This is a genomic window from Acinetobacter sp. SwsAc2 (genome assembly GCF_013391465.1).
Classification (GTDB): Bacteria; Pseudomonadota; Gammaproteobacteria; order Pseudomonadales; family Moraxellaceae; genus Acinetobacter; species Acinetobacter johnsonii.
In genome coordinates, this window is record NZ_JACBEZ010000028.1 from 1 (window position 1) to 45979 (window position 45979).

The following is a 45979-nucleotide window of genomic DNA, read 5'->3' on the forward strand; positions in this document are numbered from 1 at the left end:
TCGATCGGTCACTTTACCTAGGCAAAAAGGTTCCATTTTTGCCCATTGGGCATCAGTAAGTATGTATCTATCCATAGTACTATTATAAATTAATCAGTAGCCTTTGTTAATTCTCAACAAGCCCTAGTTTTAGTTACAGTTTTGGGGATGAGTGCTTGCGGGGGCGGTTAGGATCAGCAGTCAACAACAGCAACGGTAAAAGGTGTTCAAAATGAAATGCCTGTAGCCGTAATTCAGTCAACGCAAGACAGCGCAATGGTCGGGGATAGTATACTTTTAGATGGTTCTGAAAGTACCGATGATGGCACGACCACATTGAGCTATCGTTGGGCGGTTGTTAAAAAGCCAGAAAATAGCTTTCCCAGTCTGGGTGCCAGTACAGATAAAACATTTCATTTTATTCCAGACCGTGCTGGAGATTATGAACTGAGTTTAATGGTGAATGATGGTCAACAAGACAGTCAAACCACTACGGTCAAACTACAAGTCTTTGCAAGAAATACACAACAAGTTGTCAATCCATCAGATGTGATACCAGATCCTAAAGAGGATCATGTATTGGTCGACAATACAGAAGAAAAGGGTAAGGTCATTTTTCGTGATGGCTTTGAGACGGGGACGATTCGTGTCGACAAATACAACAATGATTTGTCGACGTGGAATGCAATGGCTCTCCACTTTGAAAATCGTAGTTCAGCCGCGATAGTTAAAGATCCAGCTGGTACAGGGCAGAATGTTGCCAAATTTGTCGTGCCTGATGATGGTCAATGTTATCGCGCGGAAATACAACGAAAGCAATTTGGTTGGGGGCATTACAACTATTCTTTTTCTCATTATATTCCCTCAACATGGCCAGCCTTTCAGTATGGAACAATATTGGCGCAGTGGCATGGTTTTAACCTAAATGGAAAGGATTTGAATCCTCCAATAGCCTTGGTGCTTTCAGGTCTAAAACCTGAATGGCAGTTACATTTGTATGAGTTGAAGCCAATGAGTTCACCATTGGCGGTTCCAGAAACACTTTTGAAGCGTTATGTCTTAGATGTGCCCGTGGAATATAACCAGTGGAATGATTGGAATTTTGATATCCAATGGTCAGAACTTGATGCAAACAATCAACTGATTTCTGGGAAAGTGGTGGTAAAACACAATGGAAAAGAAGTAGCCAACATTAGTGGGGTTAATAATTACCATCAAAAGTGGTCGCCTTATTTCCAAATGGGCATTTACCGTTCAAGTTGGCGTGAAGGGGCACTGAAGAACCGTGTAATCGTGGGGCAGCCTGTCGAGGCTTACCATAAAAATGTGGTGATTAAAGATCTTAATTAAGATTTCTTTTTTTATCTAAGTAGTCATTTCGTATCATTAAAAAACCGATGGCTCTCACTTGAAAGCCATCGGTTTAACTTGGTATGACCTTAGATCATTACCACATTATTTTAAAATTAAAGGTTATTGCTCAAATCGGCTTGAGTGTTCATCGGCTTATCTTGAGCATGCTTTCCCCAGTTAAACTTCTGTGCACAGATGCCTAATCCAACTATAAACAAGGCAAGTAAACTAGTGTAAGTCACTTCTTTAAAGTAGGTACCTTCCACAAGCATAGTAATGAGCGCCCCAATGATAAAGACGATGGCAAGATAAGTGAGCCAAGGGAATAGCCACATTTTAAAGTCAATCACTTGTCCTTCAGCTTCTAATTTCTTACGCATACGTAATTGTGAGAAGGCAATGGTCAGGTAGACATACAGAGCTGCTGTACCTGTTGCTAACATGAAGATGTCATAGACATTCATACTTTCAGTTGCAGTAAGGTACGTTGCCACCAGAGCAAATAATGACGAGACCAGAACGCCCATCCACGGACTACCATTACGGTTGATTGAACCGAAGCTTTTCGGTGCATCGCCACGTTTTGACAGTGAAAATAACATCCGTGAACAGGTATAAAGTGCCGAGTTAAAACAGCTACATACCGAGGTCAGGACTACAAAGTTAACAATGTGTTTTGCTTCTGGAATGCCAAGTGCTGACAAAGTCACACTATAGGTTCCCCAAGTTGGATCTTTTAACAGTGGATTGTTATGTGGAATTAGGCATACGGTAATAAACATTGAACCGACATAGAACAACATAATTCGCCAAACCACGGAGTTAGACGCTTTACGGATTTCACGGGCTGGATTTTCTGATTCTGCCGCCGCAACCGTAACAATTTCAGCACCGATGTAGGCAAACATAACCCCGAGTAAGGCGGTGATGACTGCTGAGAAACCATTCGGCATGAAGCCGTCCGCAGTTAAATGTGTGATTCCTGATGCACTTGCTTGACCCCATGGCCATAAATGCATGATAGCCAAGCTACCAATTACTAAGAAAATCACAATCGCAATTACTTTGATGAGTGCAAACCAAAATTCAAATTCACCATAGTTTTTGACATTTTGTAAGTTAACCAAAACTAAGGATACAATTACGACCAGCATGTACCCCCAGATTGGGATAAAGGGAAACCAGCTATTGAGAATTTTACCTGCGACATAGGCTTCCCAACCCATCAGCAAAGCCCAAGAACACCAATACAGCCAGCCAATGGTAAAACCAGCCCAACGACCAATGGCACGATCAGCATAGGTTGAAAATGACCCACTGTCTGGATTGAGAACAGCCATTTCACCCAGCATACGCATGATTAACAGAATGAGTAATCCACCAAACGCATAGGCCAAAACTGCAGCAGGGCCTGCCGAATAGATAACATTTCCCGAGCCGATGAACAGTGAACCACCAATGACACCCGCAATCGAGATCATGGTGAGATGACGCGACTTAAGTCCATTTTTTAAGCCTTGAGATGCATCCGGCACAGCGCTTTGTTTAGGTGCTTCCATATAATTTTCCTTAATCTTAAGGAAGTAGTTTCAAAATGGGCAAAGCCTTTTTCGGACTACTTATCCTTTAAAACTGTAACCGAATGATCAGAGGCTTTATCATTATTAAGGCAAAAATGAATAAATCTGATATTCGTGTCAAAGCGTGAAAAATCACACTTTGGCTACAAAACGGTTACATGTTGTTTATGTATGCACCTAATCTCTCTTTTTTGTTCTCAGTAAACGAGAGCCATTTTTTAGCATTTGGAAGGAGCCAATTGCAGCTAAAATATGAAAAGCTGGGGAGCCAATGTTTACTCTCATCTCAATAATTTATAGAATGAAGCAGCAAAACTCAGCTTTGTAACTGCGGCTTTAGTCGTAAGTCGAAGGGTTGTAAAAAAACTTAAGTATCTAATTTATAAAAATAATCAACTCAGCGTACGAACTCCTGCATTTCGTAGACATTTGAGTAACACACCAAAAGCCACCAATATTTCTTGTTCACGGACACAGGCAAAGCCCAATAGTAGTCCTTTCTGCCGTGTTGAATAATGCTTGGTATAGTATTGTGACAGTGCTCGAACTTTTACGCCTTGATCAAGTGCATTGCTGGCAATTAACACATCATCCATGTTGCTCGGCAGCTTTAAAATCAAATGTAAACCAGCAGCGGTATTGTATTCATGCAGGAAATCTGCCCCAAGATGACGTGTAATCAGGTCGATTAAAAAGGCGTGACGCTTGCTATAGAGTAAACGCATACGACGAATATGTGCTTCATAATGGCCCTCACGGATAAACTCTGCCAAGACTTTTTGATCCAGTAAATGCCCGCCCCGATATAGTTCCGATGCCACAATACGCAGTGGTGAAAACAACTTTTTAGGGACCACCAAATAGCCAATGCGCAAAGCAGGGTAGATGGTTTTACTGAAGGTTCCCATATAAATGACAGGTGCATCAGGTTCCAAACCTTGCAAAGAAGGGAAGGGCTGACCCGAGAAGCGGAACTCACTGTCATAGTCATCTTCCACAATCCAACTTTTATGCTGGCGCGCGATGGCAATCAGTTGTTTACGACGTTCTAAACTTAAGTGAGAGCCTAAAGGGTACTGATGTGAAGGCGTCACAAAAATCAGTTTAGGCGGGGTTTTCGGGTCTAGGTCAGGGATAATACCTTCTTGATCGACAGGCAAGGAGCGGAGATTCACGCCATTAATACGTAAAATATTACGTGCCCCCCAATAAGCAGGATCTTCAATCCAAACTTCATCGCCTGGGTCACTTAAGGTCCGTGAAACCAAATCGATCGCCTGATGTGTCCCTTCAGTAATAATGATTTGGTCTGCATCGCATTGTACCGAACGCGCAATTTTGAGGTATTCCGCTAGTTCTTGGCGCAGCTCTAAACAACCGCCCGCATTGCTATAAATGAGACTATTAATTTCAGGTTCACGGCTGAGGCGGGTTTGAATACGGCTAAAAATATGGTGCGGAAACTCTGTGACATCGGGTGCACCGGGCACAAACGCGCCCCATTGGTAAGGTGATGCAGCCGAATAGCCGATGAGATAGGAACCTCGTTGCGACAAATTATAATTTTGCTGGGTCTTTTTTTCTTGAGTTTGGCTATTGGTATTTTCAGCTTTGACCAAAAAGGATTCAGGCAGTTTTTCAGCGACCCACGTGCCTTGGCCTGTACGTGCTTGAACATAGCCTTGCGCTTGTAATTGTTCGTACGCACTGAGTACGGTATTGCGTGAGACTTTAATTTCTTTGGCTAAGTCACGCGATGCAGGTAGGCGAGTTTTGGGTGCGAGCACACTGTCAATAATGGCGTTGCGTAAGCAGCGAAACAACCGCAATTGTAGGGTTCCGTCAATATCTTGCTGTAATCGTTGCAGTAAATAATCTCCAAGCAAGCTACGCAATTGGCTCTCTCCTACAATATTAAAATGGCTTTTCGTGAGCGATTACCATAAATGCAAAATTATCTCGTCAGGCAGCCGTTGTAAAGCATTTCGCTTGTAGACGTTGGGAGCAAATGCCCGCGACTAAGGGGCTGGAAATATACACAAGTCGCATCCAAAGCAAAAGTTTTTTTAGATGATTTACATAATCGAATACAACGGCTTGAAAATACAATTAGAAAAGCCTAAAGAAGGACATAAATGGTTTCTAGGTTAGCCTAGTCATCTGCTGAGTTTTGGGTTTCTTTATCATTTTTGGTGATTCGATTGAATACCGTAATGGCTCTCTTAAATAAGTATGTCTTTTTTAATTGATATTTTTTAAGTTTTTTATTTTTATAAAATAAATATTTCAGGTGGAAAATAACTATAAAGGGATAGGGTAAATTGGCTCCATCTGTCTGATGAAAAGTGGCTCTCGTCTAGTGCCAATAAAAGCGCAAAATGCAATAAACCCCACGTCCTTTGTATATCAGCAAAAAGCATGATCGGGACGCTGAAATTTTATAAATGTATGAATCAAGAATGAGGATACAAAATGGACAGTAAACACTCTGCACTGAACGCACGTAAACTAAAAGCGACTCCTCGTGGCGTTGGTGTCATGTGTCAATGGTATGCGGAGAAAGCAGAAAATTCCACCATTTGGGATGCTGAAGGGAATCAATATACTGACTTCGCGGGTGGTATTGCGGTACTGAACACAGGTCACCGTCATCCTAAAATTATTGCTGCTGTTACTGAACAATTGACTAAATTCACCCATACAGCGTACCAAGTTGTACCGTACGAAATTTATGTTTCTTTGGCTGAACGTATTAATGCACGTGCGCCAATTGCGGGTGAAGCGAAAACAACATTTTTCTCTACTGGTGCTGAAGCTGTAGAAAATGCAGTGAAAATTGCACGTTCTTACACAGGTCGTCACGGTATTGTGACTTTTGGTAATGGTTTCCACGGTCGTTCATTTATGACCATGGCAATGACGGGTAAAACTGCACCGTACAAACGTGACTTTGGTGTGATGCCTTCAGGTGTTTTCCATGCGCGCTATCCAGTAGAGTCAAAAGGCATTACTGTCGATGCTGCGATTGAAAGCATTGAAGATATTTTTGCAGAAGATATTGCGGCACATGATGTTGCCGCTATTGTGCTTGAACCTGTTCAAGGTGAAGGCGGTTTCAACGTGGTTCCTGCTGAATTCTTAAAACGTTTACGTGCGCTATGTGATCAACACGGTATTTTGATTATTGCAGATGAAGTACAGACAGGTTTTGCACGTACTGGTAAGTTATTTGCCATGGATCACTATGAGACCAAAGCGGATTTAATCACGATGGCGAAAAGTCTTGGTGGTGGTTTCCCAATCTCTGGTGTAGTTGGTCGTGCTGAAGTGATGGATGCTCCAAACCCAGGTGGTCTAGGTGGGACTTATGCAGGTAACCCAGTGGCTGTGGCTTCTGCACATGCCGTACTAGACGTGATTGAAGAAGAAGGTCTTTGCGAACGTGCAAATGTATTGGGCGCAGAGTTGGTTGAAGTTCTGAATGAACTCAAACAGTCTTCGTCTACAGTCCAAGAAATTCGTGCGTTGGGTTCAATGGTCGCGATTGAGTTGGAAACGGCGGATCAAGCGAAAGCAATTCAAAACTATGCAATGCAAAATGGCTTGCTTATTTTGACCTGTGGTCGTTATGGTAATGTGATCCGTTTCTTATATCCTTTAACGATTCCTGCAGAACAATTCCGTGCTGGCTTAAACATTTTAAAACAAGGTTTTGCACTTTCTGCTGCAGCATAATTGAAGAGTAATGACTATGCTTCAAGCGCAATATAAAGATTTATTACAGCATCCAGATATTTGTTTTGATGTGCCTGAAAATGGCGGTTACATCGAAGTCAAAGATGCGGCAACACATGACACCTTGGCATGGGTGAAATCCCATGACCGAGCGTCAGTTGAGCAAGTGATTGCTCGTTCTCAAAAGGCACAAACTGCGTGGAAAGCGCAAACAGCTCTACAACGTGCTGATGTGCTTTGGGCTTGGTTTGATTTGATGCAGGAAAATAAAGAGTCATTGGCTCAGATTTTGACTGCAGAACAAGGCAAGCCGTTAGCTGAAGCACGTGGTGAAATTGGCTATGCGGCTTCATTTATTCGTTGGTTTGCAGAACAAGCGCGCCGTATCGATGGTGAAGTTTTAACACCAACACTGCCGAACCAACGTTTGTTGGTGATCAAACAGGCGATTGGTGTTACGGCCGCAATTACGCCGTGGAACTTCCCCGCAGCAATGATCACACGTAAGGTCGCACCTGCAATTGCAGCAGGGTGCTCGATGATTGTGAAACCTGCTGAGCAAACGCCTTTAACGGCTTATGCTTTAGAAGTGTTAGCAATACGAGCGGGTTTGCCACAAGACGTATTATTACACATCAGTGGTGATTCAAGCGAAGTGGGTAAAACACTGTGTGAAAGCGACACGGTGAAAAAGTTGAGCTTCACAGGTTCAACTCAAGTTGGTCGTATCTTGATGCAACAATGTGCGCCAACCATCAAAAAACTGTCTTTAGAATTAGGCGGTAATGCACCTGTTTTGGTGTTTGATGATGCCAATCTTGAGCAAGCTGTACAAGGCATTATGGCCAGCAAGTTCCGCAATAGCGGACAGACCTGTGTATGTGCCAACCGTATTTATGTACAAGACGGTATTTACGATGCCTTGGTTGAAAAACTGGCAGTTGCTGTCGCGAACTTAAAAGTGGGTGATGGCCGAGTTGAGACTTCAACCCAAGGGCCGCTGATCGATGAAGCTGCGATTGAAAAAGTACAGTCGCATATTGCCGATGCCATTAGCAAAGGTGCGCAGGTTAAAACCGGGGGTCAACGCTCAAGCCTAGGTGGAACTTTCTTTGAACCGACACTTTTAACCGAAGTGACACAAGAGATGAAAGTGGCAAAAGAAGAAACCTTTGGTCCATTAGCACCCTTATTCCGTTTTAAAACGGAAGAAGAAGCAGTACAAATGGCCAATGACACTGAGTTTGGTTTGGCAACTTACCTATTTACGCAAAATACCGCACGTCAGTGGCGTGTTGGTGAAGCGCTTGAGTACGGTATGGTCGGCATCAACACGGGTGCGATTTCAAATGAAGTGGCTCCCTTTGGTGGTGTGAAGCAGTCTGGCTTAGGTCGTGAAGGCTCTAAATTTGGTATCGACGAATATCTTGAAATGAAATATTTGTGCGTGGACTTATCTGTTTAAGTCAGTCCAGAAACCATCAGTTTAAAAATCAGCCTTGCCCATTCATGGCTGATTTTTTATGGGTGTATTATTGGAGGAGGGGGATTCATTTTAGACTATTGTGTGATTCAAAAATTGGTTTGATCATGAGGATTGTAAATATAATGTATAATTAACCTGATAAAATTAAATTTCTGTTTTTAAATTATTGTTAAAGCATAACAAATATAGGAATAAAATATTAAAATAAATATAGGAAATGTAAAAAATATAAATAATTTTATTTTCATTCTTATATTTTTCAATAAAATACTCTTCAGTGAAGATGGGCTTTGTTGCACAAAGCTGTTCGTAAGGTCTAATTCAGCAATATAATTTCCGAATGAAGAAGCCTGCACCTAATATCTACCGTACAATCAACTGGTCCAAATACAATCAAGCCTTAATTAATCGAGGAAACATTTCGATTTGGTTTGATCCCAAGACTCAATGGTACGCTCAACCCAAAGGTAAACATGGTCGAAATCAAACTTATTCAGATACAGCCATCCAATGCTGTTTAATGATTAAATTCTTATTTCGACTCTCTTTACGTATGGTCACTGGCTTTGTGGAAAGCCTCATTAAGCTTTGTGGTTTAGATTGGACAGCGCCAGATTATTCCACCATTTGCAGAAGACAAAAGCATATTGATCTTGTAATTGGCTATCAAAAAAGTAGTGATGGACTACATCTACTTGTCGACTCTACTGGTTTAAAGTTTTTAGGTGAAGGTGAATGGAAACGCAAGAAACATCAGCCTGAATATCGTCGCCAATGGCGAAAACTTCATATTGGTATAGATGCTGAAACCCTACAAATACGATCAGTTCAACTCACGACCAACAATGTGAGTGATTCGCAAGTCCTTGGTGATTTACTAAATCAAATCCCATTGGATGAACAGATTGATTCAGTCTATACAGATGGGGCTTATGACACAAAACAATGCCGTCAGGTCATTGCAGATCGGCAAGCGCATGCAGTGATTCCACCTAGGAAAAATGCGAGACCTTGGAAAGATACAAAAGTTCATTCGCGAGAGCGAAATGAATTACTTCGAACAGTTAAGCATTTAGGAAGAATAATATGGAAAAAATGGTCAGGTTACCATCGGCGAAGTTTGGTTGAAACTAAGATGCATTGCATCAAGTTATTAGGCGATAAACTCAGTGCTAGGAATTTTGACAGCCAAGTGAATGATATCCATGCATGCGTAGCCGTATTAAATAAATTTACAGAATTAGGCAGATCTCATACCCAAGTTGTAACCTAAATTTTAGCAACTTAGGAAAACTCTGCCTCACCATACTACTGTCAGCATTGTTACGTTAAGCTACAATAGTAATTTAACAAAGATAGGAGTTTAAGTCTTACTCCTATCTTTTATTCTAGAGACAAATATATGACTAGCAATCCTAAACTTGGACCACACGAAGAAATAGAACTTGAGTTAATGAAAGTAAATCAAAAAAAAATTGCATTATTTGATTTTTTTCCAGAAGAATTCAGAGAACCTTGTGGTAATGGTGAGATAAATTTAATTTTTAGTAAGATTAAATCTAGACTGAAAGACTTAGAGATTGATGTATATATTTTTTATATACATAATGAAAAAGATAATGCTTATAGATTATTAGAATTAATTAATAAACAATTAAATATCACAAAAATAAATATAGATTTAGAACGAGAAATCGGGCATCTTTTAGGCTATAAAGAAAAAGATATTGATTTTTATATTGATAAAATTCAAAAAGCAAAATAGGTGAATTATGAACCTCTTTCATAAATCATTTTTTACTCAATTCTAGATTATAGATTCCAGCAATTAAATTGAATCTCAAACCTAGTCTTTTACCTCTATTTCGATAGCGTTCTGCAAGGATTTTGAACGTTTTTAGGCTGCCAAATACATGTTCAATCCCAATTCTTCTTTTGTTGATCTCTTGGTTGTAGAGTTTCAGTTCAGGATCTAATTTACAGTGTCTTTTCGCTTTTAAAGGAAGCAGGTTAGAGAGAAGTATAAATTTTCCAGATTGTCTTTATCGACTTTAAACTTTATAGGTTGACAGTAAAATGCTGGTTTCAGTATTGTAAATTCCTGAAATATTTCGAATTCGTTCTAAAATTCGGTCAAAGTTTTCTAAACTGTCAGACTTCAATTCTACCAACAGATCCCACTTACCATTGGTGCTATGCAAGGTATGCACGGCAGGGTCGATTCGGAGCTCTTTGACCACCGCACTGGTCTTGGTGCCTTCGACCATAATATTCATCCAAGCACGGATACTATTTTTCTCAGTCCCCGGTTTAATCCGCACTGTATAGCCTGTAATGACGCCACTGGTTTCCAAATATTCAATACGCTTTTGTACCGTATTTCGAGAGATACGAAGCTTGTTGGCAATCTCGGTAATCGAGATACGCGCATTGTCTTGCAGTAAGCCGAGGATTTGACTGTCCGTATCATTCATTTTGATTTTTCCTGTTATCAATTTGATGAAATTTATTTCATTTTAATCAAAATTACAACTTTTTTTGCGCAGTTTGATTTTTCATACTATGCATATTGAGCAGTATTCACATGAACGTTACATCGAGCTGAGGCGATGTGTTCTACGGGTAATGTCTCATATCTATTTAATGGATTTGATTCACCAAATTTTCAAAGGGAAACATCATGTCTTTGTCATATGAAATGGACAATAGTGGCGCTTGGCAGACCTATCTTGCACAGATTAACCGTGTTGCGCCATATCTGGAAGACGACTTAATTCCATTCATCGATACTTTAAAGCGTCCTAAGCGCGCTTTGATTGTTGATGTACCAATCGTGATGGACGATGGTTCGATCCAGCACTTCGAAGGTTATCGTGTACAGCACAATTTGTCGCGTGGACCGGGTAAAGGTGGTATTCGTTATCATCCAGACGTAGAACTCAATGAAGTCATGGCACTCTCAGCGTGGATGACGATTAAAACTGCGGTATTAAATTTACCGTATGGCGGCGCTAAAGGTGGTGTTCGTGTAGACCCTCGCAAATTGTCTCCACGTGAACTTGAACGCTTAACTCGCCGTTTTACTAGCGAAATTAGCCTAGTGATTGGCCCACAAGTCGATATTCCAGCGCCAGATGTAGGCACCAATGCAGACATTATGGGTTGGATGATGGATACCTATTCAAGTATCAAAGGTCATACCGTAACAGGTGTGGTGACCGGTAAGCCTGTGCACTTGGGTGGCTCTTTAGGCCGTGTGCGTGCAACAGGTCGTGGCGTATTTGTTACTGGTTTAGAAGTTGCTAAGAAAATCAATCTCGCGCTTGAAGGCAGCCGTGTAGCAATCCAAGGTTTCGGTAACGTGGGTAGCGAAGCGGGTTACTTATTCCATAAAGCCAATGCGAAAGTGGTGTGTGTACAAGACCATACAGGCACGATCTTTAATGCTGAAGGCATGGACGTTAAGCAGTTACAAGACTATGTTGCGATTCATAAAGGTGTAGCAGGCTTCCCTGATGCCACTTTAATTGAAGACGAAGCGTTCTGGTCAGTTGAAATGGATATTTTAATTCCAGCGGCTTTAGAAGGTCAGATTACGCCTGAACGTGCGCAAAAATTGACTGCAAAATTAGTCTTGGAAGGTGCGAATGGTCCAACGTATCCAGACGCAGAAGACATTCTGTTAGAACGTAAAATTACGATTGTACCTGACGTACTGTGTAACGCAGGCGGTGTAACCGTGAGTTACTTCGAATGGGTTCAAGACATGGCGAGCTACTTCTGGACAGAAGAAGAAATTAACCAACGTTTAGACAAACTCATGATGTCAGCGGTTGAAGACGTTTGGTTCACTGCAAGCGAAAAGCAGTGCAGCCTACGTACAGCAGCATACATCTTGGCGTGTAAACGTATCTTAAAAGCACGTAAAGAACGAGGAATTTTCCCAGGTTAAGGGGGGAGTTCCGTGCCCTTCGGGGCACACCACATTATTAGAAAGAACAACATCAGATTTATTAAGGACGAACAAACCATGAACCAGAATAGTCAACCAAATCGCCAAGATTTTAATCAGTACATGGTGCCAGTTTTTGCACCCGCTCAGTTTATTCCTGTGCGTGGCGAAGGTTCTCGTTTATGGGATCAGCAAGGTAAGGAATATATCGATTTTGCAGGCGGTATTGCGGTCAATGCGCTTGGACATGCTCACCCTGTGGCAGTTAAAGCTTTAGTCGAACAAGGTCAAAAGCTTTGGCACATTGGCAATGGTTATACCAATGAACCCGTACTTGCACTTGCAAAACAATTAGTTGATAACACCTTTGCAGATAAAGTGTTCTTCTGTAACTCTGGTGCAGAAGCCAATGAAGCGGCTTTGAAACTTGCGCGCAAAGTGGGCCTACTTTCAGGCTCTGCACGCAAAAATAAAATTATTGCATTTAAAAATGCTTTCCACGGTCGTACTTTATTTACGGTTACGGCAGGTGGTCAACCGAAATATTCACAAGATTTTGCACCGCTTCCAGAAGGTATTCGCCACTTACCATTCAATGATTTAGACGCAGTACGTGAAGCGATTGATGCAGACACGTGTGCGGTGATTGTTGAGCCGATTCAAGGTGAGGGTGGTGTCATTACGGCAAGCCCTGAATTTTTAAAAGGCTTACGTGAGCTGTGTGACCAACATGGTGCGGTACTGATTTTTGATGAAGTGCAAACAGGTGTTGGTCGTACAGGTGCTTTATATGCGTATATGAACACTGATGTAACCCCAGACATTTTAACCACAGCCAAAGCTCTCGGCGGCGGTTTCCCAATTGGTGCCATGATCACAACAGATAAGTTTGCCAACATGTTTGTGGTGGGTGACCATGGTACGACTTATGGTGGTAACCCATTGGCGTCTGCTGTCGCCAATGCCGTATTTGGTTTGATCAATACCCCAGAAGTGTTGAATGGTGTACGTACACGTGCGCAAATTTTTGCCGATGGTTTAAACCAGTTAAATGCACGCTATGGCCTATTTGAAGAAATTCGCGGTCAAGGTTTATTAATTGGCTGTGTACTAAAAACTGAATATGCAGGCAAAGCCAAAGACATCGTGACTTTAGCGGGCGAAGAAGGCTTATTGGCGCTGGTTGCAGGTCCAAATGTCGTTCGTTTCACGCCATCGTTAATTATTCCAGAAGCAGATATCGAAGCAGGTTTACAACGCTTTGAGCGTGCGCTCGCGCGCTTTGTTGGCGCGTGATAGGCCACTGGTTATGATGATTGTTAGACATGCAGAGCATCGAGATTTAGATGATATCTACATTCTGGCGGGGAAGTCTGGCATTGGCCTGACTTCTTTACCCCAAAATAAAGAGATCTTATCGGCTCGTATTGCACGCACGAAAAAGACCTTAGCGGGTCAGGCAACACCGAGTGAGCAGGGTTATTTATTTGTCCTAGAAGACACCTTGTTACAACGTGTGGTGGGTGTGAGTGCCATTGAAGTTTCAGTGGGTTTAACTGAACCTTTTTATAACTACCATGTGGGCAAACAAGTCCATGCCTCACAAACTCTGAATGTTTATAAAACTTTAAATACGCTGTTTTTAAGCAATGACCATACTGGTTGTAGTGAACTCTGCACCCTTTTTTTGGACCTAGAGTATCGCAAAGACCAAAATGGAAAACTGCTGTCGAAAATTCGTTTTCTGTTTATCGCAGCTTTCAAACAGGCTTTTCAAAATAAGCTGATTGCAGAAATGCGTGGTTATTCGGATGAAAATGGTCGTTCACCATTTTGGGATGCTTTAGGCCATCACTTTTTCAATATGGATTTCTCGACTGCGGATTATCTCAGTGGTATTGGGCAAAAAGTCTTTATTGCAGAGTTGATGCCACGTTTTCCTGTGTATATCGACTTATTGCCGATGGCTGCGCAACAAGTGATTGCACAGGTACATCCGCAGACAGTTCCTGCCTCTCGTGTGTTGGAGTCGGAAGGGCTGTGTTACCAAGGTTATGTCGATATTTTTGATGCAGGCCCGACGCTTGAAGCGGAAGTCAGTAGCCTGCGTGCAGTCAAAGAAAGTCACACTTGTACTGTCAAAATCGTCGATAGCGTACCAGAAAGTGCAGGGCGTTATTTGGTGGCGAATGATCGCTATCAAGACTATCGCGCAATTTTAATTCAGCATGCGGCTGAGACAGACAGTTTAAGTTTAACGGTAGAACAAGCGCATGCCCTTGGTGTGCAAGCAGGGCAAAGCATTCGTATGCTGCCTTTAGATAAGATGGAGAAAAAATAATGTCACAAGGGAATTTATATATAAACGGGACATGGTCTCCAGCGCAAGGTGCAGCATGGGACAAACTCGATCCAGTTACGCAAGAAACAATTTGGCATGGTGCAGAAGCAACAGCTGAGCAAGTTGCACAAGCTTGTCAGTCTGCACGTGCTGCATTTGCTACTTGGGCACGTCGTCCTTTAGCTGAGCGCCTTGAAATTATTCAACAATTTGCCAGCTTGTTAGAACAAAACAAACAACAGCTTGCAACGATTATTAGTCGTGAAACCAGTAAACCGATTTGGGAAACGTTGACTGAAGTTCAGTCGATGATTGGTAAAGTGGCGATTTCAGTACGTGCTTATCACGAACGTACAGGTGAAAGTTTGACGCAAATGCCAGATGGTGCAGCGTCTTTACGTCACCATCCGCATGGTGTTTTGGCTGTATTCGGCCCGTATAACTTCCCAGGTCACTTACCGAATGGTCACATTGTCCCTGCGCTGATTGCGGGCAATACCCTTGTATTTAAACCTAGTGAATTGACACCGTGGACTGCGGAAGAAACAGTCAAATTATGGCAAGAAGCAGGCTTGCCTGCGGGTGTGTTGAACTTGGTGCAAGGTGGTCGTAGCACAGGTGAGGCACTTGCGCAGTCGCATGAAATTGATGGCTTGTTGTTCACAGGCAGTGCCAATACGGGTTACCACCTGCATAAACAATTGGCTGGTGCTCCAGAAAAAATTCTCGCTCTAGAAATGGGCGGTAACAACGCATTAATTATCGATGAAATTACCGATATTGATGCGGTGGTGAACTTAACCGTCCAATCTGCCTTTATTTCAGCGGGTCAGCGCTGTACTTGTGCACGCCGTTTAATTATTAAAAATGGTGCTGTAGGTGATGCCTTCATTCAACGTTTGGTTGAAGTCAGCCGTAACTTGGTGGTGGGTCAGTGGGATGCTCAGCCACAACCGTTTATGGGTGGTGTGATTTCATTGCATGCTGCACAGCAAATTTTACAAGCGCAACAACGCCTGATCGATTTAGGTGCTCAGGTGTTATTACCTGTCACTCAAGCAGATGCCAACAGTAGTTTATTAAGTCCGGGTCTTTTAGACGTGACCCATGTCAGCGATGTGCCAGATGAAGAATATTTTGGCCCATTGAGCTGTATCTATCGTTATGACCACTTTGATGAGGCTTTGGCACTTGCGAATGGCACTCGATTCGGTTTGTCGGTGGGTCTAGTTTCACCTGACCGTGAGCTATTTGATCGTTTATTGATTGAAGCGCGTGCAGGCATTGTGAACTGGAACAAACCATTAACAGGCGCTTCAAGTGCCGCGCCATTTGGTGGTGTAGGTGCATCAGGAAATCACCGTGCCAGTGCCTTCTATGCCGCAGATTATTGTGCATGGCCAATGGCATCACTAGAAAGTCAGCAGGTAAGCCTACCTGAAAAATTATCGCCAGGCATTGTGCTGTAAGTCGACAGAAAAGGGAGTTTAGAAATGTCAGGCTATGAAATTAATTTTGATGGTTTAGTCGGTCCAACGCATCACTATGCGGGATTGTCCTTTGGAAACGAGGCATCCACCAAAAACCAAAATAATCTTTCCAACCCAAAGTTGGCTGCCAAGCAAGGTCTGTTAAAGATGAAAGCTTTGGCCGACATGGGCTTAAAGCAAGGTGTATTTGCACCGCAAGAACGCCCACATGTGCCGACTTTGCGCAAATTGGGTTTTCGCGGTGATGATCACAGCGTCATCGAACAAGCGATGCGAACTTCGCCTGCGTTATTATCCGCTTTGAGTTCTGCATCGTGCATGTGGACTGCCAATGCGGCAACGGTTTCACCGTCGGCAGACAGCGCAGATGGTCGTGTACATTTTACTGCGGCAAATTTGAACAATAAATTCCACCGTTCTATTGAACACGATACTACATCACGCGTGATGGCAGCCATGTTTAAGGATGAGCGTCACTTCGCCCATCATGAAGCATTGCCACCTGTGGCATTGTTTGGGGATGAAGGTGCGGCGAACCATAACCGTTTAGGCGGTGCTTATGATCAAGCCAGCGTGCAAGTGTTTGTCTATGGTCAGCAGTTCCTCGGTGGTGGTATTGGTCCGAAACATTATCCTGCACGCCAGTCGCGTGAGGCGAGTGAAGCAGTGGCACGTTTACATCAGCTCAAAGCGGAACAAACAGTGTTTGTACAACAGCATCCCGATGTGATTGACCAAGGCGTCTTCCACAACGACGTGATTGCAGTGAGTAACCAAAACGTACTGTTCCACCATCAGCATGCATTTTTGAATCAATCGGAAGCATTGGCAGAAATTCGCGAAAAAATGGCGCGTTTGGGTCAAGAGTTTGTGTCCATTGAAGTGCCTGATCAGCGTGTATCTGTGAAAGATGCGGTCAATACGTATTTGTTCAATAGCCAATTGCTCACGCGTGCCGATGGCGGGATGAGCATTGTGGTGCCTGAAGAGTCACGTCAAAACCCAGCAGTGTGGGGTTATTTAAACGACATGATTCAAATGGGTACGCCGATTGATGACATCAAAGTCTTCGACCTACGTGAAAGTATGCGCAATGGCGGTGGCCCTGCATGTTTACGTTTACGTGTCGCGGTGAATGAAGCAGAACTGAATGCGATCAATCCAAACCTGTTTATGAATGATGCCTTGTTTACCCGTTTAAATACGTGGGTAGATCAGTACTACCGCGACCAGTTGGCGCAGCAAGATTTGGCCGACCCGCAATTACTGATTGAAAGCCGTACTGCGTTAGATGAACTGACGCAAATTTTGAACTTAGGTTCGGTGTATCACTTCCAAGGTTAAGCAATCGTGCAGGGAAAGCAGATGATAGATTTTCTAGGTGATGTTTTAGCACAACGTGTCCCGACTGTAGCGCAGGGCGTACAGCATGATTTTCGTTGGGAATGGTTGGCTGAAGGTGTTTTATCTTTTACGCCGAAACAGGCTTATGAAAAAGCAGTCGTGCTTTCCGCGGGTGTGCATGGCAATGAAACTGCGCCAATCGAGTTGTTGGCACAGCTGAGTCAAGATTTGTTTGCAGGGGCATTAGAGCTCAAGGTTAAGTTATTACTGATTTTAGGTAACCCTATCGCGATTCGAACAGGGCAACGTTATGTTGAAAATGATATGAACCGCATGTTCTGCGGGGCCTATCAACAATTTACCGACACAGTTGAAGCGCAGCGGGTGGCGATCTTAGAACAGATCGTCACCGCTTTTTTTAATGATAGCTCAGCTCAAGTACGGCGCTATCATTACGATTTGCACACTGCGATTCGCCCATCGTTGTTGCCGACTTTTGCCTTATTTCCTTATCAAACTCATGACTATGATGCGGTGATGCTGGACAGCCTAAAAGCTGCGGAACTGGATGCCTTGGTGTATCACAATGCTGTAGGCCGTACCTTTACGCACTTTAGTAGCGCTCAGTTTCAAGCAGCCAGTTCGACACTCGAACTTGGTCATGCCAAACCCTTTGGCCAAAATGATTTGGCAGCTTTCGCCGCGATTAATCATGTGCTTCGCGCCGTGGTGAGTGAACAGCCCTTACCTATCCGTCAAAAACAAGCAATTCAAACTTTTCGAGTCGTTGATTCGATCATCAAAACTGAAGATGACTTCCAGCTTAATTTGGCAGATTCTGCGCCTAATTTTTCCGTGTTCGAAACCGATGCCGTGATTGCTCTGCAACAGGGCAAACCGTATGTGACTGCACCTGAGCAGGTTCTAATTTTATTTCCGAATACTCAAGTGAAAAAGGGATTAAGAGCAGGGCTGATATTAACGGAGGTTCATCCTTGATGATTTCAGTCAATTTATTAAATGTGATGATGGTGGTTTATCGAACTTAAGTCGTTAAATTAATTTTCAATGGAATTGAATATATGGATATTGAGAAAAATATTAATTCAATATTTTCATCTTTCGATCATAAGGCTATTTATAATCGATGGATGATTTTGCGTAGTGTTTTTATTAAGCTATTGTTTTTTAATATTAAATAATTAAATCAGGCACGGATTTTGCAGCCTATCTGAGTATTATTTTGCTGTCATAAAGAGATGAATAGTGTGGCGCTGAATAATAAAAATTAATGTTATTGAAAAATAATATGTAGCTTAATTTTGGACTGAGATGAAATAAGGAATTATCTAAATCTGAGTCCCATATTTACACCCATTGGGTTGTAAATTGGAGTAAAAACATGATGAATGGAAAACAGACCCATCAACAAAAAGAGCCCTTAGAAGGTGATTTACTGGGTGGGCATCATTACGAGTCAGTTGAGGAAGAACAACTGCAACGCTCACTGACCAATCGTCATATTCAGATGATTGCGATTGGTGGTGCGATTGGTACAGGTCTTTTTATGGGGTCGGGCAAGACACTCGCTGTGTCGGGTACTTCGATCATCTTAACTTACCTCATTATTGGCTTCTTCTTCTTCTTCGTCATGCGTGCGATGGGGGAACTACTGCTTTCTAATACCAATTACAAATCTTTTGCAGACTTTGCAACGGCTTATTTGGGGCCGTGGGCAGGGTTCTTTTTGGGTTGGTCGTACTGGCTCAGTTGGATTGTCACCGCAATTGCGGATGTGATTGTGATTGGAGGCTATGCACAGTTTTGGTATCCCGATCTCCCCGCCTGGATACCCGCCTTCACCTCCATTGCCATTTTGACTTTATTAAACTTTGTTGCGGTAAAACTGTTTGGTGAAGTGGAGTTCTGGTTTGCTTTAATTAAAATTATCGCGATTATTATGTTCCTGTTGGTCGGTGTCTATCTGATTACGATTGGTTTCGTCTCTCCAGATGGTGTGAAAGCGTCTTTAGCCCATGTGGTCGAGAAAGAGTCACTGTTCCCTTATGGTTTAACAGGCTTCTTGGCTGGTTTCCAAATCGCAGTATTTGCCTTTGTTGGTATTGAATTGGTGGGTACCACAGCAGCAGAAACTAAAGATCCACATCATGCTTTACCACGCGCGATTAACTCAATTCCATTACGTATTTTATTGTTCTATATCGGTGCTTTGGTTTGTATTATCGCAGTCACTTCTTGGTCGCAGATTTCACCTGACAAGAGTCCATTTGTTGAAATGTTTACTTTAATTGGTTTGCCCGCAGCAGCCAGTATTGTCAACTTTGTCGTGGCAACCTCTGCCATGTCTTCCGCGAACAGTGGCGTGTTTGCCACCAGTCGTATGTTGTTCGGTTTGGCGGTAGAAAAAGATGCACCGAAAAGCTTTGCTCGACTGTCGAAAAGCAAAGTGCCTGTATTGAGCTTAATGTTCTCGATGTTCTGTGTGGTGGTGGGTACTTCAATTTTGTTCATTGTGCCTGATGTCATGACGGCATTTATCATCATTTCAGCCTTCACCTCGATTTTATGTATTTTCACCTTTGCCATGATTATTTTATCGTACTTGGCTTATCGCAAAAAAGCGCCTGAACTGCATGAACAGTCAGCGTATAAAATGCCGGGTGGACGTTTTATGGCATGGTTTACCTTATTGTTCTTAATCTTTGTGGTAGCGATTTTGGCGCTCGATCATGACACCATGATTTCGTTAGCGTTCTCTCCACTTTGGTTTATTGGATTAGGTATTGCTTATTACTATAAAACGAAAAAATATGCAGAGCGTAACTGGATTTTGACCCATGGTCGTCGCATTGAACAGGATGAAATGCCAGAAAATAATTAAGGAACAGAGGGGGAGTTTTCCCCCTTTATTTTTATCGCAAAGCAGAGGGATTTATTTTGAAAAAAGCGACACTTTGGGTATGCATGTTGGGTACAGGATTACTACATATACAGAGCAGTTTTGCCGCACCGTTATTGACGCCACATCTTTCAGCGACACAAGTGGCAGCACCACAGGCCAATGCATGGGTCGAAATTAATGTGCAGACCTTTGAGCAGAATATTCAGACCTTACAACAGCAGCTACAGGACAAAAGCCAGATTTGTGCGGTCATGAAAGCCGATGCTTATGGTCATGGGATTGAACTGTTGATGCCGAGTATTATGAAACTTAATGTACCCTGTGTTGGTATCACCAGTAATGCTGAAGCAGCGATGGTGCGCAAGTCTGGTTATCAGGGGCGCCTATTAAGGCTACGTGCTGCGACTGATCAAGAAATCCAAAATGCTGCTTCCTTAAACATGGAAGAGTTGTTGGGGAACTATGAACAAGCACAGCGCCTCTCAGTATGGGCCAAACAACAAGGTTTAACCCTTGCGTATCATTTGGGTTTAAATGCAGGGGGTATGGACCGAAACGGTTTAGAGCTGGACAGTGCACTAGGTAAACAGCAAGCGCTACGCATGACCAAACTGCTAAATTTAAAGCTGGTGGGCATCATGACGCATTATGCTGTGGAAGATGAAAAATATGTACGTGAACGTTTGGCGGTCTTTAACCAGCAAACGGACTGGATAATTAAAAAAGCCAAATTAAAGCGAGAAGCACTGACTTTACATACCGCAAATTCTTTTGCGACCTTGACGGTTCCAGAGTCACACCTAGATATGGTACGTGCAGGCGGTGTGATTTATGGTGACAGCCTGCCAGATCGAGCTGAATATAAAAAGCTGATGACCTTTAAAACTCAAGTGGCAACAGTCAATGCCTATTTGAAAGGCACAACAGTTGGCTATGACCAAACGTATACTTTGAAGCGTGATTCACTATTGGCGAACTTACCACTTGGTTACTCAGATGGTTATCGACGTGCATTTAGTAATAAAGCCTATGTGTTGATTCGTGGGCATAAAGTGCCTGTAGTTGGGCGCACCTCTATGAACACTACCATGGTGGATGTCACTGATTTTCCAGATATTCGTGCCAATGATGAAGTGGTCCTGTTTGGCGAACAAAGGGGTGCAACAGTGAAGCAAAGTGATTTGGAAGAATACAATGGCGCTTTGCTGGCAGATGTCTACACCATGTGGGGTAACTCTAATCCGAAAGTTGTGGTGAAATAATATTTTCAACAGAAAATGCTGTACGTGCTGAAGTGTGTACAGCATGAAATTAACTAAAGTTATGCCGAAGGTGTCACAGTTACAGAATATTACGTAGTTCGCGTGCGGTTTCTTGTAGTAATGGCAGTATGTGTTGAATCAAATACTCTTTGGTTGTGCGCATGGTAGGGGAAACAATATTTAAGGCGGCAATCACTTTTAACTGTTGGCCATAAATCGGAACGGCAAGGGCATGTACGCCCAATTCATGTTCCTCACATGAATAGCACCAACCTTGCTCTCGAGTTTCATGCAATAAAGCCAGAAATGTTTCATTGTTGGTATGGGTGTATTTGGTTAGGCGTTGTAGCGGATACTGATTCAGCCATTCACATTGTTCCTGATCATCGAGATAGGCCAGTAAAATTTTGCCTGCCGATGTCGCATGTGCAGGTAAGCGATTTCCCAAATGTAGACCATAAGGATTGACGCGATCCGTTTGCTGGTGCGCGGCACTGCGTGCAATGGTAATGGCTTCATAGCCATCTAGAACCATAACGGAAAAAATGAGTGAGGTTTGATTGGTGAGCAGATTCAGCAAAGGTTGTGAAATTTTAGGAAGATGTGCTCCACCTAAATAAGCGCCTGAAAATTTAAGAATTTTAGGTGTTAAATAAAAATAATGACCATCTGACTCTAAATAGCCTAAATATTCAAGGGTGAGTAAATGACGTCGTGCTGCGGCACGGGTCATGCCTGTGCGTTCCGCTGCCATAGTGATATTTAAACGATGTCGGTCAGTACCAAAGCTGTCGAGAATAGCCATACCTTTACTAATACCTGCGACAAAATCTTCATGTCGAATGGTTTTTTTATGGTCTTTGTGTTGAAGACACTTTTCTGTTGTCTCAGTTGCTTCGTCCATCGTGTTCCCTTTATCCATTTTTATTTCTTCATTATTTTTACTATAACGTGAAATCAGAGTGAAATAATCAGGTTTTGTTCGATATATAGGTATTTTGTTCGATCATCGAACAAAACCTGTGGTCACTATCTATCCTAAAGCGGAGAAATTATAAAAAATGAACAGATAAGGAAATCGAACTAAAAAACTAGGGAATGTGGTTTTAGCTGAATCATCCTCCAGTATAAGTTAGTTTTCCGCGCCTTTTCAAATTTGCATGATGCACAATGGAGTTATCTAATGATAGATAAAAGCGCGGCATCCCTCGCGGAAGTGCTCTCCCAAATCACCGACGGCTCAACCATCATGATTGGTGGTTTTGGTACAGCAGGACAACCTGCTGAACTGATCGATGGCTTAATTCAACTCGGCATTAAAGACCTCACCATCGTTAGCAACAATGCTGGTAATGGCGACTATGGTTTAGCCAAGCTACTCAAAGCGGGTGCTGTGAAAAAAGTCATCTGTTCGTTCCCGCGTCAGTCCGACTCTTGGGTCTTCGATGAACTCTATCGTGCAGGCAAAATTGAATTGGAACTGGTGCCTCAAGGCAACTTGGCCTGTCGTATTCAAGCCGCAGGTATGGGACTTGGTGCAGTTTTCACCCCCACTGGCTACGGTACCTTATTGGCCGAAGGCAAAGAAACCCGTCACATTGACGGTAAAGATTATGTACTGGAATATCCAATCAAAGCTGACTTTGCCCTGATTAAAGCGCAGCAAGGCGATCGTTGGGGGAATTTGGTCTACCGCAAATCAGCACGTAACTTTGGCCCGATTATGGCCATGGCCGCAGGTGTAACCATTGCGCAAGTTTCTGAAGAGGTGGAACTGGGGGCTTTAGACCCAGAACATATCATCACCCCAGGTATTTTTGTTCAACACGTGGTGCAGGTTCAACCTGAACCAGTTGCTGTGTAATCGGGAGAACATCATGAGCTATCAAAAACTCAGCCGCAACCAAATTGCAGAACGTGTGGCACAAGATATCCCCGATGGTGCGTATGTCAATCTCGGGATTGGTTTACCGACCAAGATTGCCAGTTACCTGCCAAGTGACAAAGACGTTTTCTTGCATTCTGAAAATGGCTTATTGGCTTTTGGTCCACCACCTGAAAAAGGTCAAGAAGACCCTGAACTGATCAATGCAGGTAAAGAATATGTGACCATGCTGCAAGGCGGCAGCTTTTTCCATCATGGGGATTCTTTTGCCATGATGCGTGGTGGTCACTTAGATATTGCCGTTCTGGGCGCCTTTCAAGTGGCAGCCAATGGCGACTTGGCCAATTGGCATACCGGTGCGCCCGATGCGATTCCCGCGGTCGGTGGTGCAATGGACTTAGCTGTTGGTGCTAAAAAAGTCTTTATCACGACCGACCATTTGACCAAACAAGGTGAACCGAAGATCGTAGCTGAACTGACTTACCCTGCGACAGGTGTGAAATGTGTCGATCGTATTTACACCGACCTGTGTGTGATTGATGTCACTGCAGAGGGTTTAAAAGTGATTGAGAAAGTGGACGGTCTAAGCTTCGCAGAATTGCAGGCGATGACAGGTGCAACTTTAGTGGATGCGACACAAGGATAATTAATCCCTCCCGACCTCCCTTTAAAAAGGGAGGAGTTTTCCCCCCTCGAGTAAAGGGGGATTAAGGGGGATTCCAAGGGAAAATGAAATATGAAAAACGCTTATATCATCGATGCCATTCGTACCCCATTCGGTCGTTATGCTGGGGGTTTAGCCCCAGTGCGTGCCGATGACTTGGGTGCAGTTCCAATTCAAGCCTTGATGCAACGCAATCCAACAGTGGATTGGACTCAAGTCGATGACGTGATCTACGGCTGCGCCAACCAAGCGGGAGAAGACAACCGTAATGTCGGTCGTATGTCTGCACTGCTTGCTGGTTTACCGGTTGAAGTCCCTGCCACGACTGTGAATCGCTTATGTGGCTCATCACTCGATGCGATTGGGATGGCAGCCCGTGCGATTAAAGCCGGCGAAGCTGACCTGATTATTGCAGGTGGCGTCGAAAGTATGTCGCGTGCACCCTTTGTCCTGGGCAAATCGGAAACAGCTTATGGCCGTAGCCAGAAGATTGAAGACACCACCATGGGCTGGCGCTTTATTAATCCTAAGCTCAAAGCGATGTATGGTGTAGACACCATGCCACAAACTGCAGAGAACGTGGCACAACAATTTAATATTGATCGTGCAGATCAAGACCAGTTTGCCTTGGCGAGTCAACAGCGCACCGCAACCGCGCAAGCTCAAGGCTTTTTTAAACATGAGATCATCCCTGTGAATATTCCACAGCGTAAGGGTGATCCGATGGTGGTCGACACGGATGAACATCCACGTGCATCGACCACTTTAGAAGCTTTGGCGAAACTCAAGCCAGTCGTGACAGCAGATGGCACCGTCACTGCGGGGAATGCGTCAGGCATCAATGACGGTGCGGCTGCTGTACTGATTGCTTCAGAAGCAGCGGTTGAACAGTACCAGCTTAAACCCCGTGGCAAAATCATTGCTTCAACAGCAGTGGGTGTAGAACCACGCATTATGGGCTTTGCACCAGCACCTGCCATCAAAAAGTTACTCAAGCAAGCCAATCTCACGATTGAGCAGATGGATGTGATTGAGCTGAATGAAGCCTTTGCGGCACAAGCACTAGCGGTAACGCGTGATCTTGGTTTAGCGGATGACACCACCCAAGTGAATCCAAACGGTGGTGCAATTGCCATCGGTCATCCACTCGGTGCATCAGGTGCACGTTTAGTCACTACGGCTCTAAACCAGTTAGAACAAACCGGTGGGTCTTATGCCTTGTGTTCAATGTGTATTGGTGTCGGTCAAGGCATTGCAATGATTATTCAGCGGGTTTAATTGGAATAGCAAAGCAGATTAAGGAAAGACAAACATGAGCCAGTTATATGCCAGCTTATTTTACCAAAACGAGGTGACTGAAATTTTCAGTGATCGCGCGTTGGTGTCATACATGATTGAGGCGGAAGTTGCTTTGGCTCAAGCGCAGGTACAGGTCGGTGTCATTCCAGAATCTGCGGCAACAGCAATTTCAAACATCGCAGCAACTGCAATTGATCAGATTGACTTTGATGCTTTAGCTGTTGCTACAGGTTTGGCGGGCAATATCGCGATTCCTTTTGTGAAGCAATTGACTGCGATTGTGAAAAAAAATGATGAAGATGCTGCACGTTATGTACATTGGGGTGCAACCAGTCAAGACATTTTAGATACTGCCTGTATTTTACAATGCCGTGCAGCAATGACGCATGTTGAAGCTTTAATTCGACAATGTTACCGCACAGCTTTGGCGCAAGCTGAACAATATCGTGCACAAGTGATGATTGGACGCACATGGTTGCAGCAAGGTTTACCGATTACTTTGGGGCATAAATTCGCGCGTTGGGCCTCGGCATTCTATCGTGATTTAGCCCGTATTGAAGCCATGAAAGCACGTGTTTTTACTGCTCAATTAGGCGGTGCCGTTGGTTCATTGGCTTCATTGCAAGCACAAGGTACTGCTGTAGTTCATGCTTATTCCGTTCAGCTACAGCTTTCAGTCCCAAATTGTACTTGGCATGGTGAACGAGACCGTATTGTCGAAGTGGCGAGTGTTCTCGCAATAGTGACAGGTAGCTTGGGCAAAATGGCGCGTGACTGGTCATTGATGATGCAAACTGAAATTGCAGAAGTGTTTGAGCCGGTAGCTAAAGGGCGTGGGGGATCATCGACGATGCCACACAAGCGTAATCCTGTCGCTGCGGCATCCGTTTTAGCAGCAGCCAATCGTGTACCTGTGCTGATGTCGAGTTTGTATCAAAGCATGGTGCAAGAACATGAGCGTAGTCTAGGTGGATGGCATGCAGAATGGTTGGCATTGCCTGAAATTTTCCAACTGTGTGCAGGCGCTTTAGAGCGGACTTTAGACGTGTTACAAGGCATGCAAGTTAATGCTGAGAACATGCAGCGTAATTTGGAATGTACCCAAGGTTTAATTATGGCAGAAGCTGTAATGATGGCATTAGCACCACATATGGGGCGCTTACAGGCGCACCATGTGGTTGAAGCAGCATGTAAAACAGCCGTTGAAAAAGGTGTGCACTTAAAAGATGTTATTGCGGAATTGGATCAAGTCAAAGACTTGTTTAGCGCTGCGCAGATTTCAGAAATTTTTAAACCCGAATCTTATCTTGGCAATATTCAAGACCAGATTGATGCGGTGTTGCAAGAAGCAAAAGGAGAGGCAAAGTGAATATCACGATGACCAATCGTCAAGGCAAGACTTTATCTGTTGCAATCAGTGGGCAAGACCATGCGCCTGTGATTGTATTTTCAAATTCATTAGGTACAGATAAAGGCATGTGGCAGCCACAAATTGCTACCTTCGAACAGCATTTTAAAGTGGTGACATATGACACCCGTGGTCATGGTCATAGCGATGTGATTGAGCAGACCACTGTACAAAATCTCGCAGAAGATGTGATTGATATTCTGAACAGTTTAAACATTGAAAAAGCGCATTTCTGCGGGATTTCAATGGGCGGTATGACGGCTTTGTGGCTCGGTATTCACCATGCAGATCGTTTTCATAGCATTACCGTGGCAAACTCAGCAGCCAAAATCTGGAACGAAGAAGGATGGAATGCTCGTGCCGATGCCGTGATTGAAAATGGTTTAGCAGATTTGGTTGCGACTACACACACACGCTGGTTTAGTGAGCAGTTTGATTATCAACATGATGCTTTGGCGCAGCGCACCATTCAATCTTTAGCGACTACGCCAGCACTGGGCTATGCAGAATCTTGCCGAGCGCTCGCGCAAGCAGATCTATCTACTCAAATTCAACAGATTCAGATTCCAACTTTAGTGATCGCAGGCGCATTTGACCCAGTTACCACAGTGGCCGATGGCATCTTTATGCGACAACAAATTCAAAAGAGTCAACTCGCGGTGATTGATGCATCGCATCTTTCCAATATTGAGCAACCCGAGCTGTTTACCCAAGCTCTCAGTCAGTTTATTGGATCGATTCAATAGTTTAAGGATTTTTAAAAGGATTTTCAGCCCAAGGAGGCAGGTATGGCGTCTCAGGAATACGCTACTCAAAAAACGAGTATAGACGCACAAGCACTGATTAATGATGCACCGATTAGCAAATATCAGTGGTTGATCGCAATTGTATGTTTTCTCATTGTTTTTGTTGATGGTATTGATACTGCGGCAATGGGTTTTATTGCTCCAGCTTTGGCACAAGACTGGGGGATAGATCGCTCTCAATTGGGTCCAGTCATGAGTGCGGCTTTAGGTGGCATGATCATTGGTGCTTTGGTGTCTGGTCCAACCGCTGACCGCTTTGGGCGAAAGATTGTTTTAAGTGTTTCGATGCTGATTTTTGGTGGCTTTACTTTGGCATCAGCCTATGCGTCTGACTTAAATACCTTGGTGGTCCTTCGCTTTTTAACCGGTATTGGTTTGGGTGCTGCGATGCCGAATGCAACCACGTTATTTTCTGAATATTGCCCGCAGCGCTCACGCTCGTTACTCGTGACCTGCATGTTCTGCGGTTACAACTTGGGTATGGCGACAGGTGGTTTCATTAGCAGTTGGTTGATCCCAACCTTTGGTTGGCACAGCTTATTCTTATTGGGCGGTTGGTCGCCACTGATCTTGATGATCTTGGTGATTTTCTTCTTACCTGAATCTTATCGTTTCTTGATTGTGAAAGGCCGTGACCCCGAAAAAGTCCGCAAAATCTTGACGCGTATTGCTCCGACACAAGTACAGGCTGTTACAGAGTTTCATGTACCTGAAGAAAAAACTGAAGGTGCAGAAAAGAAAGGTGTGTTTAGCATGCTGTTCTCTCAGAAATATGTCAAAGGTACGGTTTTATTGTGGCTGACCTATTTCATGGGTCTGGTCATGATTTATCTACTCACCAGTTGGTTACCAACCTTAATGCGTGAAACTGGCGCAACGATGGAACGTGCTGCATTTATTGGTGGTTTATTCCAGTTTGGCGGTGTCCTCAGTGCTTTATTTATTGGCTGGGCAATGGACCGTTTCAACCCGAACCGCATTATTGCAGGCTTCTATTTTGTCGCGGGAATCTTTGCATTTGCCGTTGGTCAGAGCTTAGCAAATCCAACCTTACTTGCCATTTTAGTGCTTTGCGCAGGTGTTGCGATTAATGGTGCACAGTCAGCTATGCCAGCACTCAGCGCTCGTTTTTATCCAACCCAATGCCGTGCAACAGGTGTGGCATGGATGTCTGGGATTGGTCGTTTCGGTGCGGTATTTGGTGCATGGATCGGCGCAGTTTTACTGGGCAATGACTGGTCATTTACTGCCATTTTAAGCCTGCTGTTAATTCCAGCAACCGCAGCCGCAGTCGCTATTTTTGTTAAATCACTGGTCGCACATACCGATGCGACCTAATTGAGGTTTCTCCCATGAATGATGAACAACGCTATGAACAAGGGATCAACGTCCGAACCGAAGTGCTGGGTGAAAAGCATGTGAGTCGTTCGATCGAGAACCTGAATGATTTCAATGCAGATTTTCAGAACTTTATTAGCCGTTTTGCGTGGGGCGAAGTCTGGTCTAGACCGGGCATGCCGCGCCACACCCGTAGCTTAGTCACCATTGCCGTTTTATTGGCATTGGGCCGTGAAGATGAACTACGTATGCATTTACGTGCTTGTTTTAACAATGGTGTGACCAAGGACGACTTAAAAGAGTTGATTTTGCACTGTTCACTGTATGCCGGTTTGCCGGCAGCCAATGCAGCCATGCACATGGCAGAAGAAGTTTTTGCAGATTTGGGTATTGCCCCGCAAAAGCTGAACGAACAGCAACTTAGCCAAGAACAAACGAATCAAGAGTAATGGAACAAGATTAAGAGGGACGTCACATGTCGCAACTTATTTTAGGTGCTTATGCACAACGCAATACCGATGATCATCCGCCAGCATATGCACCCGGCTATAAAACCAGTGTATTACGCTCGCCAAAAAATGCTTTGATTTCGATTGCAGAAACCTTAACTGAAGTGACTTCACCGCAGTTTAGTGCGGAGCAGTTTGGGCCTAAAGATAACGATTTGATTTTGAACTACGCCAAAGAAGGTTTGCCGATTGGCGAGCGCATTATTGTGCATGGCTATGTGCGTGATCAGTTCGGTCGTCCAGTCAAAAATGCCTTGCTCGAAGTGTGGCAAGCCAATGCTTCTGGTCGTTATCGTCATCCAAATGACCAGTTTATTGGTGCGATGGATCCGAACTTTGGCGGCTGTGGTCGCATGATGACCGATGCCAATGGCTATTTTGTATTCCGTACCATTAAGCCGGGTCCTTATCCATGGCGTAACCGTATTAACGAATGGCGTCCTGCGCATATTCACTTCTCATTACTTGCGGATGGTTGGGCGCAGCGTCTTATCTCGCAGTTCTATTTTGACGGTGATACGCTGATTGATTCGTGTCCGATTATTAAAACCATTCCTTCGGAAGAACAACGTCGTGCATTGATTGCCTTGGAAGACAAGAGCAACTTCATTGAAGCAGACAGCCGTTGTTATCGTTTTGACATCACTTTACGTGGTCGTCGTTCGACTTATTTCGAAAATGATTTGACTTAATTCAGGGAGAACAACATGAACCATTGGAACTTTCAAGAATTGCATGAAACGCCATCTCAAACAGGTGGACCATACGTACACATTGGTTTGTTACCACAACAAGCCAACATTGAAGTCTTTGAAAATAACTTTAACAACCAGCTAGTTAAAGAAAATACTTTAGGCGAACGTATTCGCTTAGAAGGTCAAGTGTTCGACGGTTTAGGTTTACCGCTACGCGATGTATTGATTGAAATTTGGCAGGCGGATGCCAACGGTGTGTATCCAAGTGCGGCCGATATTCAAGGTAAAGCAGTTGATCCAAATTTCCATGGTTGGGGACGTACAGGGGCTGACTTTGAGACTGGTTTTTGGAGTTTCAATACCATTAAACCGGGTGCGGTTCCGGGCCGTAAAGGCACAACTCAAGCACCGCATATCGCACTGATCATCTTTGCTCGAGGAATTAATATTGGCTTGAATACCCGTGTGTATTTTGAAGATGAAGCTGAAGCCAATGCACAAGATCCTGTACTGAAAGGCATTGAATGGGCACCTCGTCGTCAAACCTTAATTGCGAAACGTGAAGAACGTGATGGTGAAGTGGTATATCGCTTTGATATTCGTATTCAAGGTGAAGACGAAACCGTGTTTTTAGATATCTAAACTCCCGAAGGCTTGGTGTAGGACATCTTGCATGAGCCGAATAGATAGAAGTTTATACGTGGTGATGGTATGGCCCATTTCATCCATCCCACGTATGTTTGCGGCTGATGATAAAAGTCAGGCAATAGTTTGAAAATACAAGGAAATGTAATGATGACAATCAAAAAATTAGCAATGCAACTCTGCTTAAGCAGTGCTGTTATCGCAGCAATGCCAGCATTTGCAGCGGAAGTTGCTCCTACGACACAACACTATATGGTGAAAAACCTCAATATTGGTGACTTACCTGTCAAAACTATTGTACCCATTACTGCAAAAACGGCTGAACAAGCACTTGCTCAAGCAAAAGTGATTGCCAGTAATCCAAACGCTGATGTGGCTGAGTTTCGTATCGACTTATTGGAATTTTCTGCCGACACTAAAAAAGTGATTGCACTGGGTCAGCAGCTGAATCAAATTTTAAAAGATAAACCGTTGATTGCGACCATTCGTACCCATAACGAAGGCGGAAAAATGACGGTATCTGACCAAGACTATGAAAAGATTTATCGTGAATACCTGAAAAAGCCATTTATGCAATTGCTGGATATCGAAATGTTCCGCGATGCTGGCAGTGTAGCGAAATTAACCAAATTAGCACATGAAAAGAACGTGTTGGTGATCATGTCAAATCATGATTTTGCCAAAACCCCCGAACAACAAGACATTGAAAACCGTCTGCTAAAACAAGATCAGATGGGTGCCGACATTCTAAAAATTGCGGTGATGCCAAAGTCAAAACAAGATGTCTTTACCCTCATGAATGCCACGTTGGCTGTGAGTCAAAAAAGTCAAAAACCACTGCTAACCATGTCGATGGGGCAGTTGGGTACGATTTCTCGTGTCGCGACTGCCAACATGGGCGGCAGCCTAAGTTTCGGCATGATTGGTGAAGCCTCTGCACCGGGTCAAATTGATGTGACTCAACTCAAACAGTTGCTGAAAACAGTACAACCGATCCCTTAATGCACTGTGTTATTCATCTTCAAGGATAGAAAAGGATTTAAAATATGAAACCATCAATTTTACGTTTGACCACATTGGTTTTGAGTTTAGCGGCATCAGGTTTTGTCAGTGCAGAAACTTATATTGTGGATCGTTATCAGGACGATACTGCAAAAGGTTCATTACGTTGGGCAATTGAACAATCCAATGCCAATGCTGCACAAGAAAATGAAATTCAAATCCAAGCTATAGGTAAAGCACCCTATGTAATTAAACTGAATCAAGCTTTACCGCCAATTAAGTCTTCAGTGAAAATTATCGGTACTCAGTGGGACAAAACAGGCGAGTTTATTGCGATTGATGGTTCAAACTATATTAAAGGTGAAGGCGCGAAAGCCTGCCCGGGGGCAAACCCTGAACAGTATGGCACCAATGTCCGTACCACAACTTTACCGGGTCTGGTTCTGCAAGATGTGAATGGTGTGACCTTAAAAGGTCTTGATATTCACCGTTTCTGCATTGGTGTACTGGTGAACCGGTCAAGCAACAACTTGATTCAACATAACCGTATCAGTAATAACTACGGTGGCTCAGGTGTGATGCTGACAGGTGATGATGGTAAAGGTAATCCAACTTCAACCACCACCAATAACAACAAAGTCTTGAACAACTTGTTTGTCGATAATGGTGACGGTTTAGAGCTCACCCGTGGAGCGGCATTTAACCTTGTGGCCAATAACCTGTTCACTTCAACCAAAGCCAACCCAGAGCCATCTCAGGGCATTGAGATTCTTTGGGGTAATGATAATGCCGTGGTTGGTAACAAGTTTGAAAACTATTCTGATGGTTTGCAAATCAACTGGGGTAAGCGCAATTACATCGCTTATAACGAACTGACCAACAACTCGATAGGTTTTAACCTCACCGGTGATGGCAACATTTTTGACAGTAATAGAGTTCATGGTAACCGCCTTGGCATTGCCATTCGTTCAGAAAAAGATGCCAATGCCCGCACAACCTTGACCAAAAACTTAATTTGGGACAATGGTAACGATATTAAACGCTGTGAAGCGGGTGGTTCGTGTGTACCCAATCAACGTTTAGGCGCCATTGTGTTTGCAGTGCCTGCGCTTGAACATGCTGGCTTTGTCGGCTCTCGTGGGGGTGGCGTAGTCATTGAAGCGGCCAAACTTCAAAAAACTTGCACACAGCCAAATGAGCAGGGCTGTAATGCGATGCCAAACCAAAATATCCAAGCGCCACGTTTAAGCTATAGCAAAGCTCAAGTCACTGCTACAGTTCAAGCACAGCCAAATCAACGCTACCAAGTTGAATTCTTTGCTAATAATCAAGCGAAGAGTCAAGAAGCAGAGCAGTATTTAGGGATGCAAGTTGTGACAACGAATGCACAAGGTCAAGGTCAAGCAATATGGAAAGTGACCAGTGGTGCTGCAAGTGTGACAGCCAATGTGACTGACCATTTGGGTGCAACTTCTGAACTGAGTCCAGCCGTTCGAGTCAAATAATAAAAACCGCATGGAAAGCTCACTTGAGTTGAGCTTTCCTCACAGAAAAGGATGTTTGGGATGCAACAACAATTATTAAGAATCGGCACATTGTCTTTGGCGCTTATGACTTGCCAATTGGCTTCAGCCAATGAATTTTATTCGGCAGATCGTCAATGGTTATTCGGTGATTGGAACGGTGAACGGAAGCAACTGGAAGATCAAGGTTATAAATTTACAGCATCGATTATGAGCCAAGCAGCGACCAATTTGGCTGGCGGTTATAACGATGACAATAGTTTTGACAATGCCGCGCAGCTGACCTTAGGTGCCAATTTTGATTTAAATAAAATTGCAGGTTGGGAAAATACCACAGCCGGCTTAATGATTACCAAACGTGATGGTAACGCCCTAACGCTTGAACGAATTAAAGACCCTCGTGCCAGTACCTTGGGCAACAGCCAAGAAATTTATGGTCGTGGCAAAATTTGGCGCTTAACTCAGGCTTGGATCAAAACTGGATTTGATGATAACCGCGTTCAATTTAAGATTGGTCGTATGGGTATGTCTGATGACTTTAACAGCTCGCAATGTGAGTTTCAGAACTTACTTTTGTGTGGTGGACAGTTAGGTAAGTCCATAGGGTCGATTTGGTATAACTGGCCTGTCAGCTTATGGGGCACCAATGTTAAATACCAATTTGCACCAGACTGGTCACTTGGCGTTGGCGTCTATGAAGTCAATCCAGACAATGTCAAAACAGATTCAGACCGTGATGGCTTTAACCTCGATATGGACAATGTCGAAGGGGCCACCATTCCAGTTGAACTGGCATGGAAACCAAAACTTGCCACATTTAATAGTTTACCAGGTGAATATAAACTCGGTGCGCTGTATTCCACAGCCGAGGCTAAAGATGTGGGCACATCAGGAGAAATCCACGATGGCAAATATAGTTTTTGGTTGAATGCTCAACAACAACTGACCCAACACGGGGCTGATCCTAAACGCGGTTTATATATCAGTTTTAACGGGGTTATCAATGACCGAGACACGACCGCTGTAGAAAGTACGCAACAACTGGCACTTTGGTACAAAGGTCCATTCGATAGCCGTCCAAATGATTCGATTGGCTTCGGTTTTGCCAACTATGTGGTGAATGACCGTGTGACGGATAAGCAAATCGCCACCAACGAAGGTCGTGGTTATTACAGTTACGATGCGCTAGCCAGCGACTATGTCCCAATTCAACATGACGAACTCAATGTTGAGTTGAACTATACCTATCAATGGTCACCTGCGGTGATGCTCAGACCCAACTTGCAATATATCTATCAACCTTCTGGGGTGAAAGAAGTAGATGACGCATGGGTGGCGGGCCTTAGCGTTAAGGTGAATTTTTAATCGTATTTGAAGTGGAAGAGTGTTTAAAATATCAGTGATGTGATTGCTGAATTTAAATGCTCTTTTTTTCATTGTTGAAGCAAGTTAATTGTGGATGCTCAAAGTTTGGATGTGGTGTGAATGATGCTCAAAACAAAGTAGGCGAGATCATTTAAAACACAGCATTTGGAGTAAAAAGTATGTCCGAAGCGCAATCTCAACCCATATTTAAAATATGGTGCTTTATATTAGGCTTAGCTTTATTGCTGACTGGCTTATTTTATTTAATCGGTGGTGGAAAACTGATCAGTTTAGGTGGTTCATGGTACTTCCTTATTGCAGGTTTATTGACCACCATTTCCGCAATATTTATTTTTAGAAAAAAAGCATTGGGTGTCTGGATCTTTGCACTGGTTTTTCTTGGAACCGTGGTTTGGGCACTGTTTGATGCCGGTTGGGATTTTTGGGCACTCCATTCACGTTTAATGTTTCCTGCGGGTTTATTTGCCGCACTGTGTTTTACCTTACCTGCTATTCGTAAGTACCAATTTCAAATTGCGCCTTCAGCACCCGCTTATGCCTTAGGTGGTTTAACGGTGTTAGGTATGCTCGGTGGTTTGTATGGCATGTTTATTCCACATCCAACGGTAAAAGCCAGTGGTGAAGAGCTACCCTTAGTGCCTGTAACAGCTCAAACTCAACAAGTGAATTGGTCGCACTATGGTAATGATGCTGGTGGAAGTCGTTTTGCTGCGTTGGATCAGATCAACCGAAATAATGTGTCTAAGTTAAAGGAAGCATGGCGCTTTCAAACAGGCGATATGACCACAGGTACGGGTAATGGCGCAGAAGACCAGCTCACGCCTTTACAGGTCGGTGATAAAGTCTTTTTATGTACACCGCATAACAACATCATTGCTTTAGATGCAGATACAGGTAAACAAGTCTGGAAGGCTGAAGTGAACTCTAAAGCCGATGCTTGGGAGCGTTGCCGTGGTGTGGGTTACTTTGACTCGACTCAAGCCTTGGTACAACCGACTTTAGCAGGTGCCAGTGCGGTGACAGCGGTGGCAAATAATACTGCATGTCCACGTCGTGTTTATACCAATACACCTGACGGTCGTTTAATTGCAGTCAATGCCGATACAGGCGAACGCTGTAAAGACTTTGGTGTCGATGGAACGGTGAACTTACTGGAGGGTCTAGGTGCGGGCACGCAAGCGCCTCGTTTTGAAGTGACTTCGGCGCCAACCATTGCGGGCACCAGTATCATCGTTGGAAGTCGTATTGCTGATAACTTTGCAGCGGATATGCCCGGTGGTGTGATTCGTGCTTATGATGTGATTACTGGGCAGCTACGCTGGGCTTTTGATCCACGTAACCCAAATCCAAATTATGTCCTCAAACCGGGTGAAATCTACAAACGTAGTTCAGCTAACTCTTGGGCTGCAATGTCCTACGACCCGCAAATGAACACGGTGTTTTTACCGATGGGAAGTTCATCGGTCGATGTCTGGGGTGGAAACCGTCAACCTGTAGACCATAAGTACAATTCTTCTGTTTTGGCTTTGGATGCAACCACAGGTAAAGAGAAGTGGGTTTATCAAACCGTTCACAATGACCTTTGGGACTTCGATTTACCCATGCAGCCAAGCTTGGTCGATTTTCCGATGCAAAATGGGCAAACCAAACCTGCTGTCGTCATTGGCACAAAGTCAGGGCAGTTCTTTGTACTCGATCGTGTGACAGGCAAGCCTTTAACCAAAGTGGTTGAGCAACCTGTAAAAGCTGCAGATATTCCTGATGAGCAATACAGCGCAACTCAGCCACGTTCAGTTGAAATGCCACAGATTGGCAATCAAACTTTGACTGAATCGGACATGTGGGGCGCAACGCCATTTGACCAGTTGATGTGTCGTATTAACTTTAAGTCCATGCGTTATGATGGTCTATTTACAGCACCGGGTTCTGATATATCTTTGAGTTTCCCGGGTTCGTTGGGTGGGATGAACTGGGGCAGTATCGCATTTGACCCAACGCATCGTTATATGTTTGTCAACGACATGCGCTTAGGTCTGTGGATTCAGCTGATTAAACAAACGCCTGAAGATTTAAAACTTGAAGCCAGTGGTGGAGAGAAGGTCAACACAGGTATGGGCGCAGTGCCAATGAAAGGTACACCGTATAAAGTGAATAAAAACCGCTTTATGTCGGTATTGGGCATTCCATGTCAAAAACCACCATTCGGAACCATGACTGCGATTGATATGAAAACCCGTCAAGTGGCTTGGCAGGTGCCTTTAGGTACGTTTGAAGATACGGGTCCAATGGGCATTAAAATGGGCTTAAAAGCGCCGATTGGTATGCCAACCATTGGTGGCCCAATGGCGACGCAAGGTGGTTTAGTGTTCTTTGCTGCAACACAAGACTTCTACTTACGTGCCTTCAATTCATCTAATGGTGAAGAGTTATGGAAAGCGCGTTTACCTGTAGGTAGCCAAGGGACACCGATGAGCTACATTTCTCCAAAAACAGGCAAGCAATATGTGGTCATTTCCGCAGGTGGGGCACGTCAGTCACCTGATCATGGTGATTATGTGGTTGCGTATAGCTTAGCCGATTAAAACGTTTTATTGTATGGGAAGCCTGTCGAGATGATAGGCTTCCCATTTTTATGGTAATAACAAGCAAGGAAATATTGTGCGATTAACTTATTTGATGCCTGCGCCTTTTAAACAAGCCTTATTGACTGCGGTTATTTTACAATCTATGCATGCTTATGCAGAAACGACAGAATATCAACTTCCTGTGATCACTGTCCAAGCGGTACATACCGATAGCGAGTTGTTATCAACTTCTGCATCCATTCAAAAAGTCCAAGCGGCTACAGTACAAAACAATGCCAATGTGAACCTATCTGAAGTCTTACAAGGGGTTGTAGGCTTACAAATCAATAACCGTGAAAACTATGCGCAAGACTTACAGATTTCGATGCGTGGCTTTGGCGCTCGTTCGACTTTTGGCGTGCGTGGCATTCGGATGTATGTCGATGGTATTCCTGCGACCATGCCTGATGGTCAAGGGCAAAGTTCCAATATTGACCTCAATAGTTTAGATCACATTGAAGTACTGACAGGGCCATTTTCATCTTTATATGGTAACTCATCAGGTGGAACCATCTTGACTGAGACCAAAGAAGGGCAAGGGAAAGACTCAATCCAAGTGGGTCTTAATGCAGGCAGCCACCATAAGCAACAAGCCAATATCCAATTACAAGGGGGTTCCGAACAGGCCAATCAACCTGCTTATGTGATTAGTTCTTCTTATTTTGATACCGATGGTTTTCGAGATCATAGTGCTGCACAAAAAGTATTAAATAATGCCAAACTGACGTGGAACTTAGAGGATGGCAGTAAAATCAACTGGGTCACCAACTATGTCAAAATCCATGCAGATGACCCAATGGGGTTAGAGCGTAAGGATTGGCAAGCAAACCCAAAAAAAATCGCTCCTTATGTAAAAAATATGGGGTTTAACGCTCGCAAAGATATTGAACAAACTCAAACAGGTGTGACTTGGTTTAAACCGATTAATGATAAAAATGAACTCTATGCCATGGCATATTTAGGCAACCGCCAAGTCACTCAATATCAGGCAATTCCTAATGGAGCTACCTCCCAGAAGCTACCTACTCATGCTGGTGCTGTGATTGATTTCGAGCGTAATTATTATGGTGCTGATTTCCGTTGGACAGGTAAAGAATTATTACCGAATACTACATTTAGTGCTGGTATTGCTTTAGACAATATGGATGAAGACCGTCAAGGCTATAATAATTTTGTAATGGTAAATGGTAAAGAATCTTATGGTGTTAAAGGTAATTTACGCCGTAATGAAAATAATACCCTGTGGAATTTAGATCCATATGTACAAGCCTCATGGCAGTTCTTACCCACGTGGTATCTTGATACAGGCTTACGCTATAGCAATGTGCATTATGAGTCGGAAGACCATTACATCATTGATAAAAATGGCGATGACAGTGGTTCAACGGATTATCAAAAATTATTGCCATCTGTGGCATTAGGTTGGGAAATTTCACCTGAACTTTATGCCTATGCCAGTTATGGCAAAGGCTTTGAAACCCCTACCTTTACCGAAATGGCTTATAACGCTGATCCTAAGAAATCGGGTATGAATTTTGCGTTAAAACCTGCGAGTAGTGATAATTACGAGCTAGGTTTAAAGTCGCAGAATCCATTCGGGCTCTTCACTTTAGCTGTTTTCCAGACAGATACAAAAAACGATATAGTGACAGCGGGAACACGTGATGGTCGTGCGACTTTTCGTAATGCAGATCAAACCACGCGACAAGGGTTAGAGCTTTCATGGCAACAAACGATCTGGAAACAGCTCAACATACAATCGAGCTTTAGTTATATCGATGCTGAATTTGATAGTTATACAGCAGAAATAGCGAATCCAGATGATTCAAAAAAACCTTATGCGAAAGCCATTAATAAAGGAAATAAGATTCCCGGAGTTGCCAAAAACCAAGCGTTTACCCGTATTGCATGGCAACCTGAACAGGGTTTCCAAGCAGGCTTAGAAGCACGCTATATGGATAAAATTTATGTGGATGATATTAATTCAGATACAGCGCCAAGTTATACCATTATGGCGGCCAATGTGGGCTATGTATGGGTAAACGGTGATTGGAAAATCAACAGTTATGCTCGCGTAGATAACCTGTTTGACCGTAACTATGTTGGCTCAGTGATTGTGAATGACAGCAATAGTCGCTTCTTTGAACCGGCCGATGGTCGAAACTTTAGCGTTGGCATGAGTGTGACCAAAGCCTTTTAATGGAAATGGTTTGGCTAGGCAAAAAATACGGCATAGCCAAACCAGATGAATTGCGCCATACGACTGCAAAAGACGCTTTTGTATGGGCGCTTAAACTATTTATGAGTTGCTTTGATATTCCTGAATCACTTCCAGTGCAGCACGGAACGCCTCTTGAGTTGCAGGTGCGCCGCAATAAGGCAAACTGTGTAAAAGAACTTCTTGAATTTCTTCAACCGTTGCACCGTTATTTAGCGCACCGCGAACGTGACCTTTCAGCTCAGTTGGACTTTTTTGTGCTGTCAAAAATGCAATGGTAATTAACGAGCGATATTTACGCGGTAGGACACCTTCACGTTGCCATGTTGAGCCCCAAGCATGTTCATTAATCCAGTCCTGCAAAGGTTGGGTGAAAGGTACAGTATTGTCTTGAGCACGTTTAACAAAAGATTCGCCCATGACTTCTGTGCGAACTTTTAAACCATTTTCATAATCTTGTTGTGACATGGGAACCTCTGGATGTGGAATGCAAATATAGTAGCCGAGCGGTGTGGTTTTTCATCCGATATTTGGGTTAAAAAGATGTGCGCGGGAGTCATCATTCCCTAAATTTGGGAGTATAGAGATGCTCTTGAACAAGCTGATGATGGTTTTTATGTTTGATTTAAAGGCCATAAAAATACCTATTGGTAACTGAAAATATTTTTGAGTGAGCCCAATAAGAAAGCAGCCGAAGCTGCTTTGAATGATGCTGTTTTGTACTTAAGCAGCTTTAAAGTCATTGATGATAAGTTCTAATCCAGTCGCTTTCTGGATTTGTTCTAGGCTCACATCGCGTGCCAGTTCAACCAGTTTCATACCTTCAGCAGTGATATCCATCACGCCTAAGTCAGTAATGATACGGCTGACGACAGCTTTACCCGTGAGTGGTAGGGTACATTGAGGCACAATTTTTGGCGTGCCATCTTTGGCGCAGTGTTCCATGAGCACCACGACTTTTTGTACACCAGAGACCAAGTCCATTGCGCCGCCCATGCCTTTGACTTTTTTACCCGGAATCATCCAGTTTGCCAAGTCGCCCGTTTCAGAGACTTCCATTGCACCTAATATAGCAATATTGACATGACCACCACGAATCATGGCAAAGGATTCTGAGCTTGAGAAAAATGCAGCCCCTTTACGTGCGGTGACAGTTTGTTTTCCTGCATTAATCAAGTCTGCATCGACTGCATCACGGGTTGGAAACTCATCAATACCGAGCAAGCCATTTTCTGACTGTAACCAAACATTGATCCCTTCGGGTAGATAATTGGCCACTAAGGTCGGTAAGCCAATACCTAAGTTGACATAAAAACCATCTTCGAGTTCAAGGGCAGCACGCTGCGCCATTTCATTACGTGTCCAAGCCATGATTAAGCTTCCTCTGCTTTAATGGTCAGTTGTTCGATCTGCTTTTTGGGGGTGGCGTTCAGTACCACACGGTTGATGTAGATACCCGGCAAATGAATGTCATCTGGATCGATTTCACCAATTTCAACCACCTGTTCAACTTCGGCAATGGTGAATTTGCCTGCCATGGCACAGTCAGGGTTAAAATTACGTGCTGTTTTACGGAATACCAAGTTACCGGCTTTATCGGCTTTGTAGGCTTTCACTAAAGCAACGTCCGCAGTGAGAGACATTTCTAAAATATGCGGACGACCATCAAAGTCGCGGACTTCTTTGCCTTCGGCAATGAGGGTGCCTACACCTGTTTGGGTGAAAAATGCAGGAATACCTGCGCCGCCTGAACGTAGTTTTTCTGCGAGTGTACCTTGCGGGGTGAGCTCAACTTCAAGCTCACCATTGAGATACTGTCGCTCAAACTCTTTGTTTTCACCGACATAAGAGGCAATCATTTTTTTAATTTGTTTGGTTTCTAATAATTTACCTAAACCGAAGCCATCCACACCTGCATTATTTGAAATACAGGTTAAACCTGTGACACCTGTATCTTTTAAGGCATCAATTAATGCTTCTGGAATACCACAGAGGCCAAAACCACCCACGGCAACAGTTTGATTATTGGCAACCACATCAGCCAATGCTTCGGCTGCATTTACGACGACTTTATTCATCTTTTATTTCCTGATCTTCCTTGCTTGTTATTTTTTTAGCATTGCGCTGCACTTTTTAGAAATTGAATCTTTCTAACGTATAATAAGAAAAACTCATTAATGCAGAATATTTACGAAGAAAAATAAATAAAAGAAGAGTCAAAGCATGTGGTAAAGCCATGCAAATAATCATACGGCTTATTCTGAGCTATTAAGGTTTAGCTTCAGTTTCGTCCGAAGGAGGGAGAGCTTCGCTTAGAAATGATGCCAAAGTGTGGTTTCAATAAATTGGGACGACATGTTAGACAGTTCATAATCTTTTTTATAAATAATGCCCACCGCGAGTTGTGCTTGATTGTCCTTAATTTCAACCAATACATTTTTTTCAAGATCGATGAATTTTTGGAAATGCCGTGGAATCGCACTGACACCCATACCATAGGCAACAAAGTGAGATAGAGAACTGATTTGGTGGCATTCGACTTTCAAATCCAACACCACTTGATGCGCCGCACACTGCTCCTCAATCACATGCCGAATAATCGAGGGGTTTTGTAAGGTCACAAATGGACAAGAGCAGAGTTCAAGCCATGTCACGCTTTTTTGTTTGGCTAAGACGTGGTGTTTGGGCAAGAGAGCTAAAAAGTCTTCATTGAATATAGGCTGAAAAATCAGTTGATCATTGGCCTTGGGCTCAAAACAAATGCCAATCTCAAAGATGCCTTCTTGAACTTTTTCAATGATTTTTTCATTGGTGATGTCATGGATTGAAAAACTGATGTTGGGGTGCTGCTGTGCAAAATCATGCATCACTTCGGGGAGTACCGCATGAGTGGCAAAGGGCATTGAGGCAATATTTAAAGTGCCACGGTTGAGTTTAAAGCGCTGTTTGACATCTTTTTCCATATCCTCCCAGTTAGCCAAGAGCTTTTTGGCATAGGGAATGAGGGACTGACCTTCAAGGGTGATTTCTACCCGACGTGTATTGCGTTTAAACAGTTTTCCACCGAGTTCTTCTTCTAATGTTTTAATGCTTAAGCTGAGAGCGGATTGGCTCAGACACAGTTCATTGGCTGCATTGGCATAATTAAGCGTACGTGCAAGGACCAAAAAGGCTTTTAATTGTTTGAGTGTCATGAGCTTCCCTGAGCAATGATGCAACACGATGTTGAATGAAAATGAACGTGTTGTTCTCAAATGATTTACATAAAAAATACAACAGATGGTCAAAACAGATCAAGTGATGGAAGTGGGTGTCATTTTTATCAAGTCGCCAAAGCAGTATAAATCGAACAACGTGATAGTCTGTAAAAATATGTTTTAACTGAATGAAAAATATAAAAAATAGTCATTTCGTGCGATTGTGAAATTTTACCTTTAACTTGATGCAATTAGTTTTATCAGTCTTACTAGGGCTTGGATATTAATCAATTTTTCTTCTTACTCAATGATTATTTTCAAACAATGCATGGGTTTATATGCATTATAGTCTGACCCATAAGCTGAAATATTAATGCTCTGATGGATAAATATAGTACATAGATCAGAGTGCAAATAGACATCTCGTCATGAGGGAAATAGACGGTCTATGAATGCGTATTTGGTTTTTCCGCACAGGCTGATTGCACTGTGACTCCACTAGATTTGACATCATTCGCCATTAATATCACAGCACATCAAGACATATTTTCTTTAAGGATGGAGTAAAAAATATGTGGGATTTGGGTGTAATTTTATTGTCTCTTGGGCTACTGATGTATACAGCCTACAGAGGTTTTTCTGTCATTCTTATGGCACCAATTTGTGCCTTGTTAGCGGTTTTACTGATTAACCCAGCTAACGTTTTGCCTTTTTATTCAGGCGTATTTATGCCCAAAATGGTTGGGTTTATTAAAGATTATTTCTTGGTGTTTTTACTCGGTGCCATCTTCGGTAAAGTGGTTGAAATGTCAGGGATTGCCGAATCCATTGCCAAAACCATTGTGAACCTGATTGGCTCTAAAAATGCGATGCTAACTGTTGTACTTTTAGGGGCGATTTTAACCTATAGCGGCGTCAGTCTCTTTGTGGTGGTCTTTGCTGTTTATCCATTTGCGAATCAACTCTTTAGACAAGCCAACATTCCAAAGCGTTTGATTCCGGGGACCATTGCCCTTGGTGCATTTACGTTTACCATGGATGCCTTGCCGGGAACCCCGCAGATTCAAAACGTTATTCCGACGACCTTTTTTGGTACAGACATTTATGCAGCGCCTTTTCTCGGTTTGATTGGTGCGGTATTTGTTCTAGCAACGGGCTTGAGCTATTTGGAATGGCGTCGCCGTGTAGCTGCTCGAAATGGCGATGGTTATGCCACAGGTATTGAGCTGACTGAAGCCGAGCAACAACAACTGAAGCAAAACTTAGATACAACGTCGAATGGTTCTACCGCACGTCAATGGTTGGCTTTTGTACCGCTCATTTTAGTTGCCGTGACCAATAAGTATTTATCCACTGCGATTAAAGAATGGTATCCAAACGGTTTTGATTTCAATGCCATTGGACTTGCAGCTTACTCTGTCGATGTTGCCAAAACTTCTGCCATTTGGGCCGTGGGTTTAGCCTTAATTGTGGGTATTATCGCGGCAATTTCATTTGATTTCCGTCGTGTCTATACAGGCTTCAAAGATGGCGTTAATGCCAGTATTGGCGGGTCTTTACTTGCAGTGATGAATACCGCATCTGAATATGGTTTTGGTGCGATCATTGCGGCTTTACCGGGCTTTGCGATCATTAGTCATGCATTGGGCAATACCTTTACCAATCCATTGGTCAATGGTGCGGTCACCACGACAGTATTGGCAGGCGTGACAGGTTCAGCCTCTGGCGGTATGAGTATCGCTTTAAGTGCGATGGCTGATCAATACAATGCTGCGATTCTAGCCATGGGGATTCCACCCGAAGTGATGCACCGTATTGTAGCGATGGCATCAGGCGGTATGGATACCTTACCGCATAATGGCGCCGTGATTACCTTGCTTGCTGTGACAGGTTTAACCCATAAACAATCCTATAAAGACATTTTTGCCATCACGATTATTAAAACCATCGCGGTATTTGTTGCTATTGCTGCCTTTACTTGGTTTGGTATTGTTTAAGACTTTGGAATGAAAAAAGAAGACAACGGAGTACATCATGAGTCAACTGTTAAAAGATAAAGTTGCATTTATTACTGGTTCAGCCAGTGGTATTGGACATGAAATTGCAAAGAAATTTGCCAGTGAAGGTGCCAAAGTTGTCATTTCTGATATGAATGCCCAGAAGTGTTCTGAAACTGTGGCGGCACTTCAAAAGCAAGGCTTTGAAGCATTGTCTGCGCCTTGTGATGTGACTGATGAAGAAGCATATAAAGCTGCGATTGAACTGACTCAGAAAACTTATGGTCGGTTGGACATTCTCATCAATAATGCGGGTTTTCAGCATGTTGCAGTGATTGAAGACTTTCCAACTGCAGTCTATCAAAAGCTGATTAATGTCATGTTGGTGGGGTCATTCATTGGCATTAAGTACGCATTTCCAATCATGAAAGCACAGCAGTTTGGTCGTGTGATTAATATGGCTTCGATTAATGGATTAATTGGATTTGCTGGCAAGGCCGGCTACAACAGTGCTAAGCATGGTGTGATTGGTTTGACCAAAGTGGCGGCTTTAGAGTGCGCGCGTGATGGCATCACCGTGAATGCTCTGTGTCCGGGCTATGTCGATACGCCGTTGGTACGCGGTCAAATTCATGACTTGGCTAAAACCCGAAATGTCAGTGAACAAAGTGCATTAGAAGATGTGATTTTGGCGATGGTGCCGCAAAAACGCTTACTCAGTGTCGAAGAAATTGCTGATTATGCAATCTTCCTTGCCAGTGATAAGGCGGGCGGTGTAACGGGTCAAGCCGTGGTGATGGATGGTGGTTATACCGCGCAATAACTTAGCTCAGCACACGTTTAAAAATTGAAAGCCTCGGATGTTCGCATCTGAGGCTTTCTTATAGCGAGAAGTTTTGTAGAAAGACCTAGGTTTAAATAAGTGGTGAGCTTGGTGAATGAGTCGGTAAATAGAGAGTTATAGACTGAAGATTTTCAAATCCTTTCTCTTTTTCTGATTTATAGTTCATTATTTTAAATACCAAGGATGAAGGGCTTAATGTAGAGTAATTAAATCAATAGATTAAGGAGAAAATGAATGCATAACGATGCTACAAATGAGTCCTAGAAATCACAAAATCAATAGGTACAGAAAACTCTCAGCACGGCTTCGTTTGCTGATTCGGTATAAAAAACTAAATTTTTTTAATAAAAATAATCAGTTTTAAATCACGCAGATTCAAATCCCAAGTGCGACACATTTGTAGTTAGTTGAAAAAGTTAGGTGTATTCGTAGAATCATTGGACTTTTTCAACTCGCAATTGGAAAGCACACAATGAAGAAATACACCCAACTTT

38 protein-coding genes are annotated in these 45979 nt (G+C 43.4%); 29 read left to right on the forward strand and 9 right to left on the reverse strand.

What is annotated here, in order from left to right; genetic code table 11:
• Nucleotides 1–216 precede the first annotated feature (216 nt).
• Nucleotides 217–1329, forward strand: coding sequence for a heparin lyase I family protein (locus HYI04_RS12330; protein WP_256732998.1), 1113 nt, complete (start codon nucleotides 217–219; stop codon nucleotides 1327–1329).
• Between the two features lie 116 nt (nucleotides 1330–1445).
• On the opposite strand, the gene HYI04_RS12335 is transcribed toward HYI04_RS12330, so the two are convergent.
• On the reverse strand, nucleotides 1446–2891 hold the full coding sequence (locus HYI04_RS12335; RefSeq protein ID WP_159153139.1) for an amino acid permease: 1446 nt from the start codon (nucleotides 2889–2891) through the stop codon (nucleotides 1446–1448).
• A 413-nt stretch (nucleotides 2892–3304) separates the two neighbouring features.
• Nucleotides 3305–4807: a PLP-dependent aminotransferase family protein gene (locus tag HYI04_RS12340; protein WP_159153140.1), complete on the reverse strand. Its 1503-nt coding sequence runs from the start codon at nucleotides 4805–4807 to the stop codon at nucleotides 3305–3307.
• A 577-nt stretch (nucleotides 4808–5384) separates the two neighbouring features.
• Between HYI04_RS12340 and gabT the strand changes: the two genes are divergently transcribed.
• From gabT to HYI04_RS12360, 4 genes are all read left to right on the forward strand, one after another.
• The gene (gene gabT, locus HYI04_RS12345; RefSeq protein ID WP_004981443.1) at nucleotides 5385–6647 is read left to right on the forward strand and encodes a 4-aminobutyrate--2-oxoglutarate transaminase; all 1263 of its coding nucleotides are present in this window, start codon (nucleotides 5385–5387) and stop codon (nucleotides 6645–6647) included.
• Between the two features lie 16 nt (nucleotides 6648–6663).
• The gene (locus HYI04_RS12350; protein ID WP_178896221.1) at nucleotides 6664–8112 is read left to right on the forward strand and encodes an NAD-dependent succinate-semialdehyde dehydrogenase; all 1449 of its coding nucleotides are present in this window, start codon (nucleotides 6664–6666) and stop codon (nucleotides 8110–8112) included.
• 361 nt (nucleotides 8113–8473) lie between these two features.
• On the forward strand, nucleotides 8474–9406 hold the full coding sequence (locus HYI04_RS12355) for an IS5 family transposase (RefSeq protein ID WP_159153142.1): 933 nt from the start codon (nucleotides 8474–8476) through the stop codon (nucleotides 9404–9406).
• 129 nt (nucleotides 9407–9535) lie between these two features.
• Complete coding sequence (locus HYI04_RS12360) at nucleotides 9536–9898, forward strand: hypothetical protein (protein WP_062035360.1); 363 nt, start codon at nucleotides 9536–9538, stop codon at nucleotides 9896–9898.
• A 25-nt stretch (nucleotides 9899–9923) separates the two neighbouring features.
• Here HYI04_RS12360 and HYI04_RS12365 read toward each other — a convergent pair whose 3' ends face one another.
• Nucleotides 9924–10157, reverse strand: a complete 234-nt coding sequence (locus tag HYI04_RS12365; RefSeq protein ID WP_255210000.1) for a transposase family protein — start codon at nucleotides 10155–10157, stop codon at nucleotides 9924–9926.
• Between the two features lie 27 nt (nucleotides 10158–10184).
• Nucleotides 10185–10607, reverse strand: a complete 423-nt coding sequence (locus HYI04_RS12370; protein ID WP_004981435.1) for an Lrp/AsnC family transcriptional regulator — start codon at nucleotides 10605–10607, stop codon at nucleotides 10185–10187.
• 203 nt (nucleotides 10608–10810) lie between these two features.
• On the opposite strand from HYI04_RS12370, the gene HYI04_RS12375 reads away from it, so the two are divergent.
• The 8 genes from HYI04_RS12375 (at nucleotide 10811) to alr (ending at nucleotide 21445) form a co-directional block, all read left to right on the forward strand.
• A complete protein-coding gene (locus HYI04_RS12375) occupies nucleotides 10811–12085 on the forward strand; it encodes a Glu/Leu/Phe/Val dehydrogenase (protein WP_171253722.1) in 1275 nt (424 codons plus the stop codon).
• A gap of 78 nt (nucleotides 12086–12163) precedes the next feature.
• On the forward strand, nucleotides 12164–13381 hold the full coding sequence (locus tag HYI04_RS12380; protein ID WP_159153144.1) for an aspartate aminotransferase family protein: 1218 nt from the start codon (nucleotides 12164–12166) through the stop codon (nucleotides 13379–13381).
• A gap of 13 nt (nucleotides 13382–13394) precedes the next feature.
• On the forward strand, nucleotides 13395–14426 hold the full coding sequence (gene astA / locus HYI04_RS12385) for an arginine N-succinyltransferase (RefSeq protein ID WP_159153145.1): 1032 nt from the start codon (nucleotides 13395–13397) through the stop codon (nucleotides 14424–14426).
• On the forward strand, nucleotides 14426–15895 hold the full coding sequence (astD, locus tag HYI04_RS12390; protein ID WP_159153146.1) for a succinylglutamate-semialdehyde dehydrogenase: 1470 nt from the start codon (nucleotides 14426–14428) through the stop codon (nucleotides 15893–15895). Before astA ends, astD begins: the two co-directional genes overlap by 1 nt.
• Nucleotides 15896–15919: 24 nt before the next feature.
• Nucleotides 15920–17260 (forward strand): N-succinylarginine dihydrolase, encoded by a 1341-nt coding sequence (gene astB / locus HYI04_RS12395; protein ID WP_159153147.1) that lies wholly within the window; start codon nucleotides 15920–15922, stop codon nucleotides 17258–17260.
• A gap of 21 nt (nucleotides 17261–17281) precedes the next feature.
• On the forward strand, nucleotides 17282–18259 hold the full coding sequence (gene astE / locus HYI04_RS12400) for a succinylglutamate desuccinylase (RefSeq protein ID WP_159153148.1): 978 nt from the start codon (nucleotides 17282–17284) through the stop codon (nucleotides 18257–18259).
• Nucleotides 18260–18662: 403 nt separating this feature from the next.
• Nucleotides 18663–20162, forward strand: coding sequence for an amino acid permease (locus HYI04_RS12405; RefSeq protein WP_004981418.1), 1500 nt, complete (start codon nucleotides 18663–18665; stop codon nucleotides 20160–20162).
• A gap of 83 nt (nucleotides 20163–20245) precedes the next feature.
• Nucleotides 20246–21445, forward strand: a complete 1200-nt coding sequence (alr, locus tag HYI04_RS12410) for an alanine racemase (RefSeq protein WP_228276891.1) — start codon at nucleotides 20246–20248, stop codon at nucleotides 21443–21445.
• Nucleotides 21446–21524: 79 nt separating this feature from the next.
• Here the strand turns inward: alr and pcaU are convergent, their stop codons facing one another.
• On the reverse strand, nucleotides 21525–22349 hold the full coding sequence (gene pcaU / locus HYI04_RS12415) for an IclR family transcriptional regulator PcaU (protein WP_159153211.1): 825 nt from the start codon (nucleotides 22347–22349) through the stop codon (nucleotides 21525–21527).
• Between the two features lie 279 nt (nucleotides 22350–22628).
• Between pcaU and HYI04_RS12420 the strand changes: the two genes are divergently transcribed.
• From HYI04_RS12420 to HYI04_RS12485, 14 genes are all read left to right on the forward strand, one after another.
• On the forward strand, nucleotides 22629–23309 hold the full coding sequence (locus HYI04_RS12420; protein ID WP_178896215.1) for a 3-oxoacid CoA-transferase subunit A: 681 nt from the start codon (nucleotides 22629–22631) through the stop codon (nucleotides 23307–23309).
• Between the two features lie 13 nt (nucleotides 23310–23322).
• Nucleotides 23323–23976 carry a 3-oxoacid CoA-transferase subunit B gene (locus tag HYI04_RS12425; protein ID WP_159153151.1) on the forward strand — a complete coding sequence of 218 codons (654 nt, stop codon included), beginning with the start codon at nucleotides 23323–23325 and terminating at the stop codon, nucleotides 23974–23976.
• A 90-nt stretch (nucleotides 23977–24066) separates the two neighbouring features.
• Nucleotides 24067–25272 (forward strand): 3-oxoadipyl-CoA thiolase, encoded by a 1206-nt coding sequence (gene pcaF, locus HYI04_RS12430; protein ID WP_159153152.1) that lies wholly within the window; start codon nucleotides 24067–24069, stop codon nucleotides 25270–25272.
• A gap of 34 nt (nucleotides 25273–25306) precedes the next feature.
• Nucleotides 25307–26662 carry a 3-carboxy-cis,cis-muconate cycloisomerase gene (pcaB, locus tag HYI04_RS12435; protein ID WP_159153153.1) on the forward strand — a complete coding sequence of 452 codons (1356 nt, stop codon included), beginning with the start codon at nucleotides 25307–25309 and terminating at the stop codon, nucleotides 26660–26662.
• The gene (gene pcaD / locus HYI04_RS12440) at nucleotides 26659–27447 is read left to right on the forward strand and encodes a 3-oxoadipate enol-lactonase (RefSeq protein ID WP_159153154.1); all 789 of its coding nucleotides are present in this window, start codon (nucleotides 26659–26661) and stop codon (nucleotides 27445–27447) included. Before pcaB ends, pcaD begins: the two co-directional genes overlap by 4 nt.
• A 42-nt stretch (nucleotides 27448–27489) precedes the next feature.
• Nucleotides 27490–28845 (forward strand): MFS transporter, encoded by a 1356-nt coding sequence (locus HYI04_RS12445; RefSeq protein WP_005400016.1) that lies wholly within the window; start codon nucleotides 27490–27492, stop codon nucleotides 28843–28845.
• Nucleotides 28846–28859: 14 nt separating this feature from the next.
• On the forward strand, nucleotides 28860–29294 hold the full coding sequence (gene pcaC / locus HYI04_RS12450; protein ID WP_159153155.1) for a 4-carboxymuconolactone decarboxylase: 435 nt from the start codon (nucleotides 28860–28862) through the stop codon (nucleotides 29292–29294).
• Nucleotides 29295–29320: 26 nt separating this feature from the next.
• On the forward strand, nucleotides 29321–30046 hold the full coding sequence (gene pcaH / locus HYI04_RS12455) for a protocatechuate 3,4-dioxygenase subunit beta (RefSeq protein ID WP_178896216.1): 726 nt from the start codon (nucleotides 29321–29323) through the stop codon (nucleotides 30044–30046).
• 15 nt (nucleotides 30047–30061) lie between these two features.
• Nucleotides 30062–30691, forward strand: coding sequence for a protocatechuate 3,4-dioxygenase subunit alpha (pcaG, locus tag HYI04_RS12460; protein WP_159153157.1), 630 nt, complete (start codon nucleotides 30062–30064; stop codon nucleotides 30689–30691).
• 150 nt (nucleotides 30692–30841) lie between these two features.
• A complete protein-coding gene (gene aroD, locus HYI04_RS12465) occupies nucleotides 30842–31696 on the forward strand; it encodes a type I 3-dehydroquinate dehydratase (protein WP_159153158.1) in 855 nt (284 codons plus the stop codon).
• Nucleotides 31697–31740: 44 nt separating this feature from the next.
• Nucleotides 31741–33201, forward strand: a complete 1461-nt coding sequence (locus HYI04_RS12470; protein WP_159153159.1) for a nitrous oxide reductase family maturation protein NosD — start codon at nucleotides 31741–31743, stop codon at nucleotides 33199–33201.
• Nucleotides 33202–33306: 105 nt separating this feature from the next.
• Nucleotides 33307–34584, forward strand: coding sequence for a carbohydrate porin (locus HYI04_RS12475; RefSeq protein ID WP_372239175.1), 1278 nt, complete (start codon nucleotides 33307–33309; stop codon nucleotides 34582–34584).
• A 179-nt stretch (nucleotides 34585–34763) separates the two neighbouring features.
• Nucleotides 34764–37187: a glucose/quinate/shikimate family membrane-bound PQQ-dependent dehydrogenase gene (locus HYI04_RS12480; protein ID WP_178896217.1), complete on the forward strand. Its 2424-nt coding sequence runs from the start codon at nucleotides 34764–34766 to the stop codon at nucleotides 37185–37187.
• A gap of 145 nt (nucleotides 37188–37332) precedes the next feature.
• Nucleotides 37333–39429, forward strand: coding sequence for a TonB-dependent receptor (locus HYI04_RS12485; RefSeq protein ID WP_256733000.1), 2097 nt, complete (start codon nucleotides 37333–37335; stop codon nucleotides 39427–39429).
• A gap of 99 nt (nucleotides 39430–39528) precedes the next feature.
• Here the strand turns inward: HYI04_RS12485 and HYI04_RS12490 are convergent, their stop codons facing one another.
• From HYI04_RS12490 to HYI04_RS12505, 4 genes are all read right to left on the reverse strand, one after another.
• Nucleotides 39529–39915, reverse strand: coding sequence for a carboxymuconolactone decarboxylase family protein (locus tag HYI04_RS12490; protein ID WP_004981378.1), 387 nt, complete (start codon nucleotides 39913–39915; stop codon nucleotides 39529–39531).
• 255 nt (nucleotides 39916–40170) lie between these two features.
• On the reverse strand, nucleotides 40171–40818 hold the full coding sequence (locus HYI04_RS12495) for a CoA transferase subunit B (RefSeq protein ID WP_058869077.1): 648 nt from the start codon (nucleotides 40816–40818) through the stop codon (nucleotides 40171–40173).
• Between the two features lie 2 nt (nucleotides 40819–40820).
• On the reverse strand, nucleotides 40821–41525 hold the full coding sequence (locus HYI04_RS12500; protein ID WP_178896218.1) for a CoA transferase subunit A: 705 nt from the start codon (nucleotides 41523–41525) through the stop codon (nucleotides 40821–40823).
• Between the two features lie 234 nt (nucleotides 41526–41759).
• Nucleotides 41760–42641: a LysR family transcriptional regulator gene (locus HYI04_RS12505; protein WP_178896219.1), complete on the reverse strand. Its 882-nt coding sequence runs from the start codon at nucleotides 42639–42641 to the stop codon at nucleotides 41760–41762.
• Between the two features lie 575 nt (nucleotides 42642–43216).
• Between HYI04_RS12505 and HYI04_RS12510 the strand changes: the two genes are divergently transcribed.
• Together HYI04_RS12510 and HYI04_RS12515 are read left to right on the forward strand one after the other, a co-directional pair.
• Entirely contained in the window at nucleotides 43217–44641 is a 1425-nt protein-coding gene (locus HYI04_RS12510; RefSeq protein ID WP_178896220.1) for a GntP family permease, read from the forward strand.
• 37 nt (nucleotides 44642–44678) lie between these two features.
• Nucleotides 44679–45464 carry a 3-hydroxybutyrate dehydrogenase gene (locus HYI04_RS12515; RefSeq protein WP_058952206.1) on the forward strand — a complete coding sequence of 262 codons (786 nt, stop codon included), beginning with the start codon at nucleotides 44679–44681 and terminating at the stop codon, nucleotides 45462–45464.
• Nucleotides 45465–45979: the final 515 nt, after the last annotated feature.

Bases quoted from the DNA above. Each gene is read 5' to 3' on its own strand.
- pcaC (WP_159153155.1), top strand. From the start codon at position 28,860: ATGAATGATGAACAACGCTATGAACAAGGGATCAACGTCCGAACCGAA.
- HYI04_RS12505 (WP_178896219.1), bottom strand. From the start codon at position 42,641: ATGACACTCAAACAATTAAAAGCCTTTTTGGTCCTTGCACGTACGCTT.
- astB (WP_159153147.1), top strand. From the start codon at position 15,920: ATGTCAGGCTATGAAATTAATTTTGATGGTTTAGTCGGTCCAACGCAT.
- HYI04_RS12380 (WP_159153144.1), top strand. From the start codon at position 12,164: ATGAACCAGAATAGTCAACCAAATCGCCAAGATTTTAATCAGTACATG.
- HYI04_RS12510 (WP_178896220.1), top strand. From the start codon at position 43,217: ATGTGGGATTTGGGTGTAATTTTATTGTCTCTTGGGCTACTGATGTAT.
- HYI04_RS12515 (WP_058952206.1), top strand. From the start codon at position 44,679: ATGAGTCAACTGTTAAAAGATAAAGTTGCATTTATTACTGGTTCAGCC.
- HYI04_RS12425 (WP_159153151.1), top strand. From the start codon at position 23,323: ATGAGCTATCAAAAACTCAGCCGCAACCAAATTGCAGAACGTGTGGCA.
- HYI04_RS12500 (WP_178896218.1), bottom strand. From the start codon at position 41,525: ATGAATAAAGTCGTCGTAAATGCAGCCGAAGCATTGGCTGATGTGGTT.
- HYI04_RS12350 (WP_178896221.1), top strand. From the start codon at position 6,664: ATGCTTCAAGCGCAATATAAAGATTTATTACAGCATCCAGATATTTGT.
- astD (WP_159153146.1), top strand. From the start codon at position 14,426: ATGTCACAAGGGAATTTATATATAAACGGGACATGGTCTCCAGCGCAA.
- astA (WP_159153145.1), top strand. From the start codon at position 13,395: ATGATGATTGTTAGACATGCAGAGCATCGAGATTTAGATGATATCTAC.
- pcaF (WP_159153152.1), top strand. From the start codon at position 24,067: ATGAAAAACGCTTATATCATCGATGCCATTCGTACCCCATTCGGTCGT.
- HYI04_RS12360 (WP_062035360.1), top strand. From the start codon at position 9,536: ATGACTAGCAATCCTAAACTTGGACCACACGAAGAAATAGAACTTGAG.
- gabT (WP_004981443.1), top strand. From the start codon at position 5,385: ATGGACAGTAAACACTCTGCACTGAACGCACGTAAACTAAAAGCGACT.
- pcaB (WP_159153153.1), top strand. From the start codon at position 25,307: ATGAGCCAGTTATATGCCAGCTTATTTTACCAAAACGAGGTGACTGAA.
- alr (WP_228276891.1), top strand. From the start codon at position 20,246: ATGTTGGGTACAGGATTACTACATATACAGAGCAGTTTTGCCGCACCG.
- HYI04_RS12405 (WP_004981418.1), top strand. From the start codon at position 18,663: ATGATGAATGGAAAACAGACCCATCAACAAAAAGAGCCCTTAGAAGGT.
- HYI04_RS12490 (WP_004981378.1), bottom strand. From the start codon at position 39,915: ATGTCACAACAAGATTATGAAAATGGTTTAAAAGTTCGCACAGAAGTC.
- HYI04_RS12355 (WP_159153142.1), top strand. From the start codon at position 8,474: ATGAAGAAGCCTGCACCTAATATCTACCGTACAATCAACTGGTCCAAA.
- HYI04_RS12445 (WP_005400016.1), top strand. From the start codon at position 27,490: ATGGCGTCTCAGGAATACGCTACTCAAAAAACGAGTATAGACGCACAA.
- HYI04_RS12330 (WP_256732998.1), top strand. From the start codon at position 217: ATGCCTGTAGCCGTAATTCAGTCAACGCAAGACAGCGCAATGGTCGGG.
- HYI04_RS12480 (WP_178896217.1), top strand. From the start codon at position 34,764: ATGTCCGAAGCGCAATCTCAACCCATATTTAAAATATGGTGCTTTATA.
- pcaH (WP_178896216.1), top strand. From the start codon at position 29,321: ATGTCGCAACTTATTTTAGGTGCTTATGCACAACGCAATACCGATGAT.
- HYI04_RS12335 (WP_159153139.1), bottom strand. From the start codon at position 2,891: ATGGAAGCACCTAAACAAAGCGCTGTGCCGGATGCATCTCAAGGCTTA.
- HYI04_RS12475 (WP_372239175.1), top strand. From the start codon at position 33,307: ATGACTTGCCAATTGGCTTCAGCCAATGAATTTTATTCGGCAGATCGT.
- pcaU (WP_159153211.1), bottom strand. From the start codon at position 22,349: ATGGACGAAGCAACTGAGACAACAGAAAAGTGTCTTCAACACAAAGAC.
- HYI04_RS12470 (WP_159153159.1), top strand. From the start codon at position 31,741: ATGAAACCATCAATTTTACGTTTGACCACATTGGTTTTGAGTTTAGCG.
- pcaG (WP_159153157.1), top strand. From the start codon at position 30,062: ATGAACCATTGGAACTTTCAAGAATTGCATGAAACGCCATCTCAAACA.
- astE (WP_159153148.1), top strand. From the start codon at position 17,282: ATGATAGATTTTCTAGGTGATGTTTTAGCACAACGTGTCCCGACTGTA.
- HYI04_RS12370 (WP_004981435.1), bottom strand. From the start codon at position 10,607: ATGAATGATACGGACAGTCAAATCCTCGGCTTACTGCAAGACAATGCG.
- aroD (WP_159153158.1), top strand. From the start codon at position 30,842: ATGATGACAATCAAAAAATTAGCAATGCAACTCTGCTTAAGCAGTGCT.
- HYI04_RS12495 (WP_058869077.1), bottom strand. From the start codon at position 40,818: ATGGCTTGGACACGTAATGAAATGGCGCAGCGTGCTGCCCTTGAACTC.
- HYI04_RS12485 (WP_256733000.1), top strand. From the start codon at position 37,333: ATGCATGCTTATGCAGAAACGACAGAATATCAACTTCCTGTGATCACT.
- HYI04_RS12420 (WP_178896215.1), top strand. From the start codon at position 22,629: ATGATAGATAAAAGCGCGGCATCCCTCGCGGAAGTGCTCTCCCAAATC.